A 55939-nucleotide genomic window follows, 5' to 3' on the forward strand; every position below is an offset into this window, starting at 1 on the left:
GTTTTCCAGCCCACGGTGGGCACCATGCTCATGCTTTCGGTGCCGCCGGCAATGATGCACTCGGCCATGCCGGCCGAGATTTTACTCACGGCCATCGCAATGGTTTCGACGCCGGAGCCGCAATAGCGGTTCACGATGAGGCCGGGCACGTTGATGGGCAGCGCGAGCAGCGAAATCAGGCGGCCCATTTGCAGGCCTTGCTCGGCTTCGGGCACGGCGTTGCCCACCATCACGTCGTCCACGCGGCTGGGGTCCAGCGCGGGCACTGACTTGACGAGGTGCTTGATAACGTCCGCCGCGAGGTCGTCGGGGCGGGTGAAGCGGAAGACGCCGCGGGGCGCTTTGCCGACGGCCGTGCGGTAGCCGGCGACGATATAGGCAGTTTGGGTCATGATGTGCTGGCGTTAACCTCACCCCCTAGTTCCCTCTCCAAAAGAGAGGAGGAACTAGTTTCTAGCGCTAGTTAACTAGCTTATAATAAGTTGAAAACCGTATTTCTTTAAAATCTAGTTTCTAGCGCTAGAAACTAGTTCCTCCTCTCTTTTGGAGAGGGAACTAGGGGGTGAGGTTAACGCCAAGCTAATTCCGCAGCGGCTTGCCAGTCGTCAAAATCGACTGAATCCGCTCCAGTGTCTTGCGCTCGCCGCAGAGGCTCAGAAACGCCTCACGTTCCAAGTCCAGCAGGTACTGCTCACTCACCTCCGTGGGTGAGCTCAGGTCGCCGCCGCACATCACGTAGGCCAGCTTGTCGGCAATTTTCTGGTCGTGCTCGGAGATGTAGCGGCCCTGCTGCATGGCGTAGACGCCGGTTTTGAACATGGCCAGCGCGCCCTTGCCGTGCACCTTGATGTTGGTCTTTTGGACCGGCTGCGTGTAGCCAGCATCGGCCAGTTCCAGCGCTGCGTCCTTGGCAGCGGCGATGACGCGGCTGCCATTGACCACGATTTCATCGCCGGAACGCAGGAAGCCCAGGTCAAAGGCCTCGGCCGCAGACGTGGAGACTTTGGCCGTGCTGATAGTCACAAACGTGTTGCGAATCAGGTTCAGCTCCGGCTCGCCTTCCTCATACTTGGCGGCCGTGCGCAAGGTCATTTCCTTGGTGCCGCCGCCGGCCGGAATCAGGCCCACGCCGAATTCCACGAGGCCCATGTAAGTCTCGGAGGCCGCCACCACCCGGTCGCAGTGCAGATTCAGCTCGCAGCCGCCGCCGAGGGCCAGGCCGTGCGGGGCGCCAACTACCGGAACGCTGCTGTAGCGCATCCGCATCATGGCCTGCTGAAACTGCGCAATCATCACATTCAGCTCCTCAAACTCCTGCTCCAGCGCCTGCATGTACACTAGGCCCAGGTTGGCGCCAGCCGAGAACTGCGGCGCATCATTGCCCACCACTAGGCCGCGGTAGCTACTTTCGGCCATCTCTACACCTTTGAGCAAGCCCTGGATAACGTCGGTGCCGAGCGAGTTCATCTTCGAGTGAAACTCGACGTTCAGAATACCGTCGCCCAAATCCACGACCGAGGCGCCGGCGTTTTTCCACAACACCTTGCCCGTGGCGCGCAGGTTGTCGAGAATGACAAAGTTCTCCACGCCCGGAATGGACTGATAGCTTTGGCTCACTACATCGTAGAACTGCCGGACGCCAGCCTCAGTCACTTTATAGAACGAAGTGTGCCCGGCCGCCAGCATCTCCGTCACCCAGGCGGCGGGCTGCTTGCCTTCGGCCGCCATCAGCTCGACGCCTTGTTGCACGCCGATAGCGTCCCAGGTTTCAAACGGACCCATTTCCCAAGCGAAGCCGGCCCGCAGCGCATCGTCAATTCTATACAGCTCATCGGCAATTTCGGGGATGCGGTTGGTGACGTAGGCAAACAGGCCGGCGAACATCTGCCGGTAGAAGTCGCCCGCCTTGTCCCTACCCCCCAGCAACACCGCAAAGCGCGGCGCGAGCTGCTCCATCGTCTTGGTCAGCTCCAAGGTGGGAAACTTCACCTTCTGCGACGGCTTATATTCCAGCGTATTCAGGTCCAGGGCGTGAATCTCGGACTGGCCGCCCTCGCCCTTCACTTTCTTGTAGAAGCCCTGGCCGGTTTTGTCGCCCAACCATTTGTTCTCGGCCATCTTCGCCACGAAGGGGGGTAGGGAAAACGTATCCTTCGCTTCGTCGTTTGGCAGGCTCTGCGCCAGCCCGTTCGTTACGCTAATGGTCGTATCCAGCCCTACCACATCAGAAGTGCGCAGCGTGGCCGACTTGGGGTGCCCAATCACCGGGCCGGTGAGCTTGTCGATTTCCTCGACCGTGAGGCCCAGCTTCTGCATCAGGTGCATCACGTCGAGCAAGGCAAAGACGCCCACGCGGTTGGCGATGAAGCCCGGCGTGTCCTTGGCCAGCACCGTGGTTTTGCCCAGATACAGGTCGCCATAGTGTAAGAGAAAATCCACGATTCCAGGGTCGGTTTCCGGGCCCGGAATCACTTCCAGCAGCTTCAGGTAGCGCGGCGGGTTGAAGAAGTGCGTGCCGCAAAAGTGCCGCTTGAAATCGTCGCTGCGGCCCTCGGCCAGCAGCTGAATCGGGATGCCGCTCGTGTTGCTCGTTATCAGCGTGCCTTTCCTGCGAAACTCTTCGATGCGCTCATAAAGGCTCTTTTTAAGGTCAAGCCGCTCGATGACGACCTCAATGGTCCAGTCACAACCGGCAATTTCCTTAAGATTATCGTCGAAGTTGCCGGTCTTGATGCGCGCGGCATCGGCCTTACGGTAGAGCGGGGCCGGGTTGCTGGCCGTGGCCGCTTGCAGGGCGGCGTTCACGATGCGATTCCTGACAACTGGGTTATCGAGCGTGAGACCTTTTTTCTCCTCCTCGGGCAGCAGCTCCTTGGGCGCGATATCGAGCAGGAGCACCTGCGCACCGATATTGGCGAAGTGGCAGGCAATGCGCGAGCCCATGACGCCGGAGCCGAGCACGGCGACTTTTTTTATCGTCCGATTCACTTTTTGGGGTGATAAGGTGATGGGGGGGTAGGGAAACAGGGCCGCCGCTTACTTGGTCGGCTCGGGCTGCAAGTGCTTGAGCACGAAGCTCTCAAACAGAACCTTGCCCTCAATCATGCCCGTAATCTGGGCGGCCACTTTAAAGAACGTATCGAGCTGGGTTTGCGAGATTTTCTCCCGGATTTTCAGGTTGAAGTGCCGCACCGTCTGGCGCGAAATTTCTTTCTTCTCCAGGCCCAGCGGCGTGAGAAAGATGCGCACCGAACGCTTGTCCACCGAATCAGCCTGCTTGTAAATCAAGCCCTTATCTTCCATCGAGCGCAGAATGCGGGTCAGGCTGCGAGTTTCGAGGCCGAGCAGCGGCGCGATTTTCGTGGCTGGCGTGCCGTTTTCCTGGTCGATGTTGAGCAGCACGAAGCCGATGCTGGTCGTGATGTCATGCCGCGCGGCCTGCGTGTTGTACATCCGCGAAATGGCGTGCCAGGCCACTTTGATGTTGTAGTCGACAGTCTCTTCGGGTTTCATAACGTAGGGAAAGTGCGGTAAACATACGAAGATTTTGTTAGGCTTGCATAACAGTTAGCCAAAAAAAGCCGCCCGAATTCCTTCGGGCGGCTCTTCCTCTTGAAACAGGCGCACTGCTCAGGGCGCGGTAAACGAAACCACTTGGGAGCCAACCGGATTCAACGCCGTCAGGACCTGACGGCCGGTAGCGATTTCGGTATAAGAATTACCATAGTAGTCCGGGGCGCCGTAGGCAATTGCGTAAACCCGGCTTCCGGTAGCAAAGCCAGCTCCGGTAAACGCGGCCTGCGGAACACTTATCGTGCTGGTTGGGCCGTTGCTCCCTTGGTAAACGAAATACTCTCCTAGCAGCGTACCGGTTGCGGAAGTAACTTCTGCACTGGCGCTGGCATACACGGCAACCCGCCGATAACTATTGCTGCTCGTGGGATTGGCTACCGTGGCTGATAGCTGCGCATAGCTTCCATTACTCGAATCGAACTGAGGCGAGACTACCGTCAGGTTGGTCACGGTGGTATTGGAGACTTGACTTAGAAAAGTAGTGCCGACAAAGCTGGGCTGCTCACCCCCCACGTGGCCGAAACCAAACACCTTGTGCAAGCCTAAGCCAGGCCGGGTATAAGTTAAATTGTAAGTACCATTTCGCAGGTTGGCAAACTCGTAGCGCCCGATAGCATCCGTCGTCTGGGTAAGTTGCGGCGTCACATTGGTCACGGTGACGACGACCCCAGCTTTTGACAGTTGGTCGCCGTCTTCGCCCACGGGCCTAACGAAGCCAACCAAGCTGCCCGTTAAGCTCGGACCAGCGGGGCCCACGGGACCCGCAGGGCCCGCGGGGCCCGCAGGACCTGGGTCACCGTCTTTGCTCTGACAACCGCCCAGCAGTGCTCCGGCGGCTAAAGTGGTGAATAACAGTCGTAATAGTTTCATTGTAAAAAACAGTAAAGTGAGTGAATATAAATGCCGTCAAAGGTACTTTTGATTATAGATTATTAATTATTAAATTTTTAGCATAAATTAGAACCCTGGTATGATTCTTCTCGAGTTGGTCTGGAAAGCGGCTTGGCTTGCCTACTATCCCGTGCTGGGTGTAAGAAAAAAGGCTGGACAAGTCCAGCCTTTTTAGCCTAGTATTTATTTTTCCTGCGCAGCCTAGGGGACTATCACAGCAGCTACTGGCGAACTAACCGGATTCAAAGTCGGGAATACAAGCCGGCCAGTGGCGGGGTCCGAATACGAAGCCAGTGAAAAGGTCGAACCGAAAGCCGCCAAATAAACCGTGGTGCCGGAGGCGAAGCCCGCGTTGTTGAGACTACCAGGGGCGGCTAGGCAAGCTTATTTCTATTAAACTTTAACAGCAGCTAGTGATACATTCCCTCAATCAGGCCCTTGTTTTTCTCCGTGATGGCCTTGCGCTTGACCTTCATGGTAGGCGTCATCTCGCCACTCTCCACGGTCCATAGCTCCGGCAGCAGCGCGATGCGCTTGACCTGCTCCCACTGCGCAAAGCTTTGGTTGTGCTTCTTCACCAGGCTTTCGTACAGATTCACTACCTTCTCATTCTTAACGAGTTCCTCATTCGGGCAGTCGGCCACGCCGTTGCGCTTGCACCAGCCTTTCAGGTCGGCGAAGGAGGGAATAACGAGCGCGGAAGCAAACTTCTGGTCGGCGCCCACCACCATTACCTGCTCGATGAGCGGGTCTTCCTTGAGCTTGCCCTCGATGACCTGCGGGGCAATGTACTTGCCGCCGCTGGTCTTGAACATCTCCTTTTTGCGGTCCGTAATCTTAAGAAAGCGGCCGTTGACGAACTCGCCGATGTCGCCGGTGTGAAACCAGCCGTCCTGGTCAATGACTTCGGCCGTCAGCTCCGGCTGGTTGTAGTAGCCTTTCATCACGGAGGCCGATTTGGTCAGAATCTCGCCGTCCTCGGCAATCTTAACCTCTGTATTTGCAATCACGGGCCCGACGGCGCCAATCTTGTTATCCTCGGGCTCGAATCCGCTCACGGCAATCACGGGCGACGTTTCGGTCAGGCCATAGCCTTCCATTACCCGGATGCCGGCCGCCCAGAATACGCGCGCCAGCCGCGGCTGCAAGGCCCCGCCGCCACTCACGATGCAGCGGATGTTGCCGCCCAGCGCCTCCTGCCACTTCGAGAAGATAAGCTTACGAGCCAGCGCCAACTGGGTATTATAGAAAAAACCCTGGTCCTCCTGCGTGTCGTATTTCAGGCCCAAATCCAGGGCCCAGAAAAACAGGTTTTTTTTCACTCCCTCCAGCTCGTGGCCCTTGGCCACAATCTTATCATACACTTTTTCCAGCAGGCGCGGCACGGTGGTGAAGATAGTCGGCTGCACCTCACGCAGGTTGTCGGCAATGACTTCCATGCCCTCGGCGTAGTAGATGCTGGTCCCGTTTATCAGGTACAGATACGTCACCATGCGCTCGAAGATGTGGCACAAGGGCAAGAAACTCAGCGCTTTATCAGCGCGGGTGATGGGCACTATGGGCTGCGAGTTGCGGCAGTTGCTGAGCAGATTATCGTGCGAGAGCATCACGCCCTTGGGCTTGCCGGTGGTGCCGGAGGTGTAGATGAGCGTGAGCAAATCGTCGGGCTGCACGGCGGCCTTCAGGGGCTCCAGGTCGGCCGGGTTGCCCCGGCGGCCCAGCTCCAGCAGCTCGCCGAAGTGGTGGGCGCCGCTGATTTTCTCGAACGTGAAGATGTTTTCAGCCGGGATGCCCAGGCCGGCGGTAGCCTCTTTCACCTTGTCATACAACCCTTGGTCGGACACGAAAACGGCCTTCACGCCGGCATCCTGGAAGATGTATTTGTAGTCTTCCGTGGTGATGGTCGGGTACATGGGTACGCTCACAGCCCCGATTTGGGCGATGCCAAAGTCAGCCAGCAGCCACTCCGGGCGGTTGAGGCTGATGATGGCCACCTTGTCTTCACGGCCCAGGCCGAGCTGTCGCAGCCCCAGGCTGACGTAGTTGGCCTGCTCCTGCACCTGCTGGGTGCTGATGGGCGTCCACTGACCGGCTAGTTTGGCGGCCAGACAGTCGGGCTGCGGAAATTGTTCGAGCTGGTGAGCCAGTACATCGAAGGAGCGACGAATGTCCATGAGGCGGGTGGGAAGGCAGAAGGGTGAGGGGTGAGGGGTGAAATCCAGGTTAAATAAAAGCTAATTTTCACAGATACCCTAATTGCCGCGCCGGCACCTACGGTTCAGGCGGCGGGAGGGGGGTAGGGAATGGCAGCGCGGCCGATGCAAGCTCGTGCGTAGTTTTGCCCGGCCCTTGTTCGGCCCTTGTCCGCCGCGCCCGCATGAACCTGGCCCTGTTTTTCGACCCGCTGCCCGAAAGCCTCACCGCGCCGTCCGCCGCCCCGACCACGCTGGCCGCCTACGCCTCGCGCTTTAGTGACACTTTCCCCGACTGGCGCACCGCCGACCTGGCCCTGATTGGCCTGGATGAGTGGCGCGGCAGCGCCGCCGGCCCGCCCGCAGTTGGCCCCGAAATCCCTACCCCCCTCTGCGGCGCCAACCGCGTCCGGGAGCGGTTTTACCAGCTACAAAAAGGCCACGGTCCGGTGCGGCTGGTCGATTTGGGCAACCTGCGCCCCGGCCTGACTTTGGACGATACCTATCAGCGGCTGCGCGAAATTGTGGGCGCGCTGCTGGAGCACAACACGTTGCCCATCCTGCTCGGCGGCTCCCACGATTTGGATTATGGCCAGTTTCTGGCCTACGAAACCCTGGAGCGGCCCATCAGCTTCGCCGTAGTCGATGCGCGGCTGGACATGGCCGAGCCCGGCGGCGCCCACGCCCGCAACGGCATCGCGGCCGAAGACAGCCACTTGCGCCGCCTGCTGGTGCACGAACCCAATTTTATCTTCAGCTTCGCCCAGCTCGCGCACCAGCAGTACCTGGTGCCGCCCGAAGTGCTGGCCGCCCTCGAAAAGCTGCACTTCGAGACGCTGCGCTTAGGTGAAATTCGCCAGGACTTGCAGCAGGCTGAGCCGCTGCTGCGCCAGGCTGATTTTCTGAGCTTCGACGTGACCGCTCTGCGCTGGCCCGACGCGCCCGGCTACTACCCGCCCAACCCGTTCGGGCTCAGCAACGAGGATGCGGCCCAGCTCTGCTGGTACGCCGGCCACAACGCCCAGCTCAGCTCCCTGGGCCTGTATGGCTACCGCCCCGAGCACGACCCGCACGGGCTGGCCGCCGCCGCGCTGGCCACCATGCTCTGGTATTTTCTCGAAGGCTATTACCACCGCCAGCCCGAAACCGACTTCGCCTCGCGCCGCTTCGTGCGCTACGCCGTGGTCTTGCCCGGCACGCCTGCCGAGCTGGTGTTTTTCAAGAGTAAACGCAGCGGCAAGTGGTGGCTGGAAGTGGAAAGCCTGGCCGACAGTCGGGTGCGCCGGGTGGTGCCGTGCACGTATCAGGACTACCTGCACGCCGCGCAGGGCGACCTGCCCAACCGCTGGATTCGCTTGCAGGCGCTGCTGGGGTAGGAATTTTGTGCAAGAAGACCGTCATGCAGAACGCAGCGCAGCGAAGTGAAGCATCTCGCTCGGAGAAGTAATCTGCGGAGAAACAACGATTGAATTAGTTACCCGCGCGAGATGCTTCACTCCGCTGCGCTGCGTTCTGCATGACGTTATTTTTCAATATGATAGATGAGCTGCCAACCTACACCAAAAATCAGCTGGCGCTGCGCAACGGCCAGGACCGCGACGAAATCTGGACCGCTTACCAGGGCCTGATTTATGACGTAAGCAAGTCGCGGCTCTGGAAGCGCGGTAACCACTACGAGCACTGGGCCGGCCAGGACCTGACGGCGGAGATGGACCAGGACGCGCCGCATCAGGCGGATGTGTTCCTCAAATTTCCGGTAGTCGGCCGGCTGGCGCAGTGATTGCCAGCCCTCCGCGGTCCGGGCTACGCCCTACCCCCTGCTTTTCGCCCAATGTGCCCGCATTGCCGGCGCACCTGACTTACCTATTCATGACGCACTTATATGACCACTGAATCGCCTTCCGAATACGACCATCTCGAAACCCTACCCACGGCCGCCATTCTGGCCGGTATGAATCAGCTCGACCAGACCGTGCCGCTGACGGTGCAAAAATCCCTACCCCAGCTTGAAAAGCTGATTGAGGCAACCGTGGCGCGGCTGCGAGCCGGCGGGCGGCTCTTCTACATCGGGGCGGGCACGAGCGGGCGGCTGGGCGTGGTCGACGCGTCGGAGTGTCCGCCCACGTTTGGCGTGCCGGCCAGCCTGGTGGTGGGCCTGATGGCCGGTGGCGACGGCGCCATCCGGGTGGCCGTGGAAGGCGCCGAGGATGACGCCGAGCAAGCCTGGCGCGACCTGCAGGCCCACAATATTTCGGAGAAAGATGTGCTGGTGGGCATCGCCGCGTCGGGCCGCACACCCTACGTCATCGGGGGGCTGACGGCGGCGCGCGCAGCAGGGCTGGCCACGGGCTGCGTGGTTTGCAATGCCGGCTCGGCGGTGGCGGCGGCCTGCGAGTTTCCGGTCGAGGTTGTGACGGGCCCGGAGTTTCTCACCGGCAGCACCCGGCTGAAAGCGGGTACCGCCCAGAAGCTGGTGCTCAACATGTTGACGACGGCTACGTTTATCCGCCTGGGCTACGTGAAGGGCAACAAGATGGTGGACATGAAGCTGAGCAACGTCAAGCTCGTGGCCCGCGGCGAGCGAATGCTGATAGACGAGCTAGGCATCAGCGAAGCCGAGGCCGCCGCGCTGCTGCAAGCGCACGGCAGCGTGCGGGCGGCTTTAGCGAATTGGGGGGGTAGGGAACGCGGGCGAACGTTTTGAAGCCAGCGGCGTTTTGGCCTTCCTACTTTCGTCCCCGCCCGCGCTGCCCCGCCATGCACACCATCGAGCCGCACTACAATTGGATTGAGCAGTACTCAGCGTCCGAAGATCCGCGCTCGCCGCTCTTCGAGGCCGAGAACAGCCTGGACTCCTACACCAATACGATTTACGGCTACTACATTCATCCCCAGTGGGATAGCCTGGGCTCCGACACGCTGTTCATCAAGATTCTCTTCGTTGATTACGAGCTGAGTATCGCCGTGCTGGAGTTTATCGGCGAGTGGAACGACGCCATCGAAAACGACATCATGGAGCTGAAGCGTAACATCGTGGATGTGCTCGTGCACGAGGGCGTGCGCAAATTCGTGCTCGTGGGCGAAAACGTGTTCAACTTCCACGGCTCCGACGATTCGTACTACGAGGAATGGTTTGAGGATGTGGAAGATGGCTGGATTGCGGGCGTCAACTTCCAGGAGCACGTGCAGCGCGAGATGCGCCAGTACAACCTCGATTCTTACGTCAATTTCGGCGGGCAGCTCGATGAGCTGCCTTGGCGCACTTATGAGCCGCGCCGCCTGTTTGAGGTTGTCGATGGGCTGCTGCGCCGCCGCCTGGGTTAGGTTGAGCCAACAGACCGAAGGTGCACAAAAAAGGCCCTTCCCGCTACGGGAAGGGCCTTTTTTATCGTGTAAAAAGGGCAGACTACTTAGGAGTCTCCGTCGTGGTGGTCGTAGTCGTCGAGTTGGTGCTGTTTGGGTCCATAGCGTCAGCCTTGTCGCCCATAGCCTCGCCGGCTGCGTTAGCCGAGTCGCGCATGGTTTCGGCCTTTTCTTCCATTGCGTCGGCTTTGGCTTCGCCTTCGTTCTTGATTTCAGTGCCCTGGGCTTCCATGTTGTCTTCTCTCTTGCTGTCGCAGGAGGTAAAGGTCAGGGTGCCGGCGGCCAGGGCGAGGAACAATACTTTTTTCATGATTGAGGTTGGTTGGGGGTTAAAACTCGCCCTTTAATGTTGAGGTTGAAAAAAGGTAACCCTACCCCTCACTTCTTCCGAAACACGATGCCAATCGGCACGCCGGTAAAGTCAAAATGCTCGCGCATTCGGTTCTCCAGGTAGCGGGTGTAGCTCTCGGTTACGTACTGCGGCAGGTTGCAGAAAAAGGCAAATACCGGGTTGTGAGTAGGTAATTGGGTCACGTACTTGATGCGCACGATTTTGCCTTTCACGGCCGGCGGGCCATACTTCTCAATCTCCTTGAGCATGGTATCATTGAGTTGCGAGGTCGGGATTTTCTTGCGCTTGTTCTGGTACACCTCAATGGCCGTCTCGATGGCCTTGTGCACCCGCTGCCGGTTCAGCACCGATATAAACACAATGGGGGGGTAGGCAATGGGCTTGATTTTCTCCAGAATCTTGGCCTCGAAATCCCGCGCCGTGTTGGTTTCCTTGTTCTCAATCAAATCCCACTTATTGACCAGAATCACGATGCCCTTGCGGTTGCGGTCGGCCAGGCCGATGATGCTCACGTCCTGCGCCTCGATGCCGCGGCTGGCATCGAGCATCACGATGCACACGTCGGCTGCCTCCATCGCCCGGATGGCGCGCAGGTTGGAGTAGAACTCCACGTCCTCGTTCACCCGCGCCTTGCGCCGCAGGCCGGCCGTGTCGACGAGAATGAATTCGTTGCCAAAGGCCGCGTATTTCGATTCAATTGCGTCGCGGGTGGTACCGGCGATGTCGGTCACGATGCTGCGCTCGGCGCCCAGCAGCAGGTTCACAAAGCTGGATTTGCCGGCGTTGGGCCGGCCGACGATGGCAATTTTGGGAATGCCCGAATCCGGGTCTTCCTCGCCGGCTTCCTCGAAGTGCGCGACCACGGCATCGAGCAGTTCGCCGGTGCCGGCGCCGCTCTGCGAGCTAATGGGAAACACCTCGGCCTGCTCGCCCAAACCCAGCGCGTAAAACTCGCCGCTGGCGTGCGCGCGGGCGTGGGTGTCGGCCTTGTTGGCGACGATGTAGATAGGTTTCTGACCCTGATAGCGGCGCAGCACGGCGGCAAATTCTTCATCCAGCCCGTGCATTCCGGCGTCGGCATCGACCATGAAAAGCACCACGTCGGCCTCTTCGATGGCGAGCTTGACCTGCTTGCGGATTTCTTCCTCGAAGATATCGTCCGAGCCGTGGACGTAGCCGCCAGTGTCGATGACGGTGAAGTTCTTGCCAATCCAGTCGCCGTAGCCGTAGTGCCGGTCGCGCGTCACGCCCGACTGGTTGTCCATGATGGCCTGGCGCTGCCCGACCAACCGATTAAATAGCGTGGATTTGCCCACGTTGGGCCGCCCCACGATGGCGATGGTGTTTCTTGTACTCATGAATGATTGGCCCCAGCCCCCGACTGACCAGCGCCGGCAGTGCCCAAGGTTGGGTGGTTAAAATTGGTCGTATTGCGTTAGCTGGCGGTCATGCAGAGCGCAGCGCAGCATCTCGCGTGCAGCAGTAATTCAATCGTTGGTTGCCGTGGGTTACTGCCCCATGCGAGATGCTGCGCTGCGCTCTGCATGACCGCCTTATTATTAATTCCTTACTGATACCCGAACCGGGCCAGCGCCTTGGGGTCGGCGCGCCAGTTCTCGTTCACTTTCACGTGAATTTCCAGGAACACTTTTTTCAGGAAAAACTTCTCCATCTCCTCCCGCGCCCAGGTGCCGACTTTCTTTAGCGCCTCGCCTTTCTGGCCGATGATGATGCCCTTTTGGGAGCTGCGCTCGACGTAGATAATGGCCCGGATTCGGATGATATCCTCCTCTTCCTTAAACTCTTCGATGCCGACTTCGCAGCTGTAGGGAATTTCCTTTTTGTAGAGTTTGAAGATTTTCTCGCGCACCATTTCGGCGGCAAAAAATCGCTCCGGCTTGTCGGTCAGCTCGTCCTTAGGATAATATTCGGGGTGAATGGGCAGGCGCTCCAGGATCAGCTCCAGCACGCGGTCGGTGCCGTAGGCATTGAGCGCGGAAATGGGTAGGACTTCCGCAGCGTTGGGCAACTGCTCCTGCCAGTAGGCCAGCTTGGCTTCCACTTCATCTTGCTCAGCCTGGTCTATCTTATTGACTAATAGAATGATGGGCGTATCCTGCATCTTGCGCAGGCGCTCTACTACCGGCTCCTCGTCGTGCTTCTCGTAGATGTCGGTTACGAATAGCACGACGTCGGCATCTTCCAGCGACGAGTACACGAACGACATCATGGCGTTGTGCAGCTCGTATTTGGGCTGGATGATGCCGGGCGTGTCGGAGTAAATCAGCTGAAAATCGTCGCCATTCAGAATACCCAGGATGCGATGGCGCGTGGTTTGGGCCTTGCTCGTGACGATGCTGAGCCGCTCGCCGACCAGCGCGTTCATGAGCGTGGACTTGCCCACGTTGGGCTTGCCGATGATGGCGACAAAGCCCGCCCGGTGCGGCTTGGGTTCGGGATTCATGGGCGGGAAATCAGGGAAAGGTTTGAAAATCAGGGCCGCAAAGGTACGATTTTTGGCGCCGAAAAGCTAGTGCCCACCAAACCAGTCGCCGGGTGCCGCGTCTGTTCGGCGGGTTCGCAAACTAAGCCCTACCCCTATTGGTTTGACAGACCTACCCCCCCCTGGGCTGGGCCAACGCGGCGCGAGCCGCGCTGGCCTAAGTGCCGGCTCCGCTCTTGATTTGACTTGTTTTTTAGGACCTTCGCCCGATGATTTCTGCCGCTCTCGCTTCTACCACGGCCCCTACCCCCTCCGCCGCCGCCAGCCCCGCCAAACGCGTCGGGGTGCTGCTCGTCAACCTGGGTACGCCCGACTCGCCCCAGACGCCCGACGTGCGCCGCTACCTAAACGAGTTTCTAACTGATGGCCGCGTAGTAGACATGCCGGCCGCCATCCGCTACCCGCTGTTTCAGGGGCTCGTGGTGCCGCTGCGGGCGCCGAAGTCAGCCAAAATCTACCAGCAGCTCTGGGATGCTGAGCGTGGCTCGCCGCTGCTTTTCCACGGGCTGGACTTGCAGCAAAAAGTGCAGGTTGCGCTGGGAGAAGAATACGTGGTGGCTTTCGGGATGCGCTACCAGAACCCCAGCATCCAAAAGGCGCTGGAAGAGTTGCGCGTGGCGGCCGTGGAGCGCATCATCGTGCTGCCGCTATTTCCGCAGTATGCCTCGGCCAGCACGGGCTCGGTGCAGGAGAAGGTGATGGATATCGTGAAAGACTGGTGGATAGTGCCGAGCATCAACTTCATCAGTCAGTTTGCCACCGAGCCGGGCTTCATCGCCACCATTGCCGCGCGGGGCCGGGCCGAGATGGCCCAGCACGACTACGACCACGTCGTGTTCAGCTACCACGGCATTCCGGAGCGGCACGTCAAGAAGGGCGACCCGACCAACTACTGCCGCTTTGGTGCCTGCTGCGACACGCTCACCGAGCAAAACCGCTACTGCTACCGCGCGCAGTGCTTCGCCACCTCGCGCCTCGTGGCCGCCGAGCTGGGCCTGAGCCCCGACCAATACACGGTCAGCTTCCAGAGCCGCCTGCAAAGCCGCCTGCGCGACCCCTGGCTGCAACCCTACACCGACGAGGCGCTGAAGGAGTTTCCGGCTCGCGGCATCAAGAATGTGCTGGCTTTCTCGCCCGCGTTCGTGGCTGACTGCCTGGAAACGACCATTGAAGTGGGCGAGGAATTCAAGGAGCTGTTTGAGCAGGCTGGCGGCGGCCATTGGCAGCTCGTCCCCTCACTCAACTCGGAGCCGCAGTGGGTTGAGGCCGTGGCGGGGATGATTCGACGGAATTAGAGTTAGGGCGAGGGGGTAGGGCGTCGGGTCACCAGAAAATGCAGCCCGACCTGTCCGATAAAGGGGTTCATATCGTCAAGATAATCCCGGCGCTTTCCCATGAAGAACTGCACTCCCCCGCCCGCTGAGAGCGCCAGCCAGGGGCTTACCCGGTAGCTGGCCTGCATCATGGGCTGCAGGAACGTTGCATTGCGCCCGTCATGGTTTAACGTTCGCGTAAGTATGGTATCGGACCGTAGGTCGGTGCGGTATTGCCGCATTTGATAATAATGAGCCTGGCCGAGTCGCACTCCCAGCCCCAGCGTAAAATCGTCCTGGGTTATCAGTGCTGTGGGCTGCACGTAAGCATAGACATACTGGGTGCGGAAAGTAGAGTTGGGGCCATCGCAGTCAAAGCAGAATCCTCCACCTGATTTACCCCGTCCGTAGGCCAAGCCACCGTGCAGTCCCAGCCGCCAGCGGCCGTCCTTTAAGGGCCAGTAGTAGCCCAGCCCCAGGTCAGCCGAGCGGAAGCTCTTGCCCGTGCTCGGGCGCTCATGACGAAGCAGCGCCGTGTGCAGCACCAACCGGCTCGTAGCCTGATAGCCGAGCTGCAATTCCAACTCACGGCCTGTGGGGCTACTGACGAGGTGAGCTTCCGCTTCTCCCTGGCTGCGCACGATTGGCAAATAAGGAGTGTGCGGGGCCAGCGTGGGCGCGCAGCCGGCCAGCAGAACTAACGCGAAAACAAGGTATAGCGGGTGCTTCATAGTGCCGGGACCTTTATAGAAGCCGAAAGGTTGCAAGGCAACGCTAAGCTACCAGCGCCAACTCGCTTCAGCGGCGGCTGCGATAGAACGCCCCCGCATCGTGGGCCGGCTGCCCATAAAACTCCCCCTCCGGCGGCGCGGGCAGCTGCAAGGCTTGCAGCATGGCCCGCTCGTAGTCGCGCGTGATTTGCAGCTCCACGTAGGGCGGGTAGCGCAGCACGTTTTCGTGGTTAAGAGCGGGCACGAACACGTTGTCGGCTTCCGCATCAAGGGCGGCCACGCCAATGGGCAGCAAAATATGGCGCTCGTGCTCGTTGGGCTGCAAGGCGGCATCCAGAGCCACGTCGAGGTAGCGCACTTGCAGGGCTTCGGGCTCCACAATCAACTCGTACACGGTGCCGAGCGGCCGGCCGTCGCCGCCGCGCACGGTCCAGCCGCGCGGGTCGGGGTCGCGGTCGGCTACTTCAAATTCGGGCAGGTCGCGCAAGCGGCGTAAGACAGAGGAATTCATGGCGAAAAAGCTGATTCAAGCTAAACAATGGCTGCTGAGAGCTAAAGCTACTGCGCGGCAGCCGGTCGGCTTAATGGCTCCAGCAACACGGCCGCCGCGCTCAGAAACCGGCGCACCTGTTGCTGCTCGGCGGCCGTATTAGCGCGCCCCGACAGCTGCCCGGCCAGCTGCTGGAGCTGCGCGGCCGAGGCTTCCTGGTCGGGGTAGGCTTTCTGCTGAACGGTGCGCAGCAAACCAGCTGCCGCTACGAAGCCGGGCCGCAGGCTGGCGCTGGCATCCTCGCCGAGCCGGGCGGTGGCGCTGGTCAGGTTGTTGCGCTGCTCCTGCACGGCGGGGTCTTGCAGGTCGGCGCGGTCGGCCAGGTCTACGAGGGTGGCGGCCAGCTGCTGCAAGCCGCGGCGGGCGTAGCCGGGCACGGCGGCATCGGTGGCGGCGTAGGCAGCCAGCTCGCTGGGCGTCAGGGGGGTAGGCGCGGGCTCGTCGGCGGGGTTAGCGGCCGGAGGGGGGGTAGGCGGCGCAGGTGAGGCCGGCGCAGTAGCAGCTGGCAACTCCCGGGGGGTGGCGGCAGCTGAGGGTTCGGCACTGGCAGCTGGGGCAGCTGGAACTGGAGCTGCGGCAGTGGACGTATCAGCCGGGTCGGGGCGCAGGTAAAAATAAGCGGCCAACGCCAGCAGCGCGCCCACCAGCAGCACCAGCAGCCACGGGCTGGGGGCCGACTTTTTGGGTTGAATATGAATTTCAGCCATTCAGCAGGAAAAAGAAAATAGAGAGCAAGTTGAAGCAGCCCTACTGTGGGCGCCGCCCAGGCTTACGCGTTCCGGGCCCGCGGCGTTAATTCCCTACCCCCCTGCTTTCATCCAAACGCCGCAACCCAAGTGCTGAGCTAGTCTTCTAACCAGCTACGCCGGCTGGTAGAGCTTGGCCAGCTGGGCCACGGCGTAGTCTACTTCGTCACTGGTGTTGAGTTTGCTCATCGAAAAGCGCACCGTGCCGCGCTCAGGGTCACAGCCCAAGGCTTCAAGCACGTGCGAGCCGGCCTGGGCGCCGCTGGTGCAGGCCGAGCCGCCCGACGCGGCGATGCGGTTGATATCCAGATTGAAAAGCAGCATCTCGCTGATGGGCGAAGCCGGCAAGCTCACGCTCAGCACGGTGTAGAGGCTGGCGTCAGGGTCGGCCGAGCAGCCGTTGAAGCGCACGTCGGCGATACCGGCTTGCAGCTTTTCGATGAAGCGGTGCTTGAGCGCCAGCACGTGCTGCCGGTGCGCCGCCATATCGCGGTGTGCGATTTCCAGCGCCTTGGCCAGGCCCACGATGCCGTATACGTTCTCGGTGCCGGAGCGCACGTTGCGCTCCTGCGAGCCGCCGTGAATGAGCGGCTGCACCCGCACGCCGCTGCGCGTGTAGAGAAACCCTACCCCCTTCGGCCCGTGAAACTTGTGCGCCGCGCCCACCAGGAAGTGGTTTTTCAGCTGCTGCACATCCAGCCGATAGTGGCCCACCGTCTGCACCGTATCGGTGTGATAAATGGCATCGTAGCGGGCGCAAAGCTCGCCAATGGCCGCAATATCGTTGAGGTTGCCAATCTCATTGTTGCCGTGCATCAGGCTCACGAAGCTGCGCGGATTATCAGTCAGCAGCTCGTTCAAGTGGGCCGAATCCAGCTGGCCCCGCGCGTCGTGGCGCACGTAGCTGAGCTGGATTTCGCCGGCTTTGGCCAGCGCCTGCAAGGGGTGCAGCACGGCGTGGTGCTCCAGCGGCGAGGTGATGGCGTGGGTCAGCCCCAGCGTGCGGATGCTGCCGAAGACGGCGTAGTTATCGGCCTCGGTGCCGCCCGACGTAAACGAGATTTCGGCCGGCGCCGCGCCCAGCAGGTGCGCCACGGTTTTGCGCGCGTTCTCGATAGCCGCCCGCACCTGCCGCCCCGGCCCATGAATGCTGCTGGGATTGCCAAAGTGCTGCGTCAGAAACGGCAGCATAGCGTCCAGCACCTCCGGGTCCAGCGGCGTCGTGGCGGCGTTGTCGAAGTAGGCGTGCATTTTTAGACAATTAACAATGAGCAATTAACAATAGCGCCCGAACAAATTACTCATCGTCCACTGCTAATTATTCATTGAGTACTAGACTTTCACCGCGATTATCTCCTTGATGTCGGCAATAATTTTCTGGGCCAAGTGCTCGGCCGTAGCATTAGAATCCGATTCCGCATAAATACGAATGATGGGCTCGGTGTTCGATTTGCGCAGGTGCACCCACTCTTTGTCGAACTCTATTTTCACACCATCAATCGTGTTGACGGGCTGCTTGGCGTATTTCTGCTCCATGCGGGCCAGCACGTGGTCGGTGTTGATATCCGGCGTCAGCTCAATCTTGTTTTTCGAGATGTGGTAGCTGGGATAGGACGCCCGCAGCCGCGTCATGGTCAGGCCCGACTTGGCCAGGTGCGTCAGAAACAAAGCAATGCCCACCAGCGCGTCGCGGCCGTAGTGCAGCTCCGGCAGGATGATGCCGCCGTTGCCCTCGCCGCCAATCACGGCGTTGGTTTGCTTCATCATCTTCACCACGTTCACCTCGCCCACCGCGGCGGCGCTGTACTGTCCGCCGGCGCGCTCTGTCACGTCGCGCAGGGCGCGGGTGCTGCTCAGGTTGCTCACGGTGTTGCCGCCGCCGCGCTGCCGAAGCACGTAGTCGGCTACGGCCACCAGCGTATATTCCTCGCCGAACATCTCACCGTTTTCGCACACGAGCGCCAGCCGGTCCACGTCGGGGTCCACCACAATGCCGAGGTCGAAGCTGCCTTTCTCCAGCACCTTAGCTATGTCGCGCAGGTTTTCGGGCAGCGGCTCGGGGTTGTGGGCAAAGTCGCCGGTGGGCTCGCAGTGCAGCTTCTCAATAATCCCTACCCCCAGCATCTCCAGCAGCTGCGGCACGACCACGCCACCCGACGAGTTCACGGCATCGACCACCACCCGGAAATTGCGGGCCCGGATGGCGTCCGCATCCACGAGCGGCAGGGCGAGAATGGCCTTCAGGTGCTTGTTAATAAAGCTCGTATCTAGACTGTACTGCCCCAGCTTGCCGACGGGCGCAAAATCGAAGGCCTCGCTCTCAGCCAGGGCTAGCACCTGCTGCCCTTCTTCCTCCGAAATGAACTCACCTGCGTGGTTGAGTAGTTTGAGGGCGTTCCACTGCTTGGGGTTGTGCGAGGCGGTGAGGATGATGCCGCCGGCCGCTTTTTTGGCGGGCACAGCCATCTCCACGGTAGGCGTGGTCGAGAGGCCCAGGTCTACCACGTCGAGGCCCAGGCCTTGCAGCGTGGCGCTCACCAGGCGGCTCACCATCTCGCCCGAGAGCCGGGCGTCGCGGCCCAGCACAATCAGGCCGCGGCCCGCGTTTTGGGGACTTTGGCTTAGCGCCCAAGTGCCGTAAGCCGCCGCGTAGCGCACCACGTCCAGGGGCGTCAGGCCTTGTCCGACTGGGCCCCCAATGGTGCCCCGAATGCCGGAAATAGATTTTATAAGCGTCACGAGAGCGTAATTGTAGAAAGACAAAAGTAGGCACAATACCGCCTCACCTCTGTATAGCGTGGTCGTTTTAGGCCCGACCAGCCGCCTTAAAAATGCTGGCCGGCGCCGGCCTTATCTTTGAGAGCCGACTTCCCTTCTTATGGAAAATATCCCTACCCCCCCTGCTTTGCTCCAAGCCGCCCGGCGCCCCGCTCAGCTCGCCGCCTTTGGCCGGCTGCTCGATGTGCTCGACCGCCTGCGGCAGGAATGCCCCTGGGATAGGAAACAAACCCTTCAAAGCCTGCGCCACCTCACCATCGAGGAAACCTACGAAATCAGCGACGCCATCCTGCGCGACTCACTGCCCGACCTGCAAAAAGAGCTGGGCGACGTGATGCTGCACCTTGTTTTCTACGCCCGCATCGCCGCCGAGCAGGGCGCCTTCGACATCGCCGACGTGCTCAACGCGCAGTGCGAGAAGCTCATCTTTCGCCACCCCCACATCTACGGCGACGGCAGCGTGCAGGCCGACGACGAAGCGGCCGTGAAGCGCAACTGGGAGCAGCTCAAGCTCCAGGAAAAAGGCAGTACCGGCGGCGTGCTCGGCGGCGTGCCCGTTTCCCTACCCGCCCTGGTGAAAGCCATGCGCATTCAGGAGAAAGCCCGCGGCGCGGGCTTCGACTGGGAAGAGCCGGCTCAAGTCTGGGACAAGGTGCAGGAGGAGCTGGCCGAGTTCGGCGCCGAGTACGGCCACGGCCGTCCTACCCCCCCCGAGCAGGCCGAACGCGCCGCCCAGGAATTTGGCGACCTGCTTTTTTCACTGGTCAACTTCGCCCGCTTCGCTGGCATCAACCCCGAGGAAGCGCTGGAGCGCACCAACCGTAAGTTTATCAGCCGCTTTCAGTATCTGGAAACCGCTGCTGACGCCGCCGGTCAGCGCCTCGCCGACCTCACCCTGAGCCAGATGGATGCCTATTGGGAGCAGGCCAAGCGCGAAGCCGCTACCTCAACAGCTAAACCGGTTGCGAATATTTAACGTTGTTGCGCCTTAAGTGGCAGCTTAGCAGTAAAAACGCGGTTTTATTGATTGCCTTGCCGTTTTTTTGGCTGGCCGCTGGTTTTTGGCTAGGTTTGTCCGGCAACTGAAAGAGTTAGTTTAGCTCAGAGCGGCTGACTGCAACCCCCGGCTTGCCACAAGCCTTGCCGGGCCCCTGTTTTGATATAAACTTTTCCTGAAATTGTCCGGTTTGGCAGCGCCAACCAATTTTTTGCTTTTTCTTTACCCACTCAACTCAACTACTTTTCACCCACACCCCCAAACACTCCGGTACAATGGAACAGAAAAATGCCCTGAATACGAGCCCTCGGCCCGCTGCTTCGGCCCCTCTTACGCCGGTGCCTTCTTCCAAGAACGCCGACGCCCAAAGCAGCGGTGGCGCCTCGCTGTTCTCCGTCCTGGTTATCATCTTAGCCTTTGTTGTCAGCATTATTGTCTATAAATTCGTGCTGGGCGACCCCAGCCACTTTCAGGGCAATGACAGCAAAAACAACCCTAATCCTGGCGACTACCTCGGAATTGTGTACAAAGGCGGGGTTATCGTGCCGATTCTGATGACGATGCTGCTCTGCGTTATTACCTTCTCAATTGAGCGTCTGCTCACCATCAGCAAGGCCAAAGGCTCCAAGAGCATTGAGGCCTTCGTGCGCACCGTGCGCCAGCGCCTGAACCAGAACGATGTCAACGGCGCTATTGCCGCCTGCGACCAGCAGAAAGGCTCGGTGGCGAACGTAGTACGGGCTGGCCTGAACAAGTACCAGGAAATGACCCGTGAGCGTGGCATGAACACCGACCAGAAAGTGCTGGCCATCCAGAAGGAAATCGAAGAGAGCACTGCCCTGGAGCTGCCGATGCTCGAGAAAAACCTGGTTATTATCTCTACCCTGGCTTCAATTGCAACGCTGGTAGGTCTGCTCGGCACGGTGTTCGGCATGATTAACGCCTTCGCTGCCCTAGCCCAGGCCGGCACACCCGATGCCGTCGCCCTGGCCAACGGTATTTCGGAGGCCTTGATTAACACGGCCCTCGGTATTGGCACTTCGGCTCTGGCCATTGTGGCCTACAACTACTTCACCAGCAAAATTGACGAGCTGACGTACAGCATCGACGAAGCTGGCTTCAGCATCATCCAGACGTTCGCGGCCCAGAACCAGAATCAAACGCAGAGCGCCGCTACCACGCAGGTGGTCTAGCTATTAGCTAACTGTTGGGGGTCAGTTAATGGTTTAAGCTGGAGTAACTGGAATGAGTCACTAATATTTATTTCCTACCCCCCTAAACCAACTGCATGACTCTGACCGCTGGCTGCTAGACAAGGATGCACTAAAACACGGGGAGCGTCGTTTAAACGACGTTCCCTTTTTAACCTACCTCGCAATGCCCAAAGTAAAACCGCACCGCACCTCGCCGTCGCTGGACATGACGCCGATGGTGGACCTGGCTTTCCTACTAGTGACTTTCTTTATGCTGACGACTAAGTTCGCCCCGGAAGAGTCAGTGGTAGTTGATACGCCCTCGTCGATCTCCGAGTTGAAGCTGCCGGAGAATAACGTTATCACCCTGACGGTCGACAAGGATAAGCGCGTATTTTTCGGCGTTGATGCCAAGCAGACCAAAATTCAGGCCCTTCAAAAAGTAGGCGCTAAGTATGGCGTCACCTTCACGGCCGAGCAAACCAAGGAATTTGGCAACCTGCCTAATTTCGGAGTGCCCATCAACCAACTGGGCTCCTACCTGAACATGAGCAAAGAAGAGCGGGCCCAAGTTAACAAAACTGCGAAAGGTGTGCCATTCGACTCGCTTAATAACCAAGTAATTGACTGGGTACTAGAATCCCGGCGCGCCAACCAGGCTATCTTTAAAAAGCCTACCTACATTGCCGTCAAAGGCGATGGCAATGCCGATGTACCGACTGTGCAGCAGGTAATCAAGATTTTGCAGGAGAAGGACATCAACCGCTTCAATCTGATTACGGACATGGAAAACAAGCCCGTGGCAGCGCAGTAGAGCGGTGCTGCTGTAATTGGCTTGTTGATCTTTAAAGTTATTTGTCACTTACTAACTGAATAATTCCTATGGCAGAAATTCAACCGAAAGGCGACTCCGGTGGCAAAGGAGGGAAGAAGCGAGCCAAGAAAATGTCAACCAAGATTGACATGACGCCAATGGTCGACTTGGCCTTTTTGCTGCTCACCTTCTTTATGCTTACTACGACCTTTGCTAAGCCCAACGTGATGCAGCTCACGATGCCGGTTAAGAAAACCGACGATGTGGAAGACACCAAAATCAAAGCCTCGCAAGCCATGACCATTATTATGGGCAAGGACAACAAAGTGTACTACTACTTTGGGCTGAACACGCCAAGCGACAAGTCAGTGGCTAAGCCGGAAATCAAGGTGACCAACTATTCGGCGGGTGGTATCCGGCAGGTGGTGCTGGAGCGGCAGCGGCAGGCTGGGGGCGCGGAAGACCGGCTGCCCATCATCCTGATTAAACCAACTGAGGACGCCAAGTACCGCAACATGGTCGACATTCTGGACGAGATGAACATCACGAATCAGAAGAAATACGCGCTGGTTAAGATTGCGAAAGACGACACCGAGCTTATTAAAGAATCTGCATTATGATGGACAACGCGCAAATCGCCGCGGCGAGCCTCAATGACATTGTCTTTGAGGGGCGAAACAAACTGTATGGCGCCTACGTACTCCGGCGGCTCTATCAGCGCCACGTGACGCGGGCGCTGATTATTGCTACGGCCATTTTCTCGCTGCTCGTGTTTTTCCCGCTCATCGCGCAGCTTATTAAGGACAAGCTGCCGAAGGAAAAGCCCAAAATGCTGCAAGAGAACGTGCTGATGGAGGCGCCTCCCCTCGACGATACCAAGCCTCCGCCCCCACCCCCGCCCCCGGAGGCCCCCCCACCCCCGCCGCCCAAGCTCACGACCATCAAGTTTACCCCGCCGGTGGTAAAGAAGGATGAGGAAGTGAAAAAACAGGAGGTGCCTGACCAGGAAGAGCTAAAGGAAAAGACCGTAGCTACGGTGACTGTACAAGGCAACACCGATGCTGTTGACTTGTCCGAGCTGTCCGGTGAAGGTAATAAAGTGGTGGAAGAGGTGGTAGAAAATAAGGTCTACACCTACGTAGAGCAGATGCCGGAACTGCCTGGCGGCGGCGGCAACGCAGCTATCGTAGCGGCTATCCAGAAGGCTACCAAGTATCCGCCGCTCGCCCTGCGCAACCAAGTGGAGGGTCGCATCTTTGTTTCGTTCACGGTAAACTCGCAGGGTGATGTCTCGGATGTTAAAGTGGTAAAAGGCTTGGGTTCCGGACTGGATGAGGAAACGATCCGGGCTGTGAAAACGCTGCCCAAGTTTGTTCCAGGCAAGCAGAATGGCCGTTCAGTAAGCGTGTCATTCACCGTGCCGATTACCTTTAAGATTCAGTAATCATTCCGGCTCACTTTTAGGAACCCCGAATCAAGCACCGTCTTGGTTCGGGGTTTTTCATGACCTAAAGGTTAGTGCCTGCATGGCATTTCGTACTATACCAGCACTGGCCACTAAATAAAAGCACTTGGTCAGCGTTGAGGGGGGTAGGGCTGAAAGCACGGCGCTACTAGCTCATTCTCAGTGGAGGTCAGTTATCTGAACAAATTGACGATGGTTTTTCGTTACAAGGCCAACCCTACAGTTTTGCCATGCTTAATATGCCGACTACTGAAGAACGACTGGGACATTCACCACAGCGACTGGTGCGTTGGTTTGTGCTGTTTATGTCGCTACTCTATATTATCCTTGGAGTGTGGCTCTGGGTAGGCGCTAGTCACCCCAGTGCTGCTGGCGCCCTACTACCCCTCAACTCAACGGCAAGGCAGTTGCTGGGAGCCGTGTTTTTCGGTTATGGGGTGTTGCGCTTTATTCGGACGTATCGCCTCCACTTTCGGAAATCACCAAGTCCACCTAACTCTTCTACCCTGCATGAAGCTCGCTAAGCAAACCTTTTTGAGGGCGTTGAGCTTGGGAGGCGCCATCTTCATGGCTGGCACTTTGCCGGTGGGCTTGGGCAGCTGCCAATCCGATTCTAACGGAGCTACTGATACACCAACGGCTGGTACCGTAGCAATCGGTGTGGACGAAACTTTCGCTCCTATCCTGCAAGCCCAGTCGGACACGTTTCAAAAGCTCTACCCCAACGCGCACTTGCGTATCAGCTATCAGCCCGAGGAAAATGTACTGCTGGACCTGATTAATGATAAAGTCAAACTGGCCATAGCAGCACGGGAGCTAAACGCCGAGGAGCTGGCGGACCTTGCCAAGCAAAGAATTACAGCCCGCACGACGCGCATCGGTATCGATGGCCTAGCCATTGTAGTGAATCGCACTAACCCTGACTCTCTGCTGACGGTAGCCCAGTTGCGCGATATCTACACGGGCAAGACCAGCCAGTGGAGCCAGGTGAGCGGCAAAAAGGCACTAGGTGCCATCAACGTAGTGTTTGATGCCAACCGCAGCAGCACTGCGCGCTTTGTGCGCGACTCGCTTACGCGGGGCGTCCCCCTCACAACCAGGGTGTTTGCGGCCACCTCAAACCCCGCCTTGCTCGACTACGTTGCGACCCACCCGGCAGCCATTGGCATTGTAGGGGTCAACTGGATTTCCGACCAGGATGACCCGGCAGCCATGAAGTTTTTGAGCAAGGTGCGGGTAGCCAGCATCACGGCCCGTCCGAATCCGAAACCAGCCGACTATATTCAACCGTATCAGGCCTATCTGGCGGAGAAAACACCAGCTCAATTGGCTGAACATACTGAATTACAGAACTATCCCCTCCGCCGCAGTCTGTACGTCATTAGCCGGGAAGCGCGGACGGGCTTAGGCACGGGCTTTGCATCTTTCGTAGCTGGAAAGAACGGTCAGCTTATCTTTCAGAAGTCTGGTCTTCTTCCAGCACAAATGCAGGCCCGTATCATTACCACGCCCAAGCTCTAATTAGCGACGGCATTCTCCTTCACTTCGTCTCACCAATCACTTTCTCATGAGTTTCAAGCCCTGGAAAAAGCCGTTGTTAGCCGCCCTAGCTTTGGCGGCCGGCACCTCGACTGCCATCGCCCAAAACGTACCCGCCGCCCAGAAGGCTATCGAACTGGAGCGCTACAATCAGGCGCGCGCTTTGTTGCGCAGTGATTCTTCTCCCGAAGGCTATTACGAAATGGGCCGCCTGTATGAGTTGCGCGATATGCCCGACTCCGCTGCCTTCTACTTCAATCGCGCCGCTGGCTCCTCGCCCGTGGGGCAGGTAGCCGCCGGCCGGGCGCTACTGGCGAAAGGCCAGAAATCGGCGGCGGAAGCGCAGTTTGATGCGGCCATGAAGTCCACCAAGAACAAGGACACGCGCATCCTGACCCTGATTCAGCAGGCGTATGGCGAGTCGGATGTAAAAGATATCTCAAAGGCCGTAGGGTACTACACGGCGGCGCAGGGAGCTTCTAAATCGCCACTGACTGACCCCGCACTGCTGGTAGCCCGCGGCGACGTATATCTGCACTCCGACACCGGCGGTGGCGAAGCTATGTCGAGCTACGACCGTGCCACGGCGGTTAACTCCAACTATACCCGCGCTTTCTTCCGCAAGGGTGTGCTGAGTGTGCGCGCCCGCAACTTCAACGCAGCCCGCGAAAATTTGGAAAAGGCTATTCAGATTGAGCCTACCTACGCGCCCGCGTATCGGGAACTGGCTGACATGTATTTCTACGCCGGCAAATACGATTTGGCACTCACTAACATTAAGAAATTCAGTGAGCTAGCGGAGCCTTCAACTCGTACCGATGCGCAATACGCGTCGTTTCTGTACTTGACCAAAAAGTATCCTGAGGCGCTGGAGGCCATCAGCAAGGCCCTGGCTAAGGAGCCTGGCAACCTGACCATGAACCGCCTGAAGGCTTACACTTTGTATGAAACTGGCGACTATGCAGGGGCAACTACGGCAATGGATGCTTATCTGAAACTGGTGCCGGCCGACAAGGTGCTGCCAGAGGATAAAGTGTATCAGGGCAAAATTCTGATTAAGGCCGGCCGCGCCGATGAGGGTATCGCCTTGATCGAAAAAGCCGTCAGTGGCACCACTGACCCGGCGAAGGCCTGCGACCTGCGTAATGATTTGGCTTCGGCTTACATTGCCAAGAAAGACTATAAGAAGGCTATTTCGACTATTAAAGGGAAGTTCGCCAACGCGGCCTGCAACGCTGACTTGACTGACCAATTCCGTCTGGCTTCGGCTTACAGCAGCGCCAAGCAGCACCCCGCCGCTGACAGCGTGTTCAACATCATTCAGGTGGCCAGGCCCACTTACGGTCCCGGCTATCTGGCTCGCGCCAGTAATATTGCCAACTTGGACCCTGATGCAAAGAAAGGTTTGGCTAAGCCTCACTACGAGAAATATGTTGAGCTTTCAAAAGCAGAAGGCGCTGACCCAGCTAAGTTCAAAGCGGGCCTGGTAGAAGCCTACGGCTACCTGGGCGTCTATAACTTTCAGAAAGGCGACAAGGCGACGGCCCTGACGAACTTTGAGCAGGTGTTGGCGCTTGACCCGGACAACAAGGGCGCCGCCAATAATATTAAGATTCTTAAAGCTCCCGCCCGTGCTGCTCCCAGCAAGGCATCAGCTAAGAAAAATTAAGCGTCTTATTTGCAAAAAAGCCCCGCTGCATCATGCAGCGGGGCTTTTTTATGGAGCCAATCCCTACCCCCCATTTTTCACTTAAGCCGACGCGGCCCAGGCTTCCCAGGCAGCGAGTCCGGCCGCAAAATCAGCGGGCAACTCAGCCTCGAAATGCAGCTGCTCGCCCGTAGTGGGATGCACAAAACCCAGTGAGCGGGCGTGCAGCGCCTGCCGAGGCAAGAGCTGAAAAGCGTTTTCGACGAAGGCCCGGTAAGCGCCGGTTGCCTGACCAAACCGAATTCTGTCGCCGCCATAGGTCGCATCCGAGAACAGCGGGTGCCCGATAAACTGCATGTGGGCCCGAATCTGGTGGGTGCGGCCGGTTTCGAGACGGCACTCCAGCAGCGCTGCGGGCCCGAAGCTGCGCAGCACCTCGTAGTGCGTTACGGCGGGCTTGCCCTGCGAGCCATCCGGGTACACGGCTTGTACCTTGCGGTCGCGCAGGCTGCGGCCAATGTGCCCGGTGATAGTGCCTTTGACTTCCTTGGGGGCGCCCCAGACCAGCGCCAGGTAGCGGCGCCGCACTGTGTGGTGAAAAAACTGCTGCGAGAGGTGCGTCATAGCCAGCTCGGTTTTGCCAATAACCAGCAGGCCCGAGGTGTCTTTATCGATGCGATGAACCAGTCCAGGCCGGATTTCGCCGTTGCGGCCCGTGGGCAGGTTCTGCAGATGATACGCCAGGCCGTTGACCAAAGTACCTTCCCAATTGCCGTAGGCCGGGTGCACCACCAGGCCAGCAGGCTTATTGACGATAAGCAGCTGCTCATCCTCGTACCGGATGTCGAGGTCCATAGCCTGCGGAATGACCTTATCGTCGCGCGGTGGCTCGGGTAGCGTGATGGTAATTAAATCGCCGGGCTTAATGCGATAGTTGGGCTTGACACTGCTCCCATTCACTTGCACCGAGCCGGCGTGAGTAGCAGCCTGAATCTTGGTGCGGGAAGCATTGGGCAGCCGGTTCAGCAGAAACTTATCCAGCCGCAGCAGCTCCTGCCCCTTATCCACCCGGATGCGATGGTGCTCATACAGCTCGTCGCCACCTTCCGACTCGAAGTCATAATCGGGGCTGGCGTCCGGGGGGGGGGTAGGAAATGTTGTCATGGCGCTTCGAGAAGTGATACGAAAAAAGCCGGGACGCAGGTCCCGGCTTAACTTTTAGGCACTAAAGAGTGGCTGCCTTACTTCGACTTGGTTTTGCTCTTCGAAGGGGCGGGGGCCGCCGGCCGCGGAGCCGACGCAGCAGCAGCCGGGGCCGCGTTGCGGGCCGTGGGAGTGATACCCATCTTCTTCAGAATCAAATCCGAGATATCACCGTCTTTGGGCCCATGCAGGAGCAGCGGGCTATCGCCATCGGAGTTGAGCACGTAGGTGTAACCGTTCTCGTTCGCTACGACGTCAATGTTCTTTTGCAGCTTCTCCAGGGCTGGTTTGAGCAGCGTCTGCTGCTTTTGCTGCAACGACTGCTCGGCGTTGCGCTGAAACTCCTGAATGGACTGCTGCTGGCTACTCAGGTCTTTCTCGCGGTCCGCCTTCACTACGTCACTCATCGCTCCGGCCGACGCCTTCTGATAGTCGGCCACATCCGACTGAAACTTGGTGGTCTTGGTCTTGAGTTGCGCTTCGAGCTGCCCGCTGTAGGTTTTCAGCTCAGATTCAATCTGCTTGCTTTCGGGCATCTGGCTGAGCACGTATTGCACGCTAGTATAGGCAATCTTGAGCGGACCAGCCGTGGTAGCAGCCGGGGCTGCAGTCTGCGCCTGCGCGCCCGAGGTGGCCAGCGTTGCAGCAGTTAGGAAGGCGGCAGCCAGTGCCAGGCGGAAAGATTTAGTGGGGTTCATCAAAAAAGAAATAGTCATTCGAGAAAAAGTAACACTGCAAAATTAGTTATTCCTGGTCTTTGCCGGCTTGCGACCCCCGGACTTCGCAGGCTTGGCCGGCTTGGCTCCTGTAGCCGGCTCAGGCTGACCTGAATCCGACTCGAACGCGCCATCAGTGGGTGTCTTGGGGGTAGCGACGGTTTTGACCGACCCTTTAGGTCCAGGCTGATTCTGGTCTTCGGAGGCCAGGCCCAACTCCTCCAGCACAAACTCCGTGTAGTCGTGAGCCGGGTTGGTATAGAGCATCGTCAGGTCCCCGGATTTGTCAAAGATAATACCGAGCTGTTTCTTCTTAGCTACCTTCTCCATAGCCTCAAACACCTGGTCCTGCACCGGCTTGTTCAGCTCCTGCCGCTTCTTGAAAAGCTGCCCCTCGTAACCAAACATCTTGTTCTGGTAGGTTTTGATTTCCTGCTCTTTAAGTAGAATTTCATCCTGCCGCTTCTTCTTCATGGCCTCCGTCAAGACTACCTCTTCGGCCTGGTAGTTCCGATAAAGCTTGTCGCGGTCCTTCTGCTGGACTTCAATTTCCTTCTGCCAGGTCTGCGACAACGTTTCCAACTCCTTCTGCGCCTGCGCGTAGGCTGGCATCTTGGTCATGATAAACTCGGAGTCGACGTAGCCGAACTTTTGCGCCATAGCGGCGAGCGGGCCGGCAAACAGTCCGGCGGCTAAGGCCAATCCGGCAATCAGCTTTCTCATACGCTATATCAAGCAAAAAACGCCGCCCGACAGTTCCGCGCTACCGGATTTGCTGCCCGATGATGAAGTGAAACTTACCAAACTCCTGCTTGTCACCAGTTCCCGGAAACGGCACCACCTTGTCGAAGCCGTACCCATAATCGAAGCCCAGCAGGCCAAATGCGGACATGAAGATGCGGGCCCCTACCCCCGCCGAACGGTAGAGCCTGTATGGATTATACTCCTGGTAGCTGTTTACGGCATTGCCGGCCTCAGCAAAAGCGAGCACATATACCGTGGCCGCCGGATTAAGACTAACCGGATAACGCATTTCCATCACGTATTTATTGTAGGCGATGCCACCAGCCTGCCCTTGCTGGGCAGTAGGAATGGCATACGCCTCATTCGGGTCGGCGTAGCCGCGCAAACCCACGTAGTCGGTGCCAACTATGAAGTTGCCGCCACCGCCGTAGCCCAAGCCCGCGCCGCCCATCTTAAACCGCTCGAAAGGGCCGTAGGCGCGGCCAGGATTATAGCGGCCGATAAAGCCGAAGTGGGCGCGGGTGTTGAGCACCAGTTTGCCCACGATGGGCGTAAACCACGACGCGTCGAACATCCACTTGTGAAACTCAATCAGCTTGTTGGGGTCAGCCTTATCGTTGAAGCGCGAGTAGGGCGGGGTCAGGCTTAGGCTTAGGCTTAGCGACGAGCCCCGGCGGGTATAGGTCGGGTTGTCGATGCTGTTGCGAGCCAGCGTGGTATTGAAAGTAATATTGTTGGCAAAACCCGTGGTAAAACCTGGCAGCAAGGTGTAGTTCTGCGTTTCGTACTGGCTAAACGAAAGCGAGTTGCTGAGCGTGAAGTAGTCGTCCGGCACTCGCAGCTGCCGGCCCAGGCCCAACGTAGCGCTGTTCACCTTGATAAATTGCTGCGAAGCCCGGTTATCACCAAGCGCCGAGCCGCCAAAGCGTGAGACGCTGCGGTTCAGGCTGAACGAGAACGAGTTGGGGCGGCGCCCGCCGAGCCAGGGCTCGGTAAATGAAAGCGAATAAGACTGGTATTGCAAGCCGTTGGCCTGGATGTTAAGGGCCACGCGCTGCCCGTCGCCGCCCGGCACCGGCGTCCAGTTCTTGAAGTTGCCGGCCTTGCGCATAGAGAAGTTGTTGAACACCAGGCCTACCGTACCGATAAAGCCGGCGTAGCCGCCCCAGCCGCCGGAAAGCGTAATCTGGTCCGAGGGCTTCTCGACCACGGTATAGTTGATATCTACGGTGCCATCGACGGGATTTGGCACCGGCACCATCCCGATTTTTTCGGGGTCGAAGTAGCCGAGCGTGGCAATCTCGCGCTGCGAGCGGATGAGCAGCTCGCGGTTGAACTTGTCGCCGGGCAGCGTGCGCAGCGTGCGCCGCAGCACGTGGTCCGAGGTCTTGGTATTGCCAGCGATATTGATATCCTTGATGTGGGCCTGCACGCCTTCTTCCAGACGCATCTCGATGTCAATTGAGTCGCCTTCTACCTTAGTCTCGACCGGCTCGATGCGGAAGAACAAGTAGCCATCGTTCATGTAGAGCGAGGTGATATCCTGGCCCGTAGGATTGTAATTCAGGCGCTTATCCAGCGTTTCTTTGCTGTAAGCGCTACCCGACTTAATACCCAGCACATTGCCCAGGGTGCGGCTGTCGTAGAGGTAGTTGCCGCTCCAGGTGATGTTGCGGAAGAAGTATTTGCGGCCCTCATCTACTTTAATAGCCAAGGTCAAGCCCTGGGCATCGCGCGTGAGCGTATCCGAGACGATGATGGCGTCGCGATAGCCTTCGCCATTATAGAACTCAATCAGCTTTTCCTTGTCCTCTTCAAACTCCGATTTTTGAAATTTGCCGGCGGTCAGGATTTTCCAGGGCTTGCGCTCCTTGGTTTTTTTAAGCTGCCGCTTGAGCTTGCGGTCTGCAAAGGCTGTGTTGCCCTCGAAGGCAATGTCGTGAATCCTCACTTTGCTCCCGCGGTCCACCTTAATAACCAAGGCCACGCTGTTCGATAAGGCCGAATCAGCGCGCTGGGTAATAGCTACTTTCGTGTCCAGAAAACCCTTGTTAACAAAGTAGTTGCGCACCTGCGTACGGGCATTATTGAGCAGCGCATCGGTCACAACCTTACCGCGGATAAGCGTAATCTTCTTGCCGACTTCCTCGGCCTGCCCTTTGCGGATGCCCTCGAAGGTGAACTTGGAGAGCCGGGGGCGCTCCTTAAGGTTGAAATCCAGGAATATCTTGTCGCCCTCAGTGCGGGCAATGCCCACGCTCACATCGCCGAGGATGCCCTGCGTCCAGAGCTTGCGGATGGCTTTGCCGATTTCCTCGCCCGGAATGCTGATGGGGTCGCCCACGCGCAGGCCACTCAGGGCGATGAGCGTGTTGGGGTCGAGGTAGCGGGTGCCGCTCACCGTGACGCCGCCGAGCACGTAACGCTTGGGTTCATCGGCGCCGGGGGGGATAGGGGCTTGTTGAGCCTGCACCGGCGGTGCTAACGCGCCAAGCAGCAACGCTATACCAATCAACCAGTTAAAAATAGAATGACGCACAAAAAACAAGGTAAGAGTTAGGATACCGAGAGCTGCTCACTGGTTTTGCCGAAGCGCCGCTCGCGGCGCTGGTAGGCGCGGATAGCTTCCTCAAAATCGGCCCGCCGGAAGTCAGGCCACAGTAAATCAGTAATGTAAAGTTCCGTGTAGGCCAGCTGCCAGAGCAGAAAGTTGCTGATGCGCTGCTCGCCGCTGGTACGGATAAGCAGCGCCGGGTCGGGAATGCCGGCCGTGGAGAGGTAGCCAGCCAGCGTAGCCTCGGTCACGGCGGCGGGCTGCACCTTGCCGCTGGCTACATCGTAGGCCAAACGCCGGGCCGCCTGCGTTAAATCCCAACGGCCGCTGTAGCTTAAAGCTAATACCAAGGTCATGCGGGTGCCGCTAGCGGTGAGCTGCATGGCTTCGGCCAGCTCGCGCTGGCACGAGGCGGGTAAGCTGGCCGTGTCGCCGATGGCTTGCAGGCGGATGCTGTTCTTGAGCAGCGTGGCCGTTTCCTGGCGGATGGTGTGCACCAGCAGCTGCATCAGGGCGCTGACTTCCAAGGCCGGGCGGTTCCAGTTTTCGGTCGAAAAGGCGTAGAGCGTCAGGTAGCTGACGCCCAACTCGGCGGCGGTTTCCACGGTTTCGCGCACGGCAGTCACGCCGCTCTGGTGGCCGAACACCCGCAGGCCGCCCCGCTGCTTGGCCCAGCGGCCATTGCCATCCATGATGATGGCGACGTGAGCAGGAATATTTTGAGAGTCAATCACAGACCGAGCGGTCATTGCGGCGGGGATGGCTAAAAGAGCCGCAAGTTACGCAAAGGGTTGCAGACGCAACCAACCGTCCTGCCTGCCCTACCCCCCTTGCTGGCCGCCAACCCTGCTACTGCAACAGCTTCGGGTTCTTCTTATAAGGCTCGGGGCAGCGAATCTTATAGAAGGTGTAGGAGAGGCTCACCCCCGTATAGTAGTACCAGTCCTGGTCGTGGCGGTTTACCAGCAGCGCGGTTTGGTCGTGGAGTTGGTCGAGCCGGTCAGTGAACGTCTTGCGGGCACTGGTTTCCAGCCCCAGGTTGATGAACTCGGACAGCGCGTACTTAATCCCTACCCCCACCGGCACGGCCAATCCGAACACGCTGCCGCTGCGGGCGAAGTCAGCGCGCAGGCCCTCATTCTGAGTGCGGGTGCTGGTGCTGGCGAAGAAGCCGGCTAGCCCGATAAAGCCGTAGGGCGTGAAATGGCGGTGGTCGCGGCGGTCGTGGTAGTTCAGAAAATTATACTCCAGCACGGCCGAGGCTTCCAGCAGCGAACCCTTCATATCGACGCGGCGGGCGGCCGGCACGGGGGCAACGCCGCCATTCACACCCCGCACGTTGCCATCGTCGGCCCGCAGCAGGCCGGCCGTGAAGCCGCCGCGCAGCGTAACCGGCGCCGACACGTCGCGGCGGTAGAAGAGGGTCAGCGCCGGCCGGTTGTTTTTAAATTGATACTGGGGTGAAACCTCACCCTTGTAGTTGAGCGCACCGAGGCCGAGGCCCAGCTCACTGGTGTTTTGCGCCCGCGCCGGGCGGCACAAAAACGCACTCCCCACCAGCAAAAAGCCAGCGAGGAGTGCGCGAGGGGAAGCCGAAAAAGTCATTAAGCTGCCTGTAAAGTGAGCCGCACAGCCAGCCTGGCGGGCTTAGCGGAATTTGGGGTTTTTGATACGGGGCGTCAGGATGTAGTTGAGCGAAAGGCCAGTCTGGATGTACCAGTCGGTGCGGCTTTTGCCGTCGTCTCCTTTACTGCCTCTCTTAGCACCTGGGTCGTTAAAGCCGGGAAAGTTGCCATCATCGGTGCGCGTGATACCACCTCCAAAATATCGAGCAGCACCAGGTGCCAAAGCACCTTGGTCACTGAAGTCAACGTACTCATCACTCACGTCATCCAAATAGTCTGTAAAGGTTTTGCGCCAGCCTATTTCCAGCCCAGCGTCAAAATTACGGTTGATACGATACCGAACGCCGCCACCGAACGGAATAGCCACCTGGTACTTGCTGTAGGCGCCCTTGCCACCAGCGGCTTTTTGTCCTTCTGTGCCTAAAGGCTGCAAAGCAATGAAAGTGTTTACAGGTGCATTGGTAATACCTTCCGCTCTCACTTCACCTTTCGGGTTATGGTAGAAGCCAGCCAATCCGGCGAATACATAAGGCACGAAGTCGGGCCGCTTGAGGTAGTTGTTGCGGTTTTCAATTAAATCTACCAGCACCACACCCGACGCCTCAAGCAAATCATTGCGGAAGTTCATATTGCGGTGGTAGCGGAACCGAGCGTCGGGGTCGTTCTGGTTGGCAGCCTTATTATCATCGCCAGAAATACGGCCGTAGCCCAGCGCCAGCCGGCCCGAAATGCGGGGGTAAAAGCGCCGGGTAATGGACACAGACACGTTAGGCCGGGTAGCGCCGGCCCGGAAGCTGGCGAAGTTAGCTTCGGGCACCAAATCGCCAAAATAATTCATGGCGTTTAGGCTGAAGCCCACCGAATTGTACTGTTTGCGCTTGCTGAACTGCTGGGCTTCCGCCTCGGGCGAAGCCAGCAGCGCAATGCCCAGAAACAGGGCTGACGAGGTAAGAAATTGCTTCATAAAACAGCGTGAGGATAGGTTTCGAATGTAAAGTAACGTCTTTGTGGAGGACAATTGTATTTTCCGGCAAAGACAAAAGTAAGAGCAGAATCCAATAAAAAAGGAGTCTATCAGAAAAACGATGTAAAAAAGTTCCTAAATCCTACTTGTCTATTCCGGCCGGGTTTCGGCGGTCAAGTCCCCAGTTCAGCTTGCTGCGCAGGGTGCTCAGAAAATTGACGTGATTGAGCTTGACGAGGCGGGCGTTGAAGGTTTCGCGGCGCACGGCCATCTGCACGGTAGGCTCGACGGGCACGGAGCGGGAATCGAGCGAGAGCATGTAGCTGCTGCCCCGGCCCTCAATCTCAAAGGAAATCACGCTTTGGTCAGATACGATTAAGGGCCGCACGTTCAGATTGTGGGGGCATACGGGCGCAATAATAAAATTGTTGGTTTGCGGCAGCATCACGGGCCCGCCGCAGCTGAGCGAGTAGCCGGTCGAGCCGGTCGGCGTACTCACCACGAGACCATCGGCCCAGTACGAGTTCAAGTACTCGCCATCGATGTAGGTGTGCACCACAATCATGGCCGAGGTTTCGCGCTTGAGAATGCTGAACTCGTTGAGGCCAAAGTTGATGCCGCCGAACACGTCGGGGTCGGTATCGACCCGGATGAGGCTGCGCTCCTCGATGGTGAAGTGGCCTTTGAAGAGCGCGTCGATGGCCTGCGCCATGCGGTCGGGCGTGATGGTGGCCAAAAAGCCGAGCCGGCCGGTGTTGATGCCTAAGATGGGCAGCTGCAACGCCCCAACGTAGGTCACGGTGTCAAGCAGAGTGCCATCGCCGCCGATGCTGAGCACGAACTGCGTGCCGCCGAGCGAGTCGCCACGGCGGAAGGCAGTGGTGCCAGTGGGCAGGCGCAGGCGCTCGGCCAGATGATTGCGGAAAACTTCGGCAATCTGCACCTCCACCTCACGGGCGGCGAGGTCGTCGAGCAAGGCCTGCACGTAGGGCAGGGCCGCCTCGTCAATGGGTTTGCCCAGAATAGCGATTTTCATAACAAGGCGAAGGCCAGTGAGCGGCTAAATGGGAAACGACGTGCGCAGAAAAAAGCCGGTTTCACCCCGGCCGTTGCGGGTATATTCAACCACAAAAACCCGGTCGTAGTACGTAACAAAGTGCAGGCCAAGGCCGGCGGCGCCGAGCAGCGAGTTGGGCAGTTGGTTTTCGGGGGTGGGGGTAGGCGCCGCGACGTAGCCGCCGTCGGCAAAGATATTAAGGTAGAGCGCTAGCGGCAGCTGGCCAAACTTAGAGTCTCGCAGGCCGGGCAGGCGGATGGTGCGGGCACTGAGCAGCTCGTAGCTTAGGCCCTGTTGCGCGAGCAGAAAGTGCTGGCCCTCAATGACGTAGGCGTCGTAGCCGCGCACCAGGGCCTCGTAGCCCAGCGCGCGCCGGTCGGGGTAGGCGAGGCGGCGGCTGATTCGGGTCTGGCCCGTGAGGCCGGTGCTGCTGTAGAAGCCGCGGCCCAGCGGCTGGTAGCGGGCATAGCGCAGCCGCAAGGTGCTGCTGGGCGGCGTGGCGCGGTCCAGAAACCGGCGGTGGCTGAGCTGCAGCTGGACATACTGCCCGCTCAGGGGGTAGGCGAAAGTGCGGCGCTGGTTGCGGGTGCTGGTGAAGATGACTTCTACAAACTCCCGCTGCAAGCGACCATTCAGGTAATAATCAGGATTAAGCCGGCGCACGCTGTCGCTGATTTGCTGGCGCTGATAGGAAAAGTCGAGGGCCGAGGTGAACTGCACGGTGCTGCGCAGGCGCAGGCCGGCCGTGACCAGCAGGCGCTGCACCGGAAAGCTGGTTTCGCTGCGGTAGGCCGCCAGCCGGTCGGCGCGGGTGGTGTAGTCAAGGGTGCGGCTCTGGAAATAGGAAAATCCCATCCCTACCCCCACCCGGCGGCGCAAGCCAAAGCCAGGCGCGTCATAAAAAAGGTCGTAGCGGCGGTTAAAGCCTTGCTGAAGCGTAAGCGAGAGGCGCTCGTTACGGCCCCGAAAGTTGTAGCGCACCAGGCGCAGGCCGTAGTCGAAGCGGCGCCAGCGGTCGGGGCGGTCGAGCCAGGCGTTGAAGTTGCGGTCGGCCAGCGAGAAGATGGGCAGCGGAAACAGGTACCAGCGCTCTTCCAGGCCGAAGAGCACCGTCAGCTGCCCCGCGCGGCAGGTGGCCTGCACCCGCACGTTATGAAAAAGCTGAAGGTTGAAAAGGCGGCTGCGGTTGGCTTCGAGGCGGGCGGCCAAGCCGGCCAGGGTCAGTGAGTCGCCTTCCCGAAAGTCCAGCTCGGCGCGCAGGATTTGCTCGCGGGTGACAGCATTGCCGGCGAAGAGCACGGCCGCCACGCATAGCGGGCGCAGGCTGTCGGTGCCGCAGCCGATGATGCTTATCAGCGTATCGGGCGCGGCGCGCTCGTTGCGGCGCTCACCCGGTAGCGGGCGCCGCACCGGCACCGGGCTGGTAGCAGCAGGGGGGGTAGGGATTACCTGCGCCGGGGCCGCCACGGGGGCGCCCAGCCCCAGGCTTAGCACTAGCAGCAGCTTGCGCACCAGTTCCTACACGCTCAGGTAGCGCAGCAGGGCATCATAACGCTCGTGCTCGTCGTCGCTGACCGGCGCCGAGCCGCTGAACTGCGCCGTCACGGAGTAGCCAAACCGCTCCAGCGTGGCCGTGATGCGGGTTAAATCGTCGGCGTTCAGTTTGAGGGTGAGCCGGATGCGGTAGGGGTCGTGCTCGTCCTGCGCGACGTGGGCACTGATAATCTTGGCGTTGTTCTCCTCGATGTAGCGGCTGATTTGGGTCAGCGAGTAGTCGCGCTCCTCCATGCTCAAGACCAGGATGCTGCCCTGCCCGGACGGGCCCGGCGCCGGCCCGAAGGCGGCCAGCGCGTCGCTCACGGTCACGACGCCCGCGTACTCGTGGCGCTCGTCGAGCACAGGCACGAGCTGAATCTTGTTTTCGACGGCCAGCTCCACGACGCGGTAGAAGTGCTGGTCGTGCTGCACGTGCACGTTGGCGAAGCCCAGGTCCAGGTCGGCCAGCAGGGTTTCGGAGTTTTCGTAGTCGGCCAGGTCGGCCTCCGTGATGAGACCGCGGTAGTTGCGCTCATCGAGCACGGGCAGCTGGCCCACGTGAAATTCCTCGAGCCAACGGGCAGCTTTGCCCGCCGAGTCCGTCGCCTTGAGGGGCGGAATCATGTGGTTGAGAAGGTCTTCGGCAAGCATATGATACGAGGACAAGGCGCGGAAAACGGTAGGAAAGCCGCCGCGCATTCTAAAGACCCGCAACGGGCCGGAAAGGTTGGCAGGCAAGCTACGAAGGCAGCGAAAACACAGATTGCCAGCGGCAAGGGGGGTAGGGCCTGCCGCTGGCGCCGGGTTTCAGGGCGCAGCGTCAGGAGCAAAAATCAGACCGCCGGGGCAAGTACTGCTTTTTAGGCCGCAATAGCAACTACGGGCGCCGGCTGGCTTAAGAATTGGCGCAGGCAGCGGTTGAAGGCGGCGGGGCGCTCCATCATCGGGGCGTGGCCGCAGTGGTCGAGGAAGCGCAGCGTGGCCTGCGGCAGCAGCCGGGCGAACTCGTGGGCGACGGGCGGCGGCGTAATCGTGTCGTTCAGGCCCCAGACCAAGAGCACGGGCACGGCCACGCGGCGCAGCTCGCGGCTCAGGTTGTGGCGCTGGGCCGAGCGGGCAATGGCAATGATGCGCAGGCACTTGGCGTTGGAGTTGGTGACGCTGAACACCTCATCGACCAGCTCCTTGGTGGCAATAGTGGGGTCGTAGAAGGTAAAGCGCACCCGCTCCTGCACGAACTGGTAATTGCCGCGCTTCGGGAATGAGCCGCCCATGCTATCCTCGAACAAGCCGCTGCTGCCCGTGAGCACGAGCCGGGCCACCCGGTCGGGGTTGTGCAACGCATACACTAGGGCCACGTGCCCGCCAAGCGAGTTGCCCAGCACGGTCAGCGAGTCAGGCAGGCCAATGGCGGCCACGAACCCTTCGACGTACTTGACCAGGCCCGGCACGCCGGCCTGCGCCAGCGGCATGTCATAAATGGGCAGCAGCGGAATCACGACCCGGTAGTCGGCCCGAAATTCGTCTACCACATCCTGCCAGTTGCTGAGCGCGCCAAACAGCCCGTGCAGCAGCAGCAGCACCGGCCCCCGGCCTTCGTCAACATACTCATATCCGTGGTGCTGGTGGGTCGTCATCGGTCAGTGATGAGGAGTAAGATAAGAGGGAGGGGGGTAGGGATTTGGGGAAACACTGGCAGAACGAGGCCATAAGCTGCCCGACTGCTTCGTGACTTTATCAGCTCAGCTCCCGCGCACCCGTTTTCACAATGTTACAACTGCGCACCCAATTGGCGAGCATGACCCGCCCGTGCGTGGTGAGCAGCGCTTCGGGGTGAAACTGCACGCCGGCCAGCGGCAGCGTGCGGTGGCGCAGGGCCATCAGCTCCGGTGCGGGGCCCGTGGTGTAGGCCAGCGCTTCGAGCACCGGCGGCAGCTCATCGGCCAGCACCAGGGAGTGGTAGCGCGTGACGGCCAGGCGCCTGGGCAGGCCCGCGAACAGCGGCCCTTCCCCTTCCCACTCCATTTCCGACACCTTGCCGTGCATGGGCCGGGCCGCCCGCCGCAGGGTGGCCCCGAAGTACTGACCCAGCGCCTGATGACCCAGGCAAACCCCCAGCATGGGCACTTGCTGATGATAGGCCGCAATAACGGCCAGCAGCGTACCAGCCTCGCGGGGCGTGCCGGGACCCGGCGAGAGCACTACGGCCTCGAAATCCAGCTGCCGCAGCTCAGCCAGCGGCACGTCGTTGCGCCGCACCAGCACCTCGGCTCCCAGTTGCCGCAGGTAGTCGGCCAGCGTGAAAGTGAAGGAATCGAAATTATCGAGCAGCAGAATTTTCACTAATCTCACGAGTGACCGAATTACGAAGAAGAGATTGACGCTGATCATAATTTGTCATTCACATCGCAGCCTTGAGCCGGGTCAGCAGGCCGCTGGCGAAGGGCAGCACGTAGCTCGTGATTTGCAGGGCCAGCGGGGTAGCGGCCCGTACCAGCGGTAGCACCTGCGAGCCCGCTGCCACGCCCGACGAGAGCAGCTGCACGCCGCTCAGGCTCAGGCCGTGGAGCAGCAGGCTCAGGCCCAGCAGCCACTTCAGGGCGCCGGCAGCCCCGCCCAGCAGGTTGTCGAGCACGCCGAGGGGCGTCAGGTGCACGGCCGTTTTGGCCAGGCCGCCTAGCAGGTGCACGCCCCACATTATCAGCACCAGCACGAGCAGAAACGAGACCAGCGGCAGCAGCCCAAATGCCTCGCCCACGTACTCCCGGACCACGGGCACGGCCGCCGAGAGCAAGCTTAGCCCGCCCACCACGCCCAGCACGAAGGCCAGCAGCGAGACGGCTTCCAGCACCAGCCCGCGGCGGAAACCCTGCACGGTCCCTACCCCCAGCGGCAAGAGCAAAAGCAGGTCAAGGGCAGTCATTTTTTAGTGAACAGTTAGCAGTGAACAGTTGGCAGTTGCTGGAGAATTTGTAAACCTTATCCGCACGAAAGCTTAACTGCTCCCTGCTAACTGTTCACTGCCAACTGATTTAAAAGTTGGTGTTGTTCAGCAACAGGTTCACGACCTGCGAGATGCGGCTGCCATCGGCCTGCCCGCTTAGCTCGCGGGCGGCCACGCCCATCACCTTGCCCAAATCAGAAGGGCCCTGCGCGCCGACGCGCTGAATGATTTCGACCAGCCGGCCTTCCAGCTCTTCCTGCGAAAGCTGCTGGGGCAGGAACTCCTCGATGATGGCCAGCTCAGCCAGCTCGTTTTCCTCCAGCTCGGAGCGAAACTGCTCCTTATAAATAGTGGCCGCGTCGCGGCGCTGCTTGGCGGCCTTGTTGAGCAGCTTCAGCTCAGCGTCGGGGCTGAGGCTGCCGGTGCTGGCGCCCTCGGCGGTTTCGGCCAGCATGATTTGGGACTTGATGCTGCGCAGGGCAGTCAGGCGCACTCGGTCTTTGGCCAGCATGGCTTGCTTGATGGCGGCGTCGATGGTGTCTTTAAGGGGCATTTTGGGAGGGATTAGAGAGTAAATAAATCAACCGCTTTTCAGCTTAGGCCAGCAGTTGGCTTAAGCTGAAAGTGCTTGCTGCAAGGCCGCCGGCTCATCCACATAGATAGCCAGCCGGCTAACGTTGCGACGCAGCCCATAGGGACCCTGCACTACTTGCGGCGCAGCCAGGGTGAGGAGCAGATTGGGGGGCGTCAGGAGTTGCGCGGCGGCATTGAGGCAATCGGCCGCCGGCGTAGGTGCTTCGCTGAGCAGGTCAACAGCCAGAACCTGGGCTCTGGGAATGACAGCCCGCCACATCAGGCCGGTGCGCACCACCAGCGACCGCGCCGACACCGTCACCGGCCGCAGCCGCGCGGCCCAGCCGTGGGCTACCAGAAAGAGCAGCGTGTACAGGCTCGGGAGCGTAAGCAGCCAAGCGCCGCGCGGGTACCAGTGTCCCAGCACTAGATGAGCGGCGGCCGCTTCGATGAGTCCTAATCCGCCCAGCGTGGCGAGCAGCGCCGTAAAGCCCGACCGTTGGTAGTTGCTGAACACCTGTTCGCCGGGCTGCACTTCGGGCTGCGCCCAACCGCCCAGCAAGGCGTAGTAAAACAAGGCGATTTCACTGACCAGCCCCCCGGTCAAGCGGCCCAACACCGGCTGGCAAGCCACGTGCAGATTGTCAATAAAGTCGGTTGAATACTGCCGGGCAGCCTGATAGGCCCGCCGAATACGCCGCAGCCGCACCGCAGCATAGCCTACCGCCACCGCTTCCAGCCCTGCGCTTAGCCGGCCCGCCCAGGCTAGTATTGCCAGGCTGGCCGTTGGCAGCAGCCAGTGGCTCAGGGCCAGCCCGCCGCCAAATGCCGCTGCCAAGGTGCTAAAGGGTAATTTGTAGGGCCGCACCACGCACCAGTAGAACAACGCTGGCAGCACCAGCAGCAAGTCGCAGGCGACGCCAATTGGCAAGGCGGGGTGCTGACTGAAATCGGCACGCCCGACGATAGTGTGCTCAATCCCTACCCCCAGCACCAGCAGCGAACCAAACAGGACCAGCGGACCTAGCCGAGCGAATGAGGAATGAGGGGCAGTCATAAACTGGATGAGAAGGAGCACTGGAAAAGCGCGGCGCAGCGGCAAATGTACCTTGCAGCGCCGGGCAAGCCAGCCAGCTTGCTGGCTCACTCACCGCAACCCGTCTTCTAACTCTCCTACTCCCCGTGGTTAAGCTCAGCGTCAACATCAACAAAATTGCCACCCTGCGCAACGCCCGCGGCCAGCACGCCCGCCCCGATTTGCTGCAAGCCGCCCGCGACATCGAGCGGTTCGGCGCTCAGGGCATCACGGTGCACCCGCGGCCCGACGAGCGTCACATCCGCTACCAGGACGTGTTAGACCTTAAAGCGCTGGTCACCACGGAGCTGAACGTAGAGGGAAACCCTACCCCCGATTTTCTGGACCTGGTGCGCCAGGTGCGCCCGGAGCAGGTCACGCTGGTGCCCGACGCGCCCGACGCCCTCACCTCGAACGCCGGCTGGGACGTGATGGGCCAGCAGGAATATCTGCGCGGCATCGTGGCCGAGCTGAAGGGCCTGGGCTGCCGGGTCAGCATCTTCCTCGACCCCGACCCGGCGCTGGTGCCCGCCGCCGCCAGCACCGGCACCGACCGGATTGAACTGTATACCGAGGCCTATGCCCGCGGCTACCTGGCTGACCGCGAGGCGGCCGTGGCGCCCTACCGCGCCGCCGCCGCCCGCGCCGGCAAGCTGGGCCTGGGCGTCAACGCCGGCCACGACCTCGACCTCGACAATCTAGCCTTTCTCAAGCAGCAGCTCCCGGAACTGGCCGAAGTCAGCATCGGCCACGCCCTCGTTTGCGACGCGCTGTACCTGGGCCTGGAAAACACGGTGCAACTGTATAAGCGGCAGCTTAAGTAGCTTAAGCTGAGCGGCTCGCACCTAAATTCCTACCCCCTCATTTCTTTTATTTCCACTTCAAGCCTACTTAGGGGGGTAGGCCAGCCCGCGCCGGGCCACACGACTACCGCTTGCGCGGGCGCCAAGTGCTCAAATACGCGGCGCGTGTCGGTGCGCACAGCCTCGTAACGGTGGTCGCCGTCGATAATAATCAGGTCGGACGGCTGTCCCAGGCCGGCCAGGCCGAGGGTGGCGGACAGCCCCCGCAGTAGCAGCAGGTCGGTGGGCCGCGAGTCACCCTCCCGAAACGCGAACGGCTGTACGCTGTGCGGGCCGGTGGGGGGTAGGAAATGTGCCAGCGGCACCACCGGCAACCTGACTGCCGACACCTAATTCAGCAACCAAAGATTGCGCGCGAGCTGGGGCAGGGGACGTAGGGCTTTGGGAAAGCGGGCGAACATGAGGGCGGCGGCGGGCTTAGCTAATCGGTACTTTGCGCAGGATGGCCTCAATCAAATCCCGCGACCGGATGCCGTCGGCCTCGGCCTCATAGGTGAGCAAAATACGGTGATTGAGCACGTCCTGGGCCACGTCCTTGATGTCTTCGGGCAGCACGTAGTCGCGGCCATCGAGGAAGGCCACGGCCTTGGAGGCGCGGTGCAGGGCGATGCTGGCGCGAGGGCTGACGCCAAACTGCACGGCCTGGCCGAACTCGGGCAGGTCGTAGTCGGCGGGCCGGCGGGTGGCAAACACCAGTTCAATGATGTACTTCTCCAGCGTATCGGAAATCTGCACCTGATTGATTTGCTGGCGGATACCGAAAATATCATCGCGCGTCAGAATGGGCTGCACGTCGTCGGTGAAGCTCAGGTTGGCCATGCGGCGCATCACCTCCAGCTCGTCGGTTTTCTTTAGATAGTCAACGTGCACTTTCAGCATGAATCTATCGACTTGCGCTTCGGGCAGGGGGTAGGTGCCTTCCTGCTCCACCGGGTTTTGGGTGGCCAGCACCAGAAACGGCAAATCGAGCGGGTAGGTCGTGTCGCCGATGGTGACCTGCTTTTCCTGCATCGCCTCGAGCAAGGCACTTTGCACCTTGGCCGGCGAGCGGTTCACCTCATCGGCCAGCACCAGATTGGCGAAGATGGGGCCTTTCTTCACCTCAAAAACCGACTGGTTCTGGTTGTAAATCATGGTGCCGACCAAATCGGAGGGCAGCAGGTCGGGGGTGAACTGCACGCGCTGAAAGTGCAGGTGCAGCACCCTGGCCAGCGTCGAGATAGTCAGGGTTTTGGCCAGCCCCGGCACGCCCTCCAGCAGCACGTGGCCGCCCGTAAACAGGCCGATGAGCAGGCGGCTGAGCAGCGCCTGCTGGCCCACTACCACCTTGCCCATCTCCTGATAAACCCGCCCGATAAGCGGGCGGTAATCGGCCGCTGGGGCCGGCGTCGCGCCGGCAGCGGAGGCCGAAGATTGCGGAGCAAGCATATATCTAGCGTCAAAAAAGACTTCGTAAGCAAGCCGAAGGTAAGAACAAGAAAAGCGGGCCCGCGCCGTATTTACGCCCGCCGCCGGACCGGACCGGCCGCAGATGGCCGCAGTTGGGTGCTCGATTGCCGGTCAGCCGGCGGCTTGTAATTTAGGCGCGCAGCTCTTTGAACCTGCGTTCGCGGTTAGCTTTGTCATACCTAATCAACATTTTTCTCTTCTTTTCCACTTATTCGCAAGTCGTATGAAGGCATTTCTTCCCGCTAAAGCAGCTCTGACCGCCGCCCTGACCGTAGCCGTGAGCAGTGTGGCCCTGGCCCAAACCCAGCCGCCGAGCGGTGGCCCCGAGCCCTCTACCCCCCCGACCGCCGTGCCAGTTGACGGCGGCGCGGCGCTGCTGCTAGCCGGTGGCGTGGCCTACGGCCTCAAGAAGCTGCGCCGACGGCGCTCGGCGTAGTCCGGCTTCCCCGCCAAAGCGGCTTGCCTGACCGGGCAAACCGCTCTGGCGGGGAAAACTGCTTTCAGGCTCCTGTGATATATTCTTTTAGCTGCTCGCTTTGCTTCCGGCCCCTACCCCACTCTCCTACCCGTCGTCATCGGCCGGACTGGTACGCCGGTTCGTGCTGGTGGCGGCGGCCCTGCTGCTGGTCTGGTTTTTCGGCTACGAGCAGACGTTGGCCGTTGATGGCCGCTTCGACCGGCTCCTTTGCGGGCAGATTGCCGGCAGCGGCGCAGCAGCCCTGCGGCTGCTTGGCTTTTCGGCCGCCGCCTACCCCCCCCAGCCGCAGCTGCTGTATCTGGGGGGGCGGGCGGCCGTGCACGTGGGGCCCGCCTGCAACGGCCTGGTTTTATACTGTCTGTTTGCCGGCTTCGTCATCGCCTACCCCGGCCCGGCGGCCCGCAAGCTGTGGTACATTCCGGTGGGCGTTGGGCTGATTTACCTGTTGAACGTGCTGCGCGTGGCGGGGCTGGCCCTCAATCAGCACTACGCGCCCGGCACGCTCGACTTCAACCACCACTACACGTTCAGCTTCGTGGTGTACGCCGCCATCTTTGGCCTCTGGATGCTGTGGGCGCGGCGGCTGGCCGGACCGCTGGCGCCGGCCGCTACGCAGCCTGCTGGCGTCGGCCGTGCCTGATTCCCTACCCCCCCCCGCGTCGGCAGGCCCGGCCTCCCGCTGGCCACGCCGGGCGGCGGTGCTGGCTTTGTTCGGGGTGCTGCTGGCCATTGGCGTCTATGATGAGCCGGTGCTAGCCCTGCTGAGCGACGCCTGGCAAACCCTGCTCGCCGCCCTGCACCTGGACCCCCAGGCCGCGGCCCTGCAAACCGCGGCCCAGCGCCAAGAGTCCCACCGGCCTTCATTGCCCGGCCTGAGCTACGTAGGCTTCTACCTCGGTGTTTGCCTGCTGCTGCTGCGCCTGCTGCTGCCGCAGGCGGGGCAGTGGCGGCTGGCTCTGCGCCTTTATGGAGGCGTGCTGCTGGGCTACGTGCTCTTGCAGCTCGGCAGCAGGCTGGGGGGCTTGTCGTGGGCTTACCCCCTGAGCCGGCACCTGCTCAGCTTTCTCGTGTCGCCGGTGCCGGTGCTGGCGCTGGTGGCATTGCTGCGCGGCGCGCGGCCGGCCGCGCAGGAGCAAGCCAGCGAGAACTCAGCCTAAAAATCAAGGCGCCGGCTCGGATTACGCAGCAGTAAGCCCCCCCGTACCGGCCATGATGAGGACGCCTGGTGGCTGCTGCTCGAAAAGGGCTGCCCGGCGCTGTTCACTAGCGCAAGCTCGCTCACGTAAACCCCCTTTCTGATTAATGGCCGAGGCTTTTTCATTAAAGCATGAGGCTGCTTCGTCCCTATTTTTTCAGGTGGCACGCGGCACGGCATTTGTATGCCGCCAGACTGGCTTTGCTCAGCCTGTGCAGCCGCAATTCAGGCTGCGATTGCTAGTTGTTCTTTCCTGATTGCAAGCAGTTGAGAGCAGCTAAGCCAACTTCTTTTTCATAGGTCGCCTCATCAATCGAGCATTTCCTCTGTGCTTGTACCTCAGCCACTAGCATACCTCACTCAGTAACTGGTGCGCGGCGCGCAATGCGTCAGTGATACAAATTCATTTACCTCTCCTGGTGGTGTTCAATAAAGCTAATGCGTGGCAGAGCGGTCGGTACTTTTTTTGATTAAAAATATAATTTATATGAAATACTTTTTGTCTAGTTTTTTTAAAACCCTCACATGTCCGCCACAAGCAGGGCAAACCCAGAAACCTACCCCCATGCCAACTTCCAAGCGACTCGAAAGCTTCGACCTGCTTCGGTTATTCTTTGTTCTGCTGGCCCTGACCGCGCACTTCCGGGTTGCGCAAGGCGTTGGCTACGAGTTGTACAAGCCAACCGCAACGCAAGGCCTGAACCTGGTCAAGCTGCCCTACCACATTACGGTCACCCGCACGTCCATGTCGGTGCTGCTCATCGTGTTTGGCTTTATGCTTGAATACGTCTATGCCCGCCTCTGGCGGGCCAAGGGGCCGCTGGTGGTGCTGGAAAAGATGATGACCAGAACCGTCATCTGCTATCTGGCCTTCCTTGCCCTGGCCGGCCTGGCTATCTATACGCAGGGCGGCGGCACCTTCAAGACGTACCTGGGTACCAGCTTGTTTGTTTACAGTGAAGATGGCAAGGCGTTCCTTTTCAAGTACTACACCTTCCTGATTCCGGTCGTCTTTCTGCTGATGTGGACCCGGTTCAAATTTGGCCTGCTCACCGAGCTTAGTGTGATACTAATCTTGGTGCTGCTGGCCGAAGCAGTCAAAGCCTCCGGCATAGCGCTCCCCAACCCGTTTGGGCTCCTGGGGGAAACGTTTTTTGGAATAGGCAACAAGATGGGCCCCAGTATTATTCATTCGCTAGTGCTCGTCACGTTCGGGGGCCTTGCTGCCAGCTACACCGCCACCCGCAAGCTCGACGTTCGGGCCTACCTGCTCATTTTCCTGGCGCTGCTCTCGGTGGCGTCCGTGGGTGCCGAGATTTACCAACTCGGCGCCGACCAGTTCGCCATCCTCATGGCCTCTACCAAAACCTACCGGGCGCACAACAGCCACGTGTATTTCGCCTTCGGGGTTATTTCTTTTCTCTGTTTCTGGGCTGTTTCCTGGCTTATCGTGTGGCCTCTGGGCAGCAAGGTTAAGGAGTGGATAAGCTACTACGGCGGCAACACCTTCATCATTTTCCTCTACGGGAATATGCTGCTTTTCATCTTCCCCCAGGTGCGCACCGATGGCGCGGCCTACTTTGTTGCCCTGGCCATTTTCCTGAGCCTGTCGCTGGCTTGCGTGAATATCTATGACTGGGCCAGCAAAAATCTACGCCTGGTCATGACGTACAACACCTTCATCAGGCTTGTGATACCCAAAGCTATCCACTTTGTCCTGGTGACTTTGCATTTCATGGATTAAGGTTGTCCTTAGCACAGCCCTGAGGCTCCTGACGGCAGTGCGGGCCGCGCCCATTAACCCAAAGTGCCTTTCCTGCGACGCAGGAAAGGCACTTTGGGTTGGCATTCCTTTATACCAGAGACGGGAATACCCAACACATTATGCAATTGTAGAAAATAAACAGTAAAATAGCTTTATACAACTCGTAAGAGCTATTTTCATCAAACAATCAGTATAGTCAGCCTCATACTTTTACGATATTATACGGCAAGTTTGTACCCTATACTGTACCCATAACTTAATTTTTATATATTGTAGCAAATATGATTAATATTTTGCTATGGCAACCGTTTCCTTTCACCTGAAGGAGCCGAAGGCAGATAAGCCGACGGCTATTTTTGTTTGGTTCAATCCGCAGAACGGGCAGGCCCGCATTCAGCTTTACACCGGCGATAAGATTGAGGTGGTCCAGTTACGCTGGACAGTTTAGGGCGTTAAGTTGAAGGAGCTGTTGATGAGTGTGATAGGGCGTCTGGTAGTCAATGCTAGAGTGCAGGCGCTCGTGATTATAGTAATTAACTCAAGTTGCGGAGTAGTGACGGTATAAAAAAAGTTTGCTCGGCAGAGCAGCAGTAGGTTTGGGGTCTCTGACCTCCCTTTCCTACCATCACACCATGCGCGAACAGACCGTTGCAATGTACTGCTTCCTCGATGATTTGCTTACCCTGACTCGTCCCGGCTGACCCGCGCCGGCGCTTGAGCGATGCGCAGGTGCTGACCACGGCGCTGGTGGCGGCCCGCTTCTTCGGGGGCAATCTAGGGCTGGGCCAGCGCTACATGGAGCAGCATTGGAGGCAAAGCAAGCTGGACAAGAGTGGTTTTACCCGCCAACTGCACGCCCTAACTGCTACCTTGCTCGCGCTGTTCGCCACCTGTGGCCAGGTGCTCAAGGACTTGCACACCCAGGCCCGCTACGTCATCGACTCGTTTCCCGTGGCCGTATGCCAAAACATCCGTATTCCCCGCTGCAAGCTCTTGACGGGCAAGGCCTACCGGGGCCGCTCAGCTAGCAAGCGGCAGTGGTTTTATGGCTTCAAAGTCCAGGTCCTCACCACCCGCGACGGCCGGCCGGTTGAGTTTTACATCCACGCGGGCAGCGAAGCCGACATTACCGGCCTGCAAGCTATGAACCTGGACTTACCCGCGGGCAGCACCCTCTACACCGGTGCCGCCTACACCGACTACGCCCTGGAGGACCTGTTTGCCGAGGCCACCGGCGGCCAACAGCAGACCGCCCGCAGGGCCAACAGCAAGCGGCCCCATACGCCGGCTCAACGCTTTCTGATTCAGTACTTTCGCAAAGGCATCGAAACTACTTTCAGCCAGCTCACCGCCCGCTTTCCCAAGCTCATTCACGCGGTGACCGCCGCCGGTTTCGTGCTCGAACTGGCCCTCTTCATCTTTGTCCACACCTTAGACCAGGTTGGGTACTAGTCTGCAACTTGGGTTAATTAAGCATTTCGGCGTCGGGGTGGTGGCCGTAGAGCAAGTCCAGGCTCAGGAAGCGCAACTTGTTGCCAAGCTGAATTTCGGGCGTGCGGGTAGCGCGCAGCTCGTGGGTGAACTCGGCCGACTCGCTCTGCACGATGATGCAGTCGGGGCGGTGCCGGGCAATCTGCTGGGTGCCGAGGATGCTGGCCGCCACGGTGTGCTTGATGGCCGTCACGAAGGCGCGGTCCGTTTGCAGCTGCTCGTTCCAAACCCCGTCTTTGGCGCTGAGCTTGGCCGTGACGTAAATCTCATTCACCGGCGTGTAATAGCGCGCCCAGGGGTAGCGCCGGGCCACGGCCCCGCAGTAGTCGGCGAAGTGCACAGGTCAGTTCGGGGTTCTGGTAGTTGCCCAGCCAGTCGGGTACGCCGAAGTGCATCAGGTCCAGAATCGGGGTGATGCCCAGGCGCTGCATCTCGCCCAGCGCGCGGTCGGCAAAGGTCCAGTCGTAGCGGCCGGGCGCCGTCTGGATTTTGTAGTAGGGCAGGCCGTAGCGCAGCACTCTCAACCCCAGTGCCTGCACCAGCCCCAAATCTTCCTCGCAGCGGTCGTAGTGGCCGCACTCTTCGAGCAGGTCGCGTCGGGTCTGGCCCTGGTCGATGGTGGGGTAGGAGCACTCGATGCCGGTGGCAAACATGAAGTTGCCGGGCGTGCCAGTGGGCAGGCCGGAGCCGTCGTGGCCGCCGGCCCCGCCGTACTCGTCGCCCGCGTAGCCCTGGTCGCCGAAGTGCTGCTTGACATGGATTAGAAAACCTTTGGGCATGGATGCATGAGATAGGGGCGGGGATTGTCCCCGCCCGTCGTGGAAGAATATAGTTAAGCTTCGAGAAAGTTGTCAGGTCACGATGCCGGCGGGACGAACATCCGGGCGGGGATAACCGAAGGACAGCGCAGCTAAGCCCTGCCCCTACCCCTCCCGCCGCCGCTCCACCAGAAACCGGTCGGCCGTGCGCAGGCTCAGGGCCATGATGGTCAGGGCTGGGTTCACGCTCAGGGCGCTGGGGAAAACCGAGTTGTCGCAGATGTAGAGGTTGGGCACATCGTGAGCGCGGCCGTCGGCATCGACCACCGCGTCAGCGGCGCTTGAACCCATGCGGGCCGTGCCGATGACGTGGGCGTTGCGCGGAAACGCCCAGATGTCGCGGGCACCGGCGGCCTCCCAGAGCCGGCGCATGAGCGCGTCGGCGTGGGCCGTCAGGCGAACTTCGTTGGCCTGATTAGTGAAGTAAATGCGGGGCTTGGGCAAGCCGCGGGCGTCGTTTTCGGTGCTCAGCTCCAGGAAGTTATCGGCGTGGGGCAGGCACTCGCCCAGAATGTTGATGCCGGCCACGTGGTTGTAGTTCTTCATGTAGTCGCGCAGCGCGGAGCCCCACAGCCCGCGCCCGCGCGCTGCCTGCCCGGCAAACGTAACCGGCATCACGCCGATGCTTTGCAGCAGGTAGCCACCCACGAAGTCTGCGTCCGCGGGCCGGTGGGTATCCTCCGAAATCAGAGCGCCTGGAATGCCCTTGTAGGGCCGCACAACTTCCTCGAAAGTGCCCCAAATCTGGAGGCCGGTGTGGGCCATAAAGTTGCGGCCGACTTGTCCGCTGCTGAGCGCCAAGTCATTCAGCAGCAGCAGGCGCGGGGTTTCGACGGCGCCCGCGCATAGAAACAGGTAGCGGCAGCGCTGCCGCTTCCGCTCCCCGTTTTGGGCGTAGACCACGCCGGTAATGCGGCCCCGGCTGTCGCGCGCTATCTCCGTCACGAAGCTGCCGGGGCGCACCTCGGCCCCGTGCCGCACGGCCAGCGGCACGAAGGTCACGTCCATGCTGGCCTTGGCTCCCACCGAGCAGCCGGCCTGGCAGAAGCCACGGTTGGTGCAGGCCTCGCGCCAGCCTACCCCTTCCTGGTAGTAGCGGGCCGAGAGCGCCGCGTTGGCCGCCGGTGCGGTGCGCACTCCCAGCTTCTCGCTCCCGCGCTGCATGAGCTGGGCCGCGCCGTTGAGCGGCAGCGGCGGCAGCGGGTAGGCGCGGGCGTGGGGCGGCCCCCAGGGGTAGGCGGCCGGGCCGGAAATGCCCAGGAAGTGCTCCAGCTCGTCGTAGTACGGCGCCAAATCGGCGTAGTCCAGAGGCCAGTCCACGCCCTGCCCGAAGTCCGTGTGCAGGCGCAGGTCGTCGGGCTGAGCGCGCGGGGTGTAGGCCGTGTAGTGCAGCGTTGAGCCCCCGACCCCGATGCCAGAGTTGTTTTTGCCGAAAGACACCGGGTCCCGGCCCGCGCTGAGGCGCTCGTCGTTCCAGAACAGGAAGTTCTGGGCGTGCTCGTCGGTGGCGAAGTCTTTGGCGGGGTTGTGCCAGGCGCCGGCCTCCAGGGCTACCACGCGCAGGCCCGCCTGCGCCAGCCGGGCCAGCAGGGGGGCGCCGCCCGCCCCGGTACCAATCACCACGCAGTCCACTTCTTCGTCAAAAAGGGCTCCGGCGGCGGGCGGGGCAGCGGAGTTTAATTTAGTAAGCATAAAACAGCGCGGCAGTTTCTAAATCAGGAGGCAAGGACGGAGCTTGTCTTTTCGGAGGGGGGTAGGGAATCAGGCTCCTGGCTGGCTTGGCGTTTCCGCCGGCTCGCGGTCTTCGCGCTCGTCGAGGCCGATGGCCGTCCAGCCGGGCTGGTCGGCCAGGCCAGCGTAGCCGATTTCCTCCTGGGCCAGCGGGTGGCAGTAGTACAGCTCGGTCAGTTCGGCCAGCAGTTCCTCGAAAAAGCGGGCGGCGGGCAGCGTTTGCCAGGTGGCGCCGGGGCAGTGGCCGGTTTGCACGGCGCGCAACACGGCGTCCTGGTCCTCGGCGCTCAGGGCTCCAAAAGGACGCTGGTGCAGGGCCTGGGCGGTTTCATTGAGGCCAGCGAGACCCAGGCGCAGCGCCTCGCCGTCGGGGGGCAGGGCGTCGTAGCGCCAGCCATCGCTGCCGTTTTCGGCCAGGCGCTGGTCCAGGCCGGGAGCCAGCTCGATGGGCGTTTCGCGCTCGGGCTGCGGAAACAGCCGGGCCGCCACGGCGCGCAGCAGCGCGTAGGCGGCCGGCTCCAGGAAGCGGGGCGCGTAGGGTGGGGGCGCCAGGCGGGCCTGCACGGCCGCGCGAGTGGCGGGCGTCACGTGCTCGGTGGCGAGCAGGGCCCGCACGGTACCGGAAGGATAGCTCATAAAGAGAACAAGGGGGTAGGCGGGCTATTGTTTCGGCCAGGTCAGGGCGCCCAGACCCCTGCCCTACTCGTCGCTGCTGAGCTTGCCGCCGGTCACGTGCACGAGCGAGCCGGTCATGAACGAGCCGTCTTGCGAGGCCAGCAGCACGTAGGCGGGGGCCAGCTCCTCGGGCTGGCCGGGGCGCTTAAGGGCAACTTCATGGCCGAACTTCTCAATCTCTTCGAGCGGCATGGTGGCCGGGATGTTGGGCGTCCAGACCGGGCCGGGCACCACGCAGTTCACCCGGATGCCCCGCTCGCCCAGGTACAGGGCCAGCGACTTGGTCAGGGCGTGGATGGCGGCCTTGCTGGCCGAATAATCGACTAGAATCGGGATGCCCGTAATGCCCACGATGGAGCCGGTGTTGATGATGCTGTCGCCCTTTTGCAGATGCGGAATGGCGGCCTGCGCCAGCCAGATGTAGCCCAGAATGTTGGTGTCGAAGGTGCGGCGGATTTGCTCCTCGCTGATGTCCTCGAACTTCTCCTGCGCCATCTGGTAGGCGGCGTTATTCACCAGGATGTTGAGCCCGCCCAGCTCGGCCAGGGTGCGGCGCACGGCCTGCTTGCACTGCTCCCGCTCGCGCACGTCGAGTTGCAGGAGCAGGCAGCGGCGCTTTTCCTGCTCCACCAAGCGCTGGGTTTCCTGGGCGTCTTCGACGTTTTCGTTGAAGAGAACGGCCACGTCGGCGCCCTCTTTGGCAAAGGCCAGGGCCACGGCGCGCCCGATGCCGGAGTCGCCGCCCGTGATGAGGGCCACTTTGCCGGTCAGTTTGCCGGCGGCGCGGTAGTTATTCAGCTCCGTAGCGGGCTGAAGCTTCATGTCGGCCTGCCGGGCAGGGTAGGGCAGCCTCTCGGCCGCGGCCTTGAAGTCGGCGGCCGTGGGGCGCTTGGGAGCGGTGGGCGTTTTCTTGGCGGCGGGCATAGGACAAAGGCGTGGGAGGGTGGAAACCAGCTGAGCTGCGTCATGGCATACTGCCAGGGCAGCGCCCAGGTTTTTGCGCCGGGCCGTTGAACGCAACCGTCTCTGGGGGAGTAAAGGGTAAGCCGCACTTTGCTGATGCCCACGCGGAAACAACGCGGCTTATCCGTGCAAGCCCGTCCGTCGCTTCCGCTCACCTTCTCCCTTCACTCCATGTCCTTACGCGCCGAACTGCCGGCGGCCCTGCGGCAGCACTGGCCCCACTACCTGACTGAGGCCGCGGGGCTGGCCGTGTTTGTAGTGTGCGCGGGCCTGTTTTCCATCGCCCTGGAGCATCCCGCTTCGGCGCTGCACCAAGCGCTGGCCGGCCGCGGCGTGGGCGAGGCGCTGCGGCGGGTGCCGCTGGGCATCGGCATGGGACTGGTCATCGCGGGCATCACCTACAGCCCCTGGGGCCAGCGCTCCGGCGCCCACCTCAACCCGGCCCTGACGCTGGCCTTCTGGCAGCTGGGCAAGATAAGCCGGGCCGATGCGCTCTGGTACGGGCTGGCTCAGGCCGGGGGTGGCTTCGGGTCGGTGTGGCTGCTCAAAACCCTGCTGTTTCGCTACTACAGCCACCCCAGCGTCCACTTCGGCACCACCCGGCCCGGCCCCGACGGTTCGCTGCTGGCTTTTGGGGCCGAGTTTGTCATTTCCCTAGTGCTGGTGCTGGTCTTGCTGCTGGCGCTGCATTCGGCGCGGCTGCACAAGGTTGCGGGCGGGCTGGGGGCGGCGTTGGTGGCCATCTACGTTATCTGGGAGTCACCGCTCTCGGGCATGAGCCTGAACCCGCTGCGCAGCCTGGCGTCGGCCGCGGCGGCCCGCGACTACACCGGCCTGTGGGTGTACCTGCTGGCCCCGCCGGCCGCCATGTGGCTGGCGGCGGCTTTGTTCCGGCACTTCCGCCCATACTTGGCCAACCAAGGGGCGAGGTCCGCGGTTACTGCGGAGCCGCCGCACTACCCAGATTCTACGGCCGGTTAAGCCTCCGCCCTGCCTCATGCTACCTGCTATCGTTGCCCTGCACTACTGGGCCGGCTCCGGCCGGGAATTTGAGTTGTTGCGCCCGCTGCTGCCACCCGGTCAGGCCCTGCTGGCGCCCGACCTGCCCGGCTTCGGCGGCCAGGCCGCGCCGGCCGGCTTTGACTACTCGGTAGGCAGCTACGTGGCCTGGCTGATGGGCTATATCGCCGAGCACAAGCTTCCGCATTTCCTGCTGCTGGGCCACAGCATGGGCGGCAAAATCGCACTGGCCGCCGCGCATTCCTTGCCCGGCCTGCGGGGCCTGCTGCTGCTCTCACCCTCGCCGCCCGGCCCGGAGCCGATGACCGACGCCGACCGTGCGGCCAGCCTGACGGCCTGCGGCCAGCCCGCCGCGGCGGCGAAAACCCTGGCCCGCATCACCGCCGCGCCGCTGACCGCCGCTGACCGTGCGTCAATCATCCAGGACAACCTGCGCACCACGCCGGCCGCCTGGGTGGCCTGGCTGACCGGCGGCTCCCGCGAGGACCTGACTGCCCTGATGCCGCCCGGCGTACCCTGCCGCCTGCTGGTCGGCACCGCCGACCAAGCCATTCCGCCCGCCACCCAGCGGCAACATACGCTGCCCCGGCTGCCCGCCGGTACCCAGTTCGAAGAAGTGCCCGGTGCCGGGCACCTGCTGCCGCTGGAGGCACCCGCGCGGGTGGCCGCTGCCCTGGCCGACCTCACCCAATCAGTCGTCTCCTGCTAAACTCCGCCGCCAGCTTTAGCTTTTCCCCACGCGTTTCAACGACAAAGTGGCTTTTTGACGGGCGGCCCCCTCCCCAGCCGCTGAGCCCGTGGCGGCCTGCCTAACCTGACGCGTATGGGCGAAAGCGTGCCCTTGGCCTATACTCACTTGGTGGTCTTTGACAAAAACGAGAACTGCGTCGCCAGCGAGATTCGACAGCTCGGCGTCGTTGTCCTCAGCCACTACGAGGACCTGCGCGTGGCGCTGAATGTGCCGGGTGATATTTACGTGCTAGCCTGCGTAGGCAACGAAAGCGACACAGACCTGTACTTCGATGATGGGGAGTTCCTGCATCGGCCCGGCGTGTGTGCCCTCACGCTCGAGTAGCGCTGGATTATTCGGCTGATTTGGGCAACAGGCGCTGCACGCCCATCGGGTGAAACGTCTTCCCGCGGCGGGTGCGGTAACCGGAATGGAATACCAGCAGCAGGCCCGCAAGCGGCACCAGGAAGTGCAGACCGAAGCTCAGGAGCAGAACCAGCACACTGAGATGCAGCATCACCTACTGCGCATCGGCAAGGTGCTGGGCTGCGACGTGGCGACGGCCATCAATGACCGCAGCCGTCTTTGCCACGGCCAAAAACTCTCGTTTCTCTGCCTCGACCAGCACCCTGATTTGCCGGTGCCGGCCGATGTAGCCGCGACCATTCGGCTGATTGACATTGTGTGGTTAGCGCCCGGCACCAGTCGCGTTGTAGCTGCTTTTGAGGTTGAGAAAAGCACGTAATATTTACTCTGGCATCCTGCGGTTGACGGACCTGGCGTTTTCGATACCGGAGCAACAGACAGCGCTGTACCTGGTGGTGCCTGACGCCCGCGAAAAAGAGGTACAAGCACAGTCATTACGGCCGTCGATTCGGGCAGCGGGGGCAGTCATCCACTACATCCTATTTTCGGAATTGCGCCAGCACTGCGAGGCGCTGTGCAAGTTTGGGGATTCACCGGCGGCCATGCGCAAGATTGCGCGCTCGGTTTCCTAAGCCGAATGCGGATGTTAAACGACCTTTTTCTTCAACTCGCCCTTTGAGTTAATTTTCTCGGTCTGCAACTGCCGGTCGGCGAGCCGGAGCGTCTCCAGGTGCTTGGCATCCGATTCAAAGCTTG

At 60.5% G+C, this 55939-nt stretch carries 59 protein-coding genes and 1 pseudogene (1 of these 60 cut by a window edge); 24 read left to right on the forward strand and 36 right to left on the reverse strand.

The window, feature by feature from the left end; all coding sequences use genetic code 11:
- From ACFE70_RS14635 to ACFE70_RS14655, 5 genes and pseudogenes are all read right to left on the reverse strand, one after another.
- Window positions 1-392: pseudogene (locus ACFE70_RS14635) on the reverse strand (acetyl-CoA C-acyltransferase); the annotation flags it as partial.
- A gap of 187 nt (window positions 393-579) precedes the next feature.
- Window positions 580-2988 (reverse strand): 3-hydroxyacyl-CoA dehydrogenase NAD-binding domain-containing protein, encoded by a 2409-nt coding sequence (locus ACFE70_RS14640; RefSeq protein WP_375418508.1) that lies wholly within the window; start codon window positions 2986-2988, stop codon window positions 580-582.
- A 48-nt stretch (window positions 2989-3036) separates the two neighbouring features.
- On the reverse strand, window positions 3037-3513 hold the full coding sequence (locus ACFE70_RS14645; RefSeq protein WP_375418509.1) for a MarR family winged helix-turn-helix transcriptional regulator: 477 nt from the start codon (window positions 3511-3513) through the stop codon (window positions 3037-3039).
- Window positions 3514-3630: 117 nt separating this feature from the next.
- Window positions 3631-4275: a hypothetical protein gene (locus ACFE70_RS14650; protein ID WP_375418510.1), complete on the reverse strand. Its 645-nt coding sequence runs from the start codon at window positions 4273-4275 to the stop codon at window positions 3631-3633.
- 599 nt (window positions 4276-4874) lie between these two features.
- Entirely contained in the window at window positions 4875-6638 is a 1764-nt protein-coding gene (locus ACFE70_RS14655) for an AMP-dependent synthetase/ligase (protein ID WP_375418511.1), read from the reverse strand.
- A gap of 203 nt (window positions 6639-6841) precedes the next feature.
- On the opposite strand from ACFE70_RS14655, the gene ACFE70_RS14660 reads away from it, so the two are divergent.
- From ACFE70_RS14660 to ACFE70_RS14675, 4 genes are all read left to right on the forward strand, one after another.
- The gene (locus tag ACFE70_RS14660) at window positions 6842-8032 is read left to right on the forward strand and encodes a formimidoylglutamase (RefSeq protein ID WP_375418512.1); all 1191 of its coding nucleotides are present in this window, start codon (window positions 6842-6844) and stop codon (window positions 8030-8032) included.
- 140 nt (window positions 8033-8172) lie between these two features.
- On the forward strand, window positions 8173-8436 hold the full coding sequence (locus ACFE70_RS14665) for a cytochrome b5 domain-containing protein (protein WP_375418513.1): 264 nt from the start codon (window positions 8173-8175) through the stop codon (window positions 8434-8436).
- Between the two features lie 102 nt (window positions 8437-8538).
- On the forward strand, window positions 8539-9360 hold the full coding sequence (gene murQ, locus ACFE70_RS14670; RefSeq protein WP_375418514.1) for an N-acetylmuramic acid 6-phosphate etherase: 822 nt from the start codon (window positions 8539-8541) through the stop codon (window positions 9358-9360).
- 53 nt (window positions 9361-9413) lie between these two features.
- A complete protein-coding gene (locus ACFE70_RS14675) occupies window positions 9414-9980 on the forward strand; it encodes a hypothetical protein (RefSeq protein ID WP_375418515.1) in 567 nt (188 codons plus the stop codon).
- Window positions 9981-10062: 82 nt separating this feature from the next.
- On the opposite strand, the gene ACFE70_RS14680 is transcribed toward ACFE70_RS14675, so the two are convergent.
- The 3 genes from ACFE70_RS14680 to era all read right to left on the reverse strand — a co-directional run bounded on the left by ACFE70_RS14680 (window position 10063) and on the right by era (window position 12835).
- Window positions 10063-10329: a hypothetical protein gene (locus ACFE70_RS14680; RefSeq protein ID WP_375418516.1), complete on the reverse strand. Its 267-nt coding sequence runs from the start codon at window positions 10327-10329 to the stop codon at window positions 10063-10065.
- A 68-nt stretch (window positions 10330-10397) separates the two neighbouring features.
- Window positions 10398-11729, reverse strand: a complete 1332-nt coding sequence (gene der / locus ACFE70_RS14685) for a ribosome biogenesis GTPase Der (protein WP_375418517.1) — start codon at window positions 11727-11729, stop codon at window positions 10398-10400.
- Between the two features lie 209 nt (window positions 11730-11938).
- Complete coding sequence (gene era / locus ACFE70_RS14690; RefSeq protein WP_375418518.1) at window positions 11939-12835, reverse strand: GTPase Era; 897 nt, start codon at window positions 12833-12835, stop codon at window positions 11939-11941.
- A gap of 248 nt (window positions 12836-13083) precedes the next feature.
- Here era and hemH point away from each other — a divergent pair, with 248 nt between their 5' ends.
- On the forward strand, window positions 13084-14169 hold the full coding sequence (hemH, locus tag ACFE70_RS14695; protein ID WP_375418519.1) for a ferrochelatase: 1086 nt from the start codon (window positions 13084-13086) through the stop codon (window positions 14167-14169).
- A gap of 2 nt (window positions 14170-14171) precedes the next feature.
- Here hemH and ACFE70_RS14700 read toward each other — a convergent pair whose 3' ends face one another.
- The 5 genes from ACFE70_RS14700 to glmM form a co-directional block, all read right to left on the reverse strand.
- Window positions 14172-14918 (reverse strand): hypothetical protein, encoded by a 747-nt coding sequence (locus ACFE70_RS14700; protein WP_375418520.1) that lies wholly within the window; start codon window positions 14916-14918, stop codon window positions 14172-14174.
- Between the two features lie 67 nt (window positions 14919-14985).
- Window positions 14986-15429: a PRC-barrel domain-containing protein gene (locus ACFE70_RS14705; RefSeq protein WP_375418521.1), complete on the reverse strand. Its 444-nt coding sequence runs from the start codon at window positions 15427-15429 to the stop codon at window positions 14986-14988.
- Window positions 15430-15476: 47 nt separating this feature from the next.
- Complete coding sequence (locus ACFE70_RS14710) at window positions 15477-16175, reverse strand: hypothetical protein (protein ID WP_375418522.1); 699 nt, start codon at window positions 16173-16175, stop codon at window positions 15477-15479.
- Window positions 16176-16328: 153 nt separating this feature from the next.
- Window positions 16329-17465 (reverse strand): cysteine desulfurase family protein, encoded by a 1137-nt coding sequence (locus ACFE70_RS14715; RefSeq protein WP_375418523.1) that lies wholly within the window; start codon window positions 17463-17465, stop codon window positions 16329-16331.
- A gap of 81 nt (window positions 17466-17546) precedes the next feature.
- Window positions 17547-18953 carry a phosphoglucosamine mutase gene (gene glmM, locus ACFE70_RS14720; protein ID WP_375418524.1) on the reverse strand — a complete coding sequence of 469 codons (1407 nt, stop codon included), beginning with the start codon at window positions 18951-18953 and terminating at the stop codon, window positions 17547-17549.
- Between the two features lie 139 nt (window positions 18954-19092).
- Here glmM and mazG point away from each other — a divergent pair, with 139 nt between their 5' ends.
- The 7 genes from mazG (at window position 19093) to ACFE70_RS14755 (ending at window position 26669) form a co-directional block, all read left to right on the forward strand.
- Window positions 19093-19968 carry a nucleoside triphosphate pyrophosphohydrolase gene (mazG, locus tag ACFE70_RS14725; RefSeq protein WP_375418525.1) on the forward strand — a complete coding sequence of 292 codons (876 nt, stop codon included), beginning with the start codon at window positions 19093-19095 and terminating at the stop codon, window positions 19966-19968.
- A 296-nt stretch (window positions 19969-20264) separates the two neighbouring features.
- Window positions 20265-21182, forward strand: coding sequence for a MotA/TolQ/ExbB proton channel family protein (locus ACFE70_RS14730; RefSeq protein WP_375418526.1), 918 nt, complete (start codon window positions 20265-20267; stop codon window positions 21180-21182).
- 184 nt (window positions 21183-21366) lie between these two features.
- Complete coding sequence (locus ACFE70_RS14735; RefSeq protein ID WP_375418527.1) at window positions 21367-21996, forward strand: ExbD/TolR family protein; 630 nt, start codon at window positions 21367-21369, stop codon at window positions 21994-21996.
- 68 nt (window positions 21997-22064) lie between these two features.
- Window positions 22065-22616: an ExbD/TolR family protein gene (locus tag ACFE70_RS14740; protein ID WP_375418528.1), complete on the forward strand. Its 552-nt coding sequence runs from the start codon at window positions 22065-22067 to the stop codon at window positions 22614-22616.
- Window positions 22613-23440, forward strand: coding sequence for an energy transducer TonB (locus ACFE70_RS14745; protein WP_375418529.1), 828 nt, complete (start codon window positions 22613-22615; stop codon window positions 23438-23440). The genes ACFE70_RS14740 and ACFE70_RS14745 overlap by 4 nt, the downstream gene beginning before the upstream one ends.
- Window positions 23441-23971: 531 nt before the next feature.
- A complete protein-coding gene (locus ACFE70_RS14750) occupies window positions 23972-24982 on the forward strand; it encodes a PstS family phosphate ABC transporter substrate-binding protein (protein ID WP_375418530.1) in 1011 nt (336 codons plus the stop codon).
- 46 nt (window positions 24983-25028) lie between these two features.
- Window positions 25029-26669: a tetratricopeptide repeat protein gene (locus ACFE70_RS14755; RefSeq protein ID WP_375418531.1), complete on the forward strand. Its 1641-nt coding sequence runs from the start codon at window positions 25029-25031 to the stop codon at window positions 26667-26669.
- A gap of 81 nt (window positions 26670-26750) precedes the next feature.
- On the opposite strand, the gene ACFE70_RS14760 is transcribed toward ACFE70_RS14755, so the two are convergent.
- The 15 genes from ACFE70_RS14760 to ACFE70_RS14830 form a co-directional block, all read right to left on the reverse strand.
- Window positions 26751-27812, reverse strand: a complete 1062-nt coding sequence (locus tag ACFE70_RS14760; RefSeq protein ID WP_375418532.1) for an RluA family pseudouridine synthase — start codon at window positions 27810-27812, stop codon at window positions 26751-26753.
- A gap of 77 nt (window positions 27813-27889) precedes the next feature.
- Window positions 27890-28567, reverse strand: a complete 678-nt coding sequence (locus ACFE70_RS14765) for an OmpH family outer membrane protein (RefSeq protein WP_375418533.1) — start codon at window positions 28565-28567, stop codon at window positions 27890-27892.
- A 24-nt stretch (window positions 28568-28591) separates the two neighbouring features.
- A complete protein-coding gene (locus ACFE70_RS14770) occupies window positions 28592-29290 on the reverse strand; it encodes an OmpH family outer membrane protein (protein WP_375418534.1) in 699 nt (232 codons plus the stop codon).
- Window positions 29291-29330: 40 nt separating this feature from the next.
- A complete protein-coding gene (gene bamA, locus ACFE70_RS14775; protein WP_375418535.1) occupies window positions 29331-31850 on the reverse strand; it encodes an outer membrane protein assembly factor BamA in 2520 nt (839 codons plus the stop codon).
- A 17-nt stretch (window positions 31851-31867) separates the two neighbouring features.
- Entirely contained in the window at window positions 31868-32614 is a 747-nt protein-coding gene (locus ACFE70_RS14780) for an isoprenyl transferase (protein ID WP_375418536.1), read from the reverse strand.
- Window positions 32615-32714: 100 nt separating this feature from the next.
- The gene (locus tag ACFE70_RS14785) at window positions 32715-33470 is read right to left on the reverse strand and encodes a DUF6089 family protein (RefSeq protein WP_375418537.1); all 756 of its coding nucleotides are present in this window, start codon (window positions 33468-33470) and stop codon (window positions 32715-32717) included.
- A 42-nt stretch (window positions 33471-33512) separates the two neighbouring features.
- Window positions 33513-34508: a hypothetical protein gene (locus ACFE70_RS14790; protein ID WP_375418538.1), complete on the reverse strand. Its 996-nt coding sequence runs from the start codon at window positions 34506-34508 to the stop codon at window positions 33513-33515.
- 88 nt (window positions 34509-34596) lie between these two features.
- A complete protein-coding gene (locus ACFE70_RS14795; protein WP_375418539.1) occupies window positions 34597-35490 on the reverse strand; it encodes an NAD kinase in 894 nt (297 codons plus the stop codon).
- A gap of 24 nt (window positions 35491-35514) precedes the next feature.
- The gene (locus tag ACFE70_RS14800) at window positions 35515-37023 is read right to left on the reverse strand and encodes a POTRA domain-containing protein (RefSeq protein WP_375418540.1); all 1509 of its coding nucleotides are present in this window, start codon (window positions 37021-37023) and stop codon (window positions 35515-35517) included.
- Between the two features lie 6 nt (window positions 37024-37029).
- Window positions 37030-37698, reverse strand: a complete 669-nt coding sequence (locus tag ACFE70_RS14805) for a CBS domain-containing protein (protein WP_375418541.1) — start codon at window positions 37696-37698, stop codon at window positions 37030-37032.
- 209 nt (window positions 37699-37907) lie between these two features.
- Window positions 37908-38684, reverse strand: a complete 777-nt coding sequence (locus ACFE70_RS14810; protein ID WP_375418542.1) for an alpha/beta fold hydrolase — start codon at window positions 38682-38684, stop codon at window positions 37908-37910.
- Between the two features lie 100 nt (window positions 38685-38784).
- Entirely contained in the window at window positions 38785-39399 is a 615-nt protein-coding gene (locus tag ACFE70_RS14815; RefSeq protein ID WP_375418543.1) for an anthranilate synthase component II, read from the reverse strand.
- A gap of 49 nt (window positions 39400-39448) precedes the next feature.
- Window positions 39449-39970, reverse strand: coding sequence for a CvpA family protein (locus tag ACFE70_RS14820; protein WP_375418544.1), 522 nt, complete (start codon window positions 39968-39970; stop codon window positions 39449-39451).
- A gap of 109 nt (window positions 39971-40079) precedes the next feature.
- Complete coding sequence (locus ACFE70_RS14825; RefSeq protein WP_375418545.1) at window positions 40080-40544, reverse strand: GatB/YqeY domain-containing protein; 465 nt, start codon at window positions 40542-40544, stop codon at window positions 40080-40082.
- A gap of 60 nt (window positions 40545-40604) precedes the next feature.
- Window positions 40605-41621, reverse strand: a complete 1017-nt coding sequence (locus tag ACFE70_RS14830) for a hypothetical protein (RefSeq protein ID WP_375418546.1) — start codon at window positions 41619-41621, stop codon at window positions 40605-40607.
- A 125-nt stretch (window positions 41622-41746) separates the two neighbouring features.
- On the opposite strand from ACFE70_RS14830, the gene ACFE70_RS14835 reads away from it, so the two are divergent.
- Window positions 41747-42463: a pyridoxine 5'-phosphate synthase gene (locus ACFE70_RS14835; RefSeq protein WP_375418547.1), complete on the forward strand. Its 717-nt coding sequence runs from the start codon at window positions 41747-41749 to the stop codon at window positions 42461-42463.
- A gap of 29 nt (window positions 42464-42492) precedes the next feature.
- On the opposite strand, the gene ACFE70_RS14840 is transcribed toward ACFE70_RS14835, so the two are convergent.
- Together ACFE70_RS14840 and ACFE70_RS14845 are read right to left on the reverse strand one after the other, a co-directional pair.
- A complete protein-coding gene (locus tag ACFE70_RS14840) occupies window positions 42493-42831 on the reverse strand; it encodes a class I SAM-dependent methyltransferase (protein ID WP_375418548.1) in 339 nt (112 codons plus the stop codon).
- Window positions 42832-42919: 88 nt separating this feature from the next.
- Window positions 42920-43930, reverse strand: coding sequence for an AAA family ATPase (locus ACFE70_RS14845; RefSeq protein WP_375418549.1), 1011 nt, complete (start codon window positions 43928-43930; stop codon window positions 42920-42922).
- 244 nt (window positions 43931-44174) lie between these two features.
- On the opposite strand from ACFE70_RS14845, the gene ACFE70_RS14850 reads away from it, so the two are divergent.
- From ACFE70_RS14850 to ACFE70_RS14875, 6 genes are all read left to right on the forward strand, one after another.
- The gene (locus ACFE70_RS14850; protein ID WP_375418550.1) at window positions 44175-44387 is read left to right on the forward strand and encodes a PID-CTERM protein-sorting domain-containing protein; all 213 of its coding nucleotides are present in this window, start codon (window positions 44175-44177) and stop codon (window positions 44385-44387) included.
- A gap of 100 nt (window positions 44388-44487) precedes the next feature.
- Entirely contained in the window at window positions 44488-45069 is a 582-nt protein-coding gene (gene xrtX / locus ACFE70_RS14855; RefSeq protein ID WP_375418551.1) for an exosortase X, read from the forward strand.
- Entirely contained in the window at window positions 44984-45586 is a 603-nt protein-coding gene (locus tag ACFE70_RS14860) for an XrtX-associated membrane protein (protein ID WP_375418552.1), read from the forward strand. Before xrtX ends, ACFE70_RS14860 begins: the two co-directional genes overlap by 86 nt.
- A gap of 603 nt (window positions 45587-46189) precedes the next feature.
- Window positions 46190-47368, forward strand: a complete 1179-nt coding sequence (locus ACFE70_RS14865) for a hypothetical protein (protein ID WP_375418553.1) — start codon at window positions 46190-46192, stop codon at window positions 47366-47368.
- 319 nt (window positions 47369-47687) lie between these two features.
- On the forward strand, window positions 47688-47837 hold the full coding sequence (locus ACFE70_RS14870; RefSeq protein WP_375418554.1) for a hypothetical protein: 150 nt from the start codon (window positions 47688-47690) through the stop codon (window positions 47835-47837).
- Window positions 47838-48103: 266 nt separating this feature from the next.
- A complete protein-coding gene (locus tag ACFE70_RS14875; RefSeq protein WP_375418555.1) occupies window positions 48104-48841 on the forward strand; it encodes an IS982 family transposase in 738 nt (245 codons plus the stop codon).
- 13 nt (window positions 48842-48854) lie between these two features.
- On the opposite strand, the gene ACFE70_RS14880 is transcribed toward ACFE70_RS14875, so the two are convergent.
- The 5 genes from ACFE70_RS14880 to ACFE70_RS14900 form a co-directional block, all read right to left on the reverse strand.
- Window positions 48855-49220 (reverse strand): hypothetical protein, encoded by a 366-nt coding sequence (locus ACFE70_RS14880; protein WP_375418556.1) that lies wholly within the window; start codon window positions 49218-49220, stop codon window positions 48855-48857.
- On the reverse strand, window positions 49147-49659 hold the full coding sequence (locus ACFE70_RS14885; protein ID WP_375418557.1) for a family 1 glycosylhydrolase: 513 nt from the start codon (window positions 49657-49659) through the stop codon (window positions 49147-49149). Before ACFE70_RS14885 ends, ACFE70_RS14880 begins: the two co-directional genes overlap by 74 nt.
- A 144-nt stretch (window positions 49660-49803) precedes the next feature.
- A complete protein-coding gene (locus ACFE70_RS14890; RefSeq protein ID WP_375418558.1) occupies window positions 49804-51390 on the reverse strand; it encodes a GMC family oxidoreductase in 1587 nt (528 codons plus the stop codon).
- A 69-nt stretch (window positions 51391-51459) separates the two neighbouring features.
- The gene (locus tag ACFE70_RS14895) at window positions 51460-52065 is read right to left on the reverse strand and encodes a gluconate 2-dehydrogenase subunit 3 family protein (RefSeq protein ID WP_375418559.1); all 606 of its coding nucleotides are present in this window, start codon (window positions 52063-52065) and stop codon (window positions 51460-51462) included.
- A gap of 63 nt (window positions 52066-52128) precedes the next feature.
- Window positions 52129-53028, reverse strand: a complete 900-nt coding sequence (locus tag ACFE70_RS14900; protein WP_375418560.1) for an SDR family oxidoreductase — start codon at window positions 53026-53028, stop codon at window positions 52129-52131.
- Window positions 53029-53238: 210 nt separating this feature from the next.
- On the opposite strand from ACFE70_RS14900, the gene ACFE70_RS14905 reads away from it, so the two are divergent.
- The 5 genes from ACFE70_RS14905 (at window position 53239) to ACFE70_RS14925 (ending at window position 55815) form a co-directional block, all read left to right on the forward strand.
- On the forward strand, window positions 53239-54048 hold the full coding sequence (locus ACFE70_RS14905) for an aquaporin (protein WP_375418561.1): 810 nt from the start codon (window positions 53239-53241) through the stop codon (window positions 54046-54048).
- 16 nt (window positions 54049-54064) lie between these two features.
- Window positions 54065-54796: an alpha/beta fold hydrolase gene (locus ACFE70_RS14910; protein ID WP_375418562.1), complete on the forward strand. Its 732-nt coding sequence runs from the start codon at window positions 54065-54067 to the stop codon at window positions 54794-54796.
- 114 nt (window positions 54797-54910) lie between these two features.
- Window positions 54911-55162 carry a hypothetical protein gene (locus ACFE70_RS14915; protein ID WP_375418563.1) on the forward strand — a complete coding sequence of 84 codons (252 nt, stop codon included), beginning with the start codon at window positions 54911-54913 and terminating at the stop codon, window positions 55160-55162.
- 49 nt (window positions 55163-55211) lie between these two features.
- Window positions 55212-55562: a hypothetical protein gene (locus ACFE70_RS14920; protein ID WP_375418564.1), complete on the forward strand. Its 351-nt coding sequence runs from the start codon at window positions 55212-55214 to the stop codon at window positions 55560-55562.
- 22 nt (window positions 55563-55584) lie between these two features.
- Entirely contained in the window at window positions 55585-55815 is a 231-nt protein-coding gene (locus ACFE70_RS14925; RefSeq protein WP_375418565.1) for a hypothetical protein, read from the forward strand.
- Window positions 55816-55829: 14 nt separating this feature from the next.
- Here the strand turns inward: ACFE70_RS14925 and ACFE70_RS14930 are convergent, their stop codons facing one another.
- A protein-coding gene (locus tag ACFE70_RS14930; RefSeq protein ID WP_375418566.1) for a hypothetical protein crosses the window boundary here: on the reverse strand, window positions 55830-55939 show its final stretch. It continues 496 nt past the right edge of the window; 110 of the gene's 606 nt are visible here — the last part of the coding sequence; the start codon falls outside the window, past its right edge; its stop codon occupies window positions 55830-55832.

The sequence above is a fragment of the uncultured Hymenobacter sp. genome (assembly GCF_964243305.1).
Taxonomy (GTDB): Bacteria; Bacteroidota; Bacteroidia; order Cytophagales; family Hymenobacteraceae; genus Hymenobacter.

Bases quoted from the DNA above. Each gene is read 5' to 3' on its own strand.
- ACFE70_RS14740 (WP_375418528.1), top strand. From the start codon at position 22,065: ATGGCAGAAATTCAACCGAAAGGCGACTCCGGTGGCAAAGGAGGGAAG.
- ACFE70_RS14675 (WP_375418515.1), top strand. From the start codon at position 9,414: ATGCACACCATCGAGCCGCACTACAATTGGATTGAGCAGTACTCAGCG.
- ACFE70_RS14885 (WP_375418557.1), bottom strand. From the start codon at position 49,659: ATGCCCAAAGGTTTTCTAATCCATGTCAAGCAGCACTTCGGCGACCAG.
- ACFE70_RS14655 (WP_375418511.1), bottom strand. From the start codon at position 6,638: ATGGACATTCGTCGCTCCTTCGATGTACTGGCTCACCAGCTCGAACAA.
- ACFE70_RS14705 (WP_375418521.1), bottom strand. From the start codon at position 15,429: ATGAATTCCTCTGTCTTACGCCGCTTGCGCGACCTGCCCGAATTTGAA.
- ACFE70_RS14665 (WP_375418513.1), top strand. From the start codon at position 8,173: ATGACGTTATTTTTCAATATGATAGATGAGCTGCCAACCTACACCAAA.
- ACFE70_RS14795 (WP_375418539.1), bottom strand. From the start codon at position 35,490: ATGAAAATCGCTATTCTGGGCAAACCCATTGACGAGGCGGCCCTGCCC.
- ACFE70_RS14755 (WP_375418531.1), top strand. From the start codon at position 25,029: ATGAGTTTCAAGCCCTGGAAAAAGCCGTTGTTAGCCGCCCTAGCTTTG.
- ACFE70_RS14905 (WP_375418561.1), top strand. From the start codon at position 53,239: ATGTCCTTACGCGCCGAACTGCCGGCGGCCCTGCGGCAGCACTGGCCC.
- ACFE70_RS14810 (WP_375418542.1), bottom strand. From the start codon at position 38,684: ATGACGACCCACCAGCACCACGGATATGAGTATGTTGACGAAGGCCGG.
- ACFE70_RS14910 (WP_375418562.1), top strand. From the start codon at position 54,065: ATGCTACCTGCTATCGTTGCCCTGCACTACTGGGCCGGCTCCGGCCGG.
- ACFE70_RS14890 (WP_375418558.1), bottom strand. From the start codon at position 51,390: ATGCTTACTAAATTAAACTCCGCTGCCCCGCCCGCCGCCGGAGCCCTT.
- ACFE70_RS14820 (WP_375418544.1), bottom strand. From the start codon at position 39,970: ATGACTGCCCTTGACCTGCTTTTGCTCTTGCCGCTGGGGGTAGGGACC.
- ACFE70_RS14645 (WP_375418509.1), bottom strand. From the start codon at position 3,513: ATGAAACCCGAAGAGACTGTCGACTACAACATCAAAGTGGCCTGGCAC.
- ACFE70_RS14680 (WP_375418516.1), bottom strand. From the start codon at position 10,329: ATGAAAAAAGTATTGTTCCTCGCCCTGGCCGCCGGCACCCTGACCTTT.
- mazG (WP_375418525.1), top strand. From the start codon at position 19,093: ATGGAAAATATCCCTACCCCCCCTGCTTTGCTCCAAGCCGCCCGGCGC.
- ACFE70_RS14825 (WP_375418545.1), bottom strand. From the start codon at position 40,544: ATGCCCCTTAAAGACACCATCGACGCCGCCATCAAGCAAGCCATGCTG.
- ACFE70_RS14765 (WP_375418533.1), bottom strand. From the start codon at position 28,567: ATGACTATTTCTTTTTTGATGAACCCCACTAAATCTTTCCGCCTGGCA.
- ACFE70_RS14870 (WP_375418554.1), top strand. From the start codon at position 47,688: ATGGCAACCGTTTCCTTTCACCTGAAGGAGCCGAAGGCAGATAAGCCG.
- ACFE70_RS14900 (WP_375418560.1), bottom strand. From the start codon at position 53,028: ATGCCCGCCGCCAAGAAAACGCCCACCGCTCCCAAGCGCCCCACGGCC.
- ACFE70_RS14745 (WP_375418529.1), top strand. From the start codon at position 22,613: ATGATGGACAACGCGCAAATCGCCGCGGCGAGCCTCAATGACATTGTC.
- ACFE70_RS14895 (WP_375418559.1), bottom strand. From the start codon at position 52,065: ATGAGCTATCCTTCCGGTACCGTGCGGGCCCTGCTCGCCACCGAGCAC.
- ACFE70_RS14660 (WP_375418512.1), top strand. From the start codon at position 6,842: ATGAACCTGGCCCTGTTTTTCGACCCGCTGCCCGAAAGCCTCACCGCG.
- ACFE70_RS14750 (WP_375418530.1), top strand. From the start codon at position 23,972: ATGAAGCTCGCTAAGCAAACCTTTTTGAGGGCGTTGAGCTTGGGAGGC.
- ACFE70_RS14915 (WP_375418563.1), top strand. From the start codon at position 54,911: ATGGGCGAAAGCGTGCCCTTGGCCTATACTCACTTGGTGGTCTTTGAC.
- ACFE70_RS14730 (WP_375418526.1), top strand. From the start codon at position 20,265: ATGGAACAGAAAAATGCCCTGAATACGAGCCCTCGGCCCGCTGCTTCG.
- ACFE70_RS14780 (WP_375418536.1), bottom strand. From the start codon at position 32,614: ATGACCGCTCGGTCTGTGATTGACTCTCAAAATATTCCTGCTCACGTC.
- ACFE70_RS14715 (WP_375418523.1), bottom strand. From the start codon at position 17,465: ATGCACGCCTACTTCGACAACGCCGCCACGACGCCGCTGGACCCGGAG.
- ACFE70_RS14785 (WP_375418537.1), bottom strand. From the start codon at position 33,470: ATGACTTTTTCGGCTTCCCCTCGCGCACTCCTCGCTGGCTTTTTGCTG.
- hemH (WP_375418519.1), top strand. From the start codon at position 13,084: ATGATTTCTGCCGCTCTCGCTTCTACCACGGCCCCTACCCCCTCCGCC.
- ACFE70_RS14760 (WP_375418532.1), bottom strand. From the start codon at position 27,812: ATGACAACATTTCCTACCCCCCCCCCGGACGCCAGCCCCGATTATGAC.
- der (WP_375418517.1), bottom strand. From the start codon at position 11,729: ATGAGTACAAGAAACACCATCGCCATCGTGGGGCGGCCCAACGTGGGC.
- murQ (WP_375418514.1), top strand. From the start codon at position 8,539: ATGACCACTGAATCGCCTTCCGAATACGACCATCTCGAAACCCTACCC.
- ACFE70_RS14830 (WP_375418546.1), bottom strand. From the start codon at position 41,621: ATGACTGCCCCTCATTCCTCATTCGCTCGGCTAGGTCCGCTGGTCCTG.
- ACFE70_RS14850 (WP_375418550.1), top strand. From the start codon at position 44,175: ATGAAGGCATTTCTTCCCGCTAAAGCAGCTCTGACCGCCGCCCTGACC.
- ACFE70_RS14700 (WP_375418520.1), bottom strand. From the start codon at position 14,918: ATGAAGCACCCGCTATACCTTGTTTTCGCGTTAGTTCTGCTGGCCGGC.
- ACFE70_RS14770 (WP_375418534.1), bottom strand. From the start codon at position 29,290: ATGAGAAAGCTGATTGCCGGATTGGCCTTAGCCGCCGGACTGTTTGCC.
- ACFE70_RS14735 (WP_375418527.1), top strand. From the start codon at position 21,367: ATGCCCAAAGTAAAACCGCACCGCACCTCGCCGTCGCTGGACATGACG.
- ACFE70_RS14865 (WP_375418553.1), top strand. From the start codon at position 46,190: ATGCCAACTTCCAAGCGACTCGAAAGCTTCGACCTGCTTCGGTTATTC.
- ACFE70_RS14845 (WP_375418549.1), bottom strand. From the start codon at position 43,930: ATGCTTGCTCCGCAATCTTCGGCCTCCGCTGCCGGCGCGACGCCGGCC.
- ACFE70_RS14805 (WP_375418541.1), bottom strand. From the start codon at position 37,698: ATGCTTGCCGAAGACCTTCTCAACCACATGATTCCGCCCCTCAAGGCG.
- ACFE70_RS14710 (WP_375418522.1), bottom strand. From the start codon at position 16,175: ATGGCTGAAATTCATATTCAACCCAAAAAGTCGGCCCCCAGCCCGTGG.
- era (WP_375418518.1), bottom strand. From the start codon at position 12,835: ATGAATCCCGAACCCAAGCCGCACCGGGCGGGCTTTGTCGCCATCATC.